The following is a 49,050-nucleotide window of genomic DNA, read 5'->3' on the forward strand; positions in this document are numbered from 1 at the left end:
TCCCGATCTCGTTAATCGATCAAGGCGGGACTCAGTCAGTCAATGGCAGTCTCTACGTTGAAGGAGAGAAATGAAGCTGAAGAAGCTGGCCGAAAAGAAGTGCATCCACGACTTCTCTTTCATTCTGAACTCGAGCGTGCCGTCCGTAGCGGGCAACTGCTTCTACCACGGCGAGTTCGACTCGGCGGACGGCGCGTGTCCCCGCTGCAACGACTGATCCCACTTCCACGATAGGAAAGGCTGCAATTTAGCCGTTCGGGGCGCCCTCTGTATTCAAATACGCAGGGCGCCCCGCACTGTCAGAACGTCGGCGGGATGAGATTGCCGGTTCGACCTACCAAGGCACGCTGACGTCGCGTTTCGAGCCCGACGACTGGGCTTGGCGCGCTCGGCGAAACCGTGATCCCGCAGACCTCATGCTCGCCCGCCTGCATCACGCCAGCCCTTCGCTCGCAAGCGCGCCCTATCGAACGGTGAGACCACTGTGGACATGCGCGGTGCGAGAACACGCCACTTGTATGCCAACGAAATCTTGCGAGAGGGAATGATGTCGATCCGATCATTGAGCACAGTCATGACAACGCGGCAGCCCTGCGGTTGCCATTGCGTGGGCGGGGCCGGGCGCCGGTCCTGCGCAAGCGGTACCCCGACGGGCTTCCGCGGACCCACTGAGCACCGGGGCGCCCGGTGAGCCGGCACGGCTGGGTTCGCCTCGGACAAGACACGCGTACCTGCGAAATCTGCGGGATGTCGGTGGAGCGCAAGCCCGACCGACAATTCGCGTGGTCGCTGCGCACCGGCAAAGCCGTGCTCGTCGACGAAGTGCTGGTCTCGGCCGGCCAGTCAGCCACCCTGAAGGCGCTGCCCGGGTGCACCGGTGCTCAGCGACAGACCGCGGACGGCCAGCCCGCCCGCACCCGGTTCGGGGCGTTCATCCGGCTCGCCGGAGTACGTGAGGTCCTTCGGATGACGCCGTCCGGGCGAACCACCGACGACGAGGGAAACGCCGCGGTGTTCCCCGATGAGCAGTCGGCGCAACGTCGCGTCGAGCAGTTCCTGCCGCAACTGGAGCAGCAGTACCCCGGCAGCGACATCTGGACCGCGCCGCTGTAGTGCCGATCGGCGATGTGCGGGCCGAGCTCAGAGAGCTCGCTGCCCGACGGCGGACCGCCGACGACGCGCAGGCCACGCCTGCAGGCGAGGATGGAGCGTCACCAGCGAGTGGCGAACGTCCTCGGCCGTGTTCTCGAAGGCCCGCACATCGTCGTCGAACAGCTCGTACACACCCAGGCTCGGCGGACCAGGTGGTTCCGGCCATCGCGACACCAGCTGCTCACCGGCGCTGATCAAGCGCGTGACGAGTTCCGCGAACCCCCGTGGCCCGCCACGGGGGCACGCGCGGCACCAGGTCATCACATCGTGGACAGCGTCGATCAGATCAGCACGGCCGTCCGAGCGGACGCGCAGGAAACACACCAGCTCGGTGTGCAGAGCAGTGACGGAAGGGTACGGATCGTTGTTCAGCCGCGGGTCAGAGACCAGCAGCTGCGCGTGAACAGCGCTGATCTCCGCGATGAACCGGTCAACGGCGCGTGCGCAGTCCTGCGGACGCTGGCGGACCATGTCGTCGTGGGCCCAGCCGCCGAGTATGAGAGTTTCGCAGCTCTGACCCGTCCGGATGGCCAGGCCGATCACGTCCGCCGGGGAATCGGATCCGATGACGTCGACGAGCGCGTTCTGCACCTTCCTCGCGATTGCCACGGCAGCAGGCCCAGACAGCGGCCGGGCAGCGTCGGCCAGCAGGCGAAGCACATCGGCGAGGGCGACGTCCGTTCGCTCCCGTTGTCGCTGGAAAGGCCTCATCGCAGCACCGTAGCGCTCTGGCAGGGCCGTGGCCCGTCAGCCGGTTGCGGATCGCTGGTGGGGCGGCTTAGCGGGTCTTGGCGGGTCATCCTGTGGGGCCGGCGTCGTTCTCGGCACGCTGTCTACGGCGCTCGAGCACTGCGTCGGGGTTGAAGTAGCCGGTGGAGGCTCGCTTCGCGAACAGCTCCCACTCGGTCGGGGTGTAGGTGATGACCAGGTCGTCGGCGTCGTCAGGGGGCGTCTTGCGGACCGCGGTGTAGGTGACGCCGTCGGTGTGCGGCACGAATGCCACCTCGATGACCTCAACGCCGTCCTCGACATCTTCACCGCCCTGCCAGTGTGCGTCGGTCAGGTCCAGGTGGCCGATGACGTCACCGCTCTTGCTGTAGATCGGCGCGCTGGTCCTGCGCATCTTCATGGTCCTCACAGTTCTGCTGGTCAACCGAGCCCGAAGGTATACCCGACCGCGTCCACGCTGGTCCGACCTACCCGCTCATCAGGCCCGAGCGCGGATTCACCCGCGCCGGTCGTGACCCGGTCCCCACGGGCTGCGGGCGATCGCACGCTGGACCACCGTGCCGGCTGCGCCCGAAGCACCGCCAGCCCGCGCCGACCGGGGGAGACCAGCCTCGCTGCGCTCGGTCGCCTCCGGCGATCCCGCCCCGGTCGGCCGAGCGCGGCGCCCCGGCCGGTCCGGCCTCGGTGGTCCCCGGCGAGTCGCGCCCCGCTGCCCGCGGGGGACCAGCCGCACCCATGTCCGGGGCGGCAGTCCTGGCCCGGCGCCCGCCAAAACGCCGGATCCCCACAGAACCGAAGGAGCACCACCGCGATGACCACCGTGGAGTCCGTCCTGACCACACGCAACGCCAACCTCCGGGACATGGCGAACCTCCTGGAAATCCAGGAAGACCGCAAGCTCGACATCGTCCGCCCCGCCAGGGACCTGCGGATGGTCGATGGTCGCCTGGAGATCGACGGGATCGGCGAGCCGACGATCACCGCCAGCGGCGTCACCCGCGGCGCGCTGTTCGTGCCGACCGCCACCTGCGACCGCGGATTCGCCGAGAAACTGGGCATCCCGGTGAAGTACCTGCGCGACATGCGCGCGACCGGGAAGCTGGCGCTGCTCGATCACAACGTCAACGAGTGGCTGTCCGACGAGCCCGAGAAGCGGTTCCTCACCCGGACCCTAAAAGGCGGCGGCAACCTGCCCGGCGTCGCCCGCGCGCTGTTGTCCGAAAACTACCGGTTCGTTGACAACCTCGACGTGCTGATGGCGATGCTGGAGGGGATCCGGCTGGCCGGCGTCCACGTTGACGTCAACAAGTGCGACCTGACCGAGACCCGGATGTACGTCAAGGTCAGCTGCCCCGAGGTCGCCGCGCACGCCCCGGCGCTGCTGCGCAACTACACCAGCCCGTTCACCGGCCTGCGCGGCGCCGACAACCCGCTGGTGTTCGCCGGATTCGTCTTCAGCAACTCCGAAATCGGACACGGCAGCTTCTCCATCACCCCGCGGATCGTCGTTCAGATCTGCGACAACGGCATGACCTTCACCCAGGACGCCATGCGAGAGGTCCACCTGGGCGGCAAGCTCGCCGACGGCGTGGTCCGCTGGAGCTCCGACACCCAGGCCGCCGCGCTGGACGTGCTGATCAAGCAGGCACGGGACGCGGTCACCACGTTCCTCAACCCGGCCTACGTCCAGGCCAAGATCGCCGAGGTCGAGGCAGAGGCCGGAATTCGCGTGCGCGACGTCGACGCGACCCTGGAGTACGTCGGCAAGCAGCTGCGGTTCACCGAGACCGAGCGCAAGACGATCCTCGACCACTTCTTCGACGGTGGCGACCGCACCTCCGGCGGTGTCCTGCACGCGGTGACCAGCGCCGCGCAGACCCTCGACAACGCCGACCAGGCCTACGAGATGGAACGCCAGGGCCTGCCCGCGATGCGCCACGCCGCGGCCTTCCAGCGCTGACCCACCCACGGGCCGGCCGGGACGTCCCGGCCGGTCCGTTCAGCGCCAAGCCAACATCCCCCTCAAGAAAGGGAGATTTGCCATGTCCCGCAACACAAAGCGCTGGGGTCTCACGATCCGGTCCGACGATCGAACCCCGTACATCGTCCGAGCGGCCCAGCAGTACGCCGGACTCCCGCAGCACGGCCTGGTGCTCGGCGTGTACCAACGCACGACCGAGGCTGGCTACTCGATCCTCGTCAAGCCCTGCTGCGTCGACGACCTGCGGGATCTGCTGGACACGCTGCTAACGGCCGAGCCAAGTGCCGCAGTCGAAGTGACTTTCCGAGAACACGATCAGTACTACGGCGCCACCCTGCACATCAACAACTCGCCTGACGGACTGAGGTTCCGCGTCAGCCGTGGCGACGCCTACCCCAAGACATCCGGCACCGCGCTGCTGCAACCGTCCAGCGTCACGGAGTTGCGGAACGGGCTCGCCGAATGGCTCAGCTCCAACGAAACAGCCGGATGATGATCGCACCCTTGCACCGATCGCAGCAGGTGTCCGTCCCCGGCCCGACGCGCTCGTGACGTGCGCGGTGCCGCCTGGTGGAACCCATACGGATCCCGCCGGGACTGGTGATCTGCGTGAAGCCGATCAGACCGCCGCCAGGTTCGTGGAGATGAACCCGGCCCGAAATGCGTGGGCCGGGTTCATCTCCACCCCTTCGGGCCCGGCACGGCCTGATGTTCGGCCCGCAGATCACCTGCCCCGCGGCCGAACCCGTCGGCGACGTTTCGCCAGCTTGTAGGAGGCACGGGGCGCGGTGATGTCGCTGCATCAGCAGCCATCCACCCCTTCCTGCGAAAGCGAGCGCACATGCCTGCTTCCACCATCGTTGTCTCTGGCGGCCAGTTCCGCCTCTACGACGACTCCGTGCAGACTTTTGACCGGCTGCCGGTGGCTACCTACGCCATCAATTTTTCCAAAATGGACGGATACAGCCTCCGCCAGGTCGCCCCGCTCGCATCCGGTGACGAAACTGTCTACGGCTCCCATGTACAGCGCGTGGATCGCATTGTGCGCGCCTACGTAGCCATGGATCGATCCCTGGGAGTGATCCTCTCCGGCGACAAGGGCATGGGTAAGTCACTCATGCTCCGGATGCTTGCCGAGCACACCCGCGAGCAGCTGGAGCTGCCTACGATTCTCGTCCAGCACTCCACCCCGGGGCTGGCGTCCTTTTTGGACGACCTAGGTGAGGTTGTCGTCGTCTTCGACGAGTTCGAAAAGGTCTTCGGCAGCAACGGTGAGGACGAGGCGCAGACCCAGTTCCTTTCCCTCTTCGACGGACTGAGCGTGACCAAGCGCCTCTATGTCCTCTCGGTCAACGATTTGGGACGGGTCAACGAGTTCATGCTCAACCGCCCCGGCCGCTTTCACTACCACATGCGGTTCGCCTACCCGGACCCTGAGACTGTCGCCACCTACCTGCGTGACCAGGTGTCCGGGATCGCCGCGGCCCAGGTCGACGAGGTGGTCGAATTTTCGCGGAAGTACGACCTGAACTTCGATCATTTGCGGGCCATAGCTTTCGAGCTGCGCCGAGGTGAACCGTTCGCCGAGGTGATCGGTGAGCTCAACATCAAACGCATTGAACGCCCCGACGCTGCCGTCGAGGCCCGCATCATGTGGCAGGGCGGCGAAAGCGACGTCATCACCGGTTCCATCGACCTGTTCGATCGCGACGGCGTGCAGGCGATCAACGACTACGAGATCGACGTGACCTTGCGGTTCCGCATGCGGGATGCCGTGTCGACCAAGGACGGCTACCGGCTCAGCGCTGGAAGCTTCGAACTGGTCGACATGCGAAGCGAGCACAGGAAGGCTCAGGAAGCCGAACTACCGGCTGCCGTCTCCGTCGTTCTCAGTCGATCCCGGAAACGCGCGATCGACTTCTGAGGCAACCGCCGCCTGGCCCGCCGAGGGGCTGAACCATCTCCTCGGCGGGCTCCTTGGCCTGGTAACGCAGGTGCCAAGGGAGGTCAGCCGCGCCTCGATGCGGCCAGAAAGCTCACCAGCATGGCTTGAGCAGCCGATCACAGCGATCCCGCCGGCGTTTGTCCTCACTGGACAGCGGTCAGGACTTGTCGATGTGCGCGAAGCCGATCCGACCGCAGGCCGGAATCTCCGGCGCCCTCGTCGGGTTTGACGAATCCACCCGCCACCGCTTCCCGCTGTGGCCTGACCGAGTGCGGCCCGGCGGCTCATCTTGCAGCCGGGCGGGATTGCGGACGTCCGAAGTAGAGCACGACCCGGACGAGGCGCGCGGCGATGAACCCGCCCGGCCGGGCGGGTGACGGTCCTCGCTGCGCTGCGGGCCACCCGCCCCGCCGAGCAGAACCCCCGCCGTCCTACGGACCTCGCCCGCACCGCGCTCGGGCTGTGCCCGTCCACAACGAACCCCGTCCTCTGCCTGAAGGAGCCCGCCGATGAGCTTCAACTTCGACAAGCTCACCACCGAGATCGTCGCCGACTGGGCGCTCGGAACCCTCGAGGAATGGCTGGAGGGCTGGACCGCGCCCCAGGATGACGTGCCCATCCAGTACCGGGCCCGGCCGCAAGACGACGGCACCTGGCTCTTCGAGCCGATGACCTACAGCAGCGAGGGCTACCGCGAGCGGCCCGTCCAGCGATTCGAGGTCCGGATCGCCGTCACCGAAATCCAGCCTTAACCCGTCTTGAACCGTCGGTTGTCTCCCGGAAGTGACTGGGAGACAACCGATCCTGTTTCCAGGCGTAGCTCTTCCTTTGTCCGGCGCGCATGCGCGGACCGGCAATGGCAGCAGCCCCGGCGGGGCGGGGCAAGGCCAGCGCCGCTGCGCGGTCGGCGCGCGCGCCGAGCCTTGCCCGCCTGCCGCCGCCCCCGCTGCCTCGCCCTGGTCCACGCATCGCGCTGACCAGGAGGAACCGCATGCGCACCACCCTTCCCGTCGATGACACCGTCCGGGAAATCCTCGCCGAATCCCGCATCGAGGGCCTGTACCTGCACCTGCCGCCGCGTCAGCTCGACCGCAAGGTCTACACCGCCGTCAACGCGGTGCTCGAACGCATGGGCGGCACCTGGAACCGCAAGGCGAAGGCACACCTGTTCACCAGCGACCCCGCGGCCGCGATCAACGCCGTACTCGACGGCGGCACCATCGCCGCGGTGCCGAAGGTGATCGAGGCATTCTTCGCGACCCCGGCCGACCTCGCCGAAAAGATCGTCACCGAGTCCGACATCGTCGACCTCGAAGCCGGAGCCGAGGTCCTGGAACCCTCCGCGGGTGACGGCGCCCTGGTCCGCGCGATCCTTGCCGCGAACCCCGGCGTCCGGGTCACGGCGATCGAGCCCAACGCCGAGCGCGCGGCCGCCATCGGCGGCGATCCGCGGGTCGCTGTCGTGTGCAGCACACTGGAGGAGTTCGCCGAGACCGCACCGCGCGGGCATTTTGCGGCTTGCGTGATGAACCCGCCGTTCTCGATCCCCGGACAGCCCACGGTCTGGATCAACCACGTGCTGACCGCGTGGAACATGATCGCCGCCGAAGGTCAGCTCCTGGCGATCGTCCCGAGCGGCTTCACCTTCCGCCAGGACCGTCAGCACGAGAACGTCCGGCAGCTGATCGCCGCCTACGGCGGGCACGAGGAACTGCCCGAGGACGCGTTCGCCGAGTCCGGGACCCGGGTGCGCACCGTGCTGCTCCACGCACACCGCACCGACATCACGACGTGACCAGCCGGCTGGTGGCGGATCCCCGGGTCGGGACCCGCCACCAGCAGCTCCGATCCGTCGGCGCCGACTCCACCGTGCCCCTGGCTCGCGCGGACTTCCGACGACAGCAGACCACCTCCAGGCGGGACCAGGGCGCTACGCGCCGCTGACGCGGAAACCCTTGCCCGCCTGGAGACGGCCCGCTGGGCGCGTGACCGTCCACGCCCTACCAGCAGAGGAGCACGTCGATGGGCCGCGCAACACACACCGCTACTCACACCGACGCCGAGAAGCCCGCACGACGAAGCTCTCGCCACGTTCCCCGCCTGATCCTGGTTCCCGCGATCGGCGCGTTCTACTTCACCTCTGCCTGCGGCCTCGACCTCCTGGACAACACACCGGAGGAGTACGACTACGTCGCGATGTGCACCGACTCCCGCACCGGCAACCGGGTCGAGGACGATCAGTGCAGCACCGCACCCCAGGAGTTCAGCGGCGGCACCGAGCCGAGTTTCCTGTGGTTCTACGTACCCACGAGCGGCGGCTACACCGCTCCACCGGTCGGTCAGCGCATCGCCGGAACTGCCGGCAGCTACACGACGCCGAAGACCGGCAAGGGCGGCGCACCCGCCATCCAACGGGGCGGAACACCCCGCTCTGGTGGAGCGATCACCCGGGGCGGTTTCGGGAGCTCGGGCAAGGCCGGAAGCGGAGGCTCGTGACGCCGTTGGCCGGCCTCCACGTAGCTGCGGCGAATACCGGCGATCAGCCGCAGCTCACGCAGGGCGCCGGCCCCTGACGAGGCCAACGCCCCGCCACAGCGCGATCACCACGAGGATCACGGCCGCCAAGGCGCGCGCTCCGAGCACCAGCTGCTCCCAGGGTGCTTGCGTCGGGCCGCCCAGCAGGGGCTCTGAGCCGTAGACCAGCGCCGCAGGCACATTCGCCAGCGCAACCAATACCGCGATCACGCCACCGGCGGCAAGCTGCCGGGAATGCGCAAGCTGCCGTGCCGCCAAGCCTTTCCAGAGATCGGGCAGCAGCGGCTGCCCGGTTGTGTCGATCCTCTTCCGGGCAAAGCCCGCGACGATGATCGCCAGCATGCCCAGCACCAGATCAACGACGGCCAAAACCACCACTGAACTGAACCCCCCTCGATGCCTGCTGTCTCCGGCCCCCGCACCGGCTGGTCGCAAGACCCGGCAGTGCCAGCGCATCGCCACCCTATCTATCCGGCCTGCGGAAACCCGGGACACGATGACCGGTGTGTTCACCAAACACCGGCTTCCGCCTCGCTGCTGCGGGGGCGGAAGCAGAGCCACCTCTGGAGGTGCGAACTGACGCTCGAGGTCAGCACGCCGATCCGGGGGCACGCGGCGATGAACCCGCCCAGGTCACTCCGGCGACGGTCCTCGCTGCGCTGCGGGCCGCCGGAGTGACCGAGCCGAACCCTCGCCGTCCTGCGGACCCCCGGGCCGGCGTGCCGAGGCCACGCCATCAGCACGCCACCACCGCAGAAAGGCGGCCCCGGCCATGCAAACCCTTCGCGACCTGTTCCAGTCCGATGCCACCAAGAGCATCCCGATCCGTCCGTCCCGATCTCACGCGCTGGTCGTGATCGACAGCCGCGGTGTCAGGATGCTGGACCACCCGGTCGCCGGGGTCCGCCGCTCAACGCTGATGGTGCAGGGCGGACACGGCGATCTCGTGCGCAACAAGCCCAGGGTCATCGCGGAACGACTGCTCACGCTGCCGGATGTCCTTCCCGAGGAGCAGCGCGGCCACGACTACGCCGAGGTGCCGTTGGTCCAGCCTGACCAGCTGGAGAGCGACGACTACACCACCTGGTCGATCATCCCCCGTCTGCTGCTCGTCGACCAGATCGGCGCCAGCAGGGCCCAGTTCACCATCACGAGTCCGGTGGCATCCGACGTCGACACCTTCGAACTGACTCCGCCGCGGTGGTGGCAGCTCGTGCGGGCCCTGGTCTCCCTCGATTCCTGGATGACGCGACTGAGCCGCGAAATGGACGCAGCTGCAGCAGAAGCACGCCGTGCGGCACTGGCCCCGGTGGCCTAGCGAGAAACCAGGGGACACCCGGCCGAAAGCCGGCTGCCGCCCGGGTCCAGGCGCCGGCCCACGGTAGCCGACCGCGCACTGCGGCGGCTCCTGCACATGCGCGCCGGTGCAGGCGCAGTCGGCATGCCGGATGGCCGCGCCCGACCCGGGCGCGGCCATCGCCGGACTCCACGCCGGCAAGCCGGTGAGGAGCATCCCGTGCCCGTGTACCTCGGTGCCCCCGATCCACAATGGATCGGTGTCTGCGACCGCCCGCTGATGGTGTCGCACAACAGATTGCGCCGGATCAAAAGCGCGTTCAACCTCCCCGTCGCGTACTCGGCGCCGTGGATTCTCGACTCCGGGGCCTATGACGTCATCACTCGTCACGGCAGCTATCCCGACGACCCCGAGACCTACGTTCGCGCCGTCCGGACCTACGACGTCCAGATCCGGAACCTCCGCTGGGCATCCAGCCAGGACTACCCCTGCGAACCGGAGGCGCTGGCGAAGACCGGGCTGACCGTGCTCGAACACCAGCTGCTGTCCGTCCAGTCGTATCTGGACCTCACCACCTGGTGGAGGCGGCTCGCGCCGCAGCGGCCCTGCCCGTTCCGCCTCGTGATGCAGGGCGACACCGTCGAGTCTTACGTGCGCTGCTGGGACATCGCCGGTGAGAGTGGCGTCGACCTCGCCGCGGTCGACGTCCTCGGCGTGGGCTCAATTTGCCGTCGTGAAAGGACAGACCTTCCCGAGATCGTCGACATCGTCGCCGCGCTGCGCGAGCGCACCACAGCCCGGCTACACGGCTTTGGCGTGCACGCCGAAGCGATCGGCCTGTTCGACGACGTCGACTCGATGGCCTGGAGCAAGGCAGCGCGCGCCCGCCGCGCGAAACACCCCCGGTGCACTGCGTTCCACCGCGTCTGCTCCAGCTGCCTGGTCTACGCCGAGGACTGGCACGAGCGCGTGGCCGCACGACACGCCGCAGCCCGCGCCGGTGCCTGACCGAGGCGCCCGGCGTCCCCGCGCGAAGCATCGCCACCGGCCCCGCAGGCCCGCAACCCTCGCTCGCTCGAAACGGGTGTGACAGGCCTGCGGGGCCGCTGGCGGTCGGCAAGCGCACCCGGCGGCCGGCGGGTCGGCCGCCGGGGTCGGCTTCGCAACGTCGATAGAGTGCCGATCGCTATAAAAATGTGTCCCATCCGGGGAACAAGATGCGGCAGCGAAACTTTCTACTAAATAAGATTGACGTCGAACGCCTGTCTGGGTGATGATGAATGCACACCAGCAACGAAGGAGTGGTCATGACGAACATGCGGGAGCGAGGGACGCAGCGCCAGTATCTGGCCGCCGCGATCGCTGTCGTGTGCCCGTCGAACGACCACAGGAAGACCTTCTCCTGGAAGGAACAGGACCTTCTGAGCGGCGCAGGCTCCCCACCATGACGTAGGACTCGTCATGTCAAGGGAGCCGCCCATCGGGAAACCGATCAGGGCGGCTTTCTCTATTTAGCGCGCCCGAAAAAACAATTAATTCCTATCGGCGAGCTTGCGGAAGCGCGGCGGTCTCCAAAACCGTTTGCCGGGGGTTCGACTCCCTCCGCCGGTGCTTGACGCTGCCCATTTCGATGAGCAGTGCAGATCTTTGATACTTACACAGCGGAGCAGACATTTTCCCAAATGCTCGTCACCGTCGCCTCACACGCGGCCAGGGCGAGCACCGGGTCCGGCCGTCCACGGGCGACCGGACCCACTCGGTGGAGACGGGGCAGCGGAGCCCCACCCGGCTGTAAACCGGACGTCCATGCGGCACAGGGGGTTCGACTCCCTCCTCCACCACTTACGCCCCTGTAGCTCAGCGGACAGAGCCGCGGCCTCCTAAGCCGTCACGCGCAGGTTCGACTCCTGCTGGGGGCACGTGCGCACGGTCGTCGTCCGGCCGGGCGCGATCTGCGGTCGTGGTGAACTCGGCGGACACGTCGGTCTTCCAAACCGAAGCAGAGGGTTCGATGCCCTCCGGCCGCTCGCAGCACGCCGGCACCGCAAGGCGCCGGACAAGGCCGATGCGACTGCTGGCTAGGTCACCGCCCTTTCAAGGCGGGGGACCGGGATCGATACCCGGATCGGCTACGCACCAACGATATGCCCCTGTAGCTCAGCTGGACAGAGCGCCGCGCTACGAACGCGGAGGTGCCAGGTTCGAATCCTGGTAGGGGCACTGGCCGACGCGCTCACCGAGCACGCCGGCAATTTCAAGCTCACGTGGCCCAGCGGCAACGGCAACTCCCTGTCCAGGAGTCGATCGCGGGTTCGAGTCCCGTCGTGAGCGCAGGTTCGACAGCCCGAAGCCGGGCCACCGAACACGAACGCCGTGACAACGCAGCCGCTGCGTCACGGCGATCACCGGGTGCGAGGGGCACTGGCGACCCCACCTGATTTGGGATCAGGAGTCACCGCGTTCGACTCGCGGGTACCCGACCACGATCGCCGCCGTGAAGGCGGCTTCCCCATGGCGCGTTGGTCCAGTTGGCACGGACACCGGCTTCTCACGCCGAAGACGCGGGTTCGATCCCCGCACGCGCTACGCGAGGGGTCCCGGCTCGTCACCGGGTCCCGAGGGTGACCCCCTCGGGGTGGAGGGCCTGCCTTCGGGCACGGTGCTCCAGCTCCAACAGAACTTCCACACTCGGCTCTTTAGCTCAAGCGGCAGAGCTCCGGCGTGAAATTCCGGGGATCAGGGTTCAAGTCCCTGGGGAGCCACTCATGGTCGACCAGAGCTTCGGCACGCCGGGCAACATCGCCTCAAAGGCACTTTCTGTCCCGCGGCTCTAGCCCAACTGGCAGAGGCACCTGGTCGAGAGCCAGCACAGTCGGGGTTCGACTCCCCGGAGCCGCACGTTCACCACCATGCCTCTTCAGCTCAGCAGGACAGAGCACCCGTCTCGTAAACGGGAGGACCGGGTTCGAGTCCCGGAAGAGGCTCGTGGTCGCATCCGGTCGCCGTAGCGGCCGGTGCGACGACGCCCCTGTAGCCCAACGGCAGAGGCAACGCGCTCAGAACGCGTCCAGTCCAGGTTCAAATCCTGGTAGGGGCACCACATTCCCGGTTGGTGTAATCGGCAGCACGACGGACTTTGGATCCGCCAGCCCAGGTTCGATCCCTGGACCGGGAGCCGACAACACAAACCTCTGATGCCCGTTGGTCCAGCTGGCACGGACACCGCGCTCTGACCGACCGAGGTTCGAACCCTCGACTGGCAGCAAGGCCCCTGTGGCGGAACTGGCAGACGCACGCGGCCCAAACCCGCGCGCCCGCAACGGGTTTGCAGGTTCAACTCCTGCCAGGGGCACACAAACTTGGAGGGCTGGCCGAGCCAGGCAAGGCACCGGGCTGCTAACCCGTGGTCCGGGACCGAACATCCCGGCGCGCGTTCGAATCGCGCGCCCTCCGCGCACGACAACGAGGTGGAGCATGGCGGTCTGTGCAGCGCTCTGATGAAGCGCCGGATCAGGTTCGACTCCTGACACCTCGACAACCACGACAACGGAATCCCGTTGCCGTGCCTGGAGGATTGGCCGAGTCCGGTAAGGCAGCCGTCTCGAAAACGGTGGTCGGCGTGATGAGCGCCGCGCAGGTTCAACTCCTGCATCCTCCGCAGGTCGCTAGCTCAACAGGCAGAGCAGTCGCCTCTTAAGCGACGGGTACGGGGTTCGAGTCCCCGGCGACCTACTCCACCGACGTGCCCAACCGCGCGCCGGCACTCGGGCCGCTAGCTCAACAGCGCAGAGCAGTCGCCTTTTAAGCGACGGGTTCAGGGTTCGAGTCCCTGGCGGCCCACCGCGCACGATCTCGCCCTCGTGGTCCAACGGAGCACGACACCGGTGTCCGAAGCCGGAGACGCAGGTTCGACTCCTGCCGGGGGCTCGTAGCCCATTCCCTTGAGGTGTAAGAGGTTGCACACCCGGTTGTTACCCGGGAGGCACCAGGTTCGAGCCCTGGCGGGGGAGCACACACCTGTAGCGGCTGTGGACGCCCGGCAGGCGGAGTCCCACGTCGGACCCGTCAGACGGCTTCCTGCACGGCGGCCTGGATGTGGACGCCGGACGGCAGCAGACCGGGACAGGCACGTCGACGATGAACCCGCGCCCGTCCACCTGGGTGAGACAAGCCCCTTCGGGGTCGCCTCCGGCGATCACACCCCAGGTGAACGAGCCGGAACCCCCGCCGATCCGCGCGAGCGCGGACCTTCCCCCGGCCTGCTGGGCTGCGCCCGTCCACACGCCAGACCACCGACGAGGAAGGCCGACAGCGACGGACCGGACGCGGAAGCTCCCCCTCCCGCAACCGAATCCGCCGCCGGAGGCTGCGGTCCGGAGTGGACATGCAACTCCCGTTGCGAAGCCCCACGGTTACTTCCCCGCATTGGAAATCCAACACCGTAGGGCGACTTGATCTCGGGAGTCGCGACACGTTCAGACGAGGCCCGCTGCGAAGGCGAGGGTTACTTCACGCCATGAGCGGGTTACGGGTTCGAGTCCCGTCCAGGCTGCGGTCTGGTAGCTCAACTGGCAGAGCGGCTCAATACAAGCACCTTCGCCGCTGTGATCTCGGGCCTCGTCTGAACCTGTCTGTCGGCTCCCTCGACCCGAGAGAGCCAGCATGTCGAAGTTCAACACGCCCCGGACCCGCCCGGCCGCGACCTCACCCATCACCTCGGAGACGTCGCCGAGTGGCCTCACCTTTGAAGGCGCCGCGGGCTATGCCCGTGCCCTGCAGTCCGAACTCTTTGTGCTCGCGGTCAGCAACATGGTCGGTGAGCACACCTTCTACGAGTCCGCCGACAACCGCGACACGCGCTACGCGGAGCTCATCCGGGCAGCGGCGGCGAACGACGCCGACTGGACCGCCCGGTTCCTGCGCTGGCTGCGGCAGGACGCGAACATGCGCACCGCTTCCATCGTCGGTGCGGCGGAATTCGTCAAGGCACGCCTGGACCTCGGCGAGGCCAGCGAGTCCGTCACCAACCGGTCGGTCATCGCATCGGTGCTGCAGCGCGCGGACGAACCCGGCGAGCTGCTCGCGTACTGGGCTGAGATGTACGGGCGAGCCTTCCCGATGCCGGTCAAGCGCGGCGTTGCGGACGCCATCCTGCGCCTGGGCACCGAGTTCAACTACGTCAAGTGGGACTCCGAAGGCCGCGGGTACCGGTTCGCCGACCTGCTGAACCTGACCCATCCCGGCGACCGCAAGGGCAGCGCCCAGCACATCCGCGGCGACTGGCAGCACGACCTATTCGGCTACATCGTCAAGAAGCCGCACCAGCCCGACATGCCGGCGCCGACGTCGCTGCCGCTGCTGACACGACGCCAGGCACTGCTGGACATGCCGGTCGACGAGCGCCGCACGGTCTTGGAGAACCCGGACCTGCTGCGCGCCGCGGGCATGACCTGGGAATCGCTGGCCGGCTGGCTGCAGGGCCCGATGGACGCGGCAGCATGGGAGGCAATCATCCCGTCAATGGGGCTGATGGCCCTCGCGCGCAACCTGCGCAACTTCGACAACGCTGGAGTTTCCGACGCCGTCGCCAAGCAGATCGGGGACCGACTGGCCGACCCGGAACAGGTCGCGAAGTCGCAGATGTTCCCGATGCGGTTTCTCTCCGCCTACCGCTCGGCGCCGTCGCTGCGCTGGGGTTGGGCGCTCGAGCAGGCAATCGGCCACTCGCTGGCCAACGTTCCGCGGCTGGACGGCAAGACCCTGATCCTGGTCGACACCTCCAGCTCGATGCAGGAGGTGTTCAGCAAGGACGGCACCCTCGCGCGATGGGACGCGGCAGCGGTCTTCGGGCTCGCACTCGGCAGCCGCTGCGCGTCGGCAGACATCGTGTCGTTCTCCAGCGGCGCCTGGAGCCGCACCGCCACAAAGGTGTTCGACCTCCGGCAGGCCGAGTCGCTGCTGAAGGCAGTCGAGCGATGGGACGCAGGCGGATTCTTCCTCGGCGGCGGCACCGACACCGAAGGCGCGCTGCGGACCCACTTCCGCGACCACGACCGAGTGGTGATCCTGACCGACGAACAGGCCAGCTACGGCGACGTGGGGCACGTGCTCCCGGCCTCCACACCGCTCTACACCTGGAACCTCGCCGGATACAAGTACGGCCACGCACCCAGCGGCGGCCGCAACCGCCACACCTTCGCAGGCCTGACCGACCAGGGCTTCGCGATGATCCCGCTGCTGGAAGCAGGCCACGACACGAAGTGGCCGTTCTGACACGGTGACCGACGACAGGTGGCTGCCCGAAACCCGGGCAGTCACCTGCCGGCCTCGACCGCACAACGGGGGACGCGCCGGTGCGCAGACGATCCTTGCAAGATCGTCGTGGAGGGTTCGACACCCTCGTTCTCCACTACGCCACCCACAGGTGGCCGAACGCGTGTAGCTCAGCGGCGAGAGCGCCCCGCCCACACCGGGGAAGCCCCAGGTTCGAGTCCTGGTACGCGTACAGCCCCATCCGTCACCGACACGGTGACGACGTCCTGTAGCTCAGTTGGCAGAGCATCCGCGCGACATGCGGAAGGCCCCAGGTTCAAACCCTGGCGGGACGACTGTGACCGAGGCCGAAGAAGACGAGGCCCTGGATTGTGGCTCCAGGCGAAGCCGGTGCGAGTCCGGTCGGTCACCCCATTCTCGTCTCGGGCGCCCCGCGACGACGACGCGCGCGGTTCGGCAACCAGCTGGGCCTCATAAGCCCGGCCGACGTGGGTCGGCACCACGGCGCGCGACAACCGGTCAGCCCATGCTGACTCCGGCCCGTGTCATGACGGTCGTGAGGCGGCCTGCAAAGCCGTCGTCCACCGGGTTCGACTCCCGGACGGGCCTCCCGGAAATGCCCTGCTCCGCTGTGTCGCCGTGATCCGCTCACCGCGACAGGGCACGAACGACTGTGCTCGCGTAGAGCCGATTGAGGAAGTCGGCGCCCTCATGACCACGGGCGCTGCGCAGGTGCGCCAGGGCGTTCTCCAGCCGTGCGTCAACGACGATCTCCCGGCCGTTCGGATCGCGGAACCTCTCGATCAAGTCCGCCAGCTTGACCGGATAACCGAGCCTGCGTTGAAGAATTTTCCACTTGCTCGCGGCGTCGCCGGCCGAGTCCTGCGTTTCCAGCCACCCGATGAGGACATCGCCGAGATGCTGGCGGCTCTGGTCGTCCCAGAACGCCAGCAGGTGCTGGGTCACATAGGTCGCTGGCTCGCTATCCGAGGCCCTTGCCGCCAGGTGGTCGTCGAACTGCACGTGGCCGAGACGCCGCGCATCGGCGAGGGCGGCGCGGGAGTCCTGCGGATTGGGCCCCGACAGAGGTCATGAAGGCATCGAAAGTCTGACGATCCATCTTGTTCCCGTTCGCGTGGGCGGAATTGAACCAGCCCCGCGTCCGCGGGGAACGAGCGGCGACGATCCTACGACACCGGCCTTCAGCCCGTCGCAGCATGGCGCCGACAGCGGCGGGCACCCTGGTTCTCCGCGATGATGCCCAGCCGCACCTCGGCATTCCGGCAGCCGGACGAGGACGGGCACTCCTTGTCGCCCCGCGCTACGAACCCGAGCGCGGCCGCGGTCATGGCCCGCTTGACGAGGCGGGACCTCCTGCCGTCCGCCTTTGCGGGTGCTGCCGCGAGGACGCACCGACGTCAGCGGATCCTCTCCCGGCGCTTCAAGGGCGCCTTCGGCGTCGCACGCGATGGGCCTGCGGCCCACCCTTTCCGCGCCGGGAGCGGGCTCCGCTCGAACCATGAGCGTCCCCGCACCCAATCACCCGAACAGGAGAGCCGGATGCCGATCACCTGCGGAAACCGAGCTGGTCACCTCGATGGACGCCCTGCCATCCACGCGACGATCGACGCCGTCCGCGCCTGCTGCACGGCCGAGCGCACCTGGACCTGCGACTGGCTCGTGCCCCACATGCATCCTGAGGACGGCGAGATCTACACGCTCGAATGCGGCGGGCTTGCCTGGGATCTGCCCGACGACCGCGGCCACACCTGCGAGTTCGGCCACGAGCATGTCCGCGCCGAAGCCCGCCATGCCGAAGGCTGGGACTACGCGGCCGACCCCGAGGAAGCCGGGCTCCTGGCCGGTCGAGGTGTCATCCCGGTCGCGATGGACGGCGGCCCCATCGACATCGACAAAGGCGCCTTCGACTACGCGGCCGCTCTACCCGGACCCCGCTAGCACGGGGCGGACCGCACGCAGTCCGCCGAGCCGCCGGAGGTGCCGAGTCGACGTCGGCCGGACACTTCCGGCTCTAGGCACCCGCCAGCCGACAGCCGACTGAATCCTGAGAGGATCGCCTGATGACGCTGCAGTACGCCACCGGGGACGCCACCCGTCCGGACGCCTCAGGGAACAAGGTGATCAGCCACGTCTGCAACGACCGGGGCGGCTGGGGGAGAGGATTCGTCGTCGCGGTGTCACGGCGCTGGCCGCAGCCCGAGCGCGAGTACCGAACCTGGAGCCGAACCGCCGGCTTCCGGCTCGGAGCTGTTCAGCTGGTGCAGGTGGAGCCGGACACGTGGGTCGCGAACATGGTCGCCCAGCGTGGCTACCGCACCAGCAGCAACCCGGTGCCGCTGCGCTATGACGCACTCGAGGAGTGCCTGGCCGTCCTCGCCGCCCAGGCGGCCGAGCTGGACGCGAGCGTGCACATGCCCCGCATCGGATCCGGACTCGCCGGCGGAACCTGGGACCAGATCACTCCCGTCATCGACAACACACTGACGGCCCGAGGCATCGCCACTACCGTGTACGACCTCCCGTAGCCGCACCACCGTCGCATCGGCCGCTGGCAGGTGACCCGGGTGGTCGCCTGCGCGGCATCCGGCCGTGACACCGGTCGGCACCGAGAAGCCAAGCAATTCCCGTCGCTTCGATCCTTCGAACCACCACTTCGGCGCCAGAGACGGAACCGGTTACCCCAGCACGATGGATGGGGGTTCGCGGCAAGCGCATCACGCCCGGCCGTCCAGGGGAGACCAGCCTCGCTCCGCTCGGTCGCGCTGCGCGCGATCCCACCCCGGACGGACGAGCGTGGCACGCTTGCCCGCCCTGCGGCCCCCATCCACCATGCTCCGGCGCGCCCGTTCCAACTCCAGCGCGACCGAAGTGGACGGACGATTGGCTCACTCTCACAACGAAAAATGCTATGACGCGCATCAGCATTGCACGCTCAAGGCTCACACCCACACCAGTCGCTGCATTCCGCAGGACTGCCCGAAGTACCGGCACAAGCACACCGCCAACTGCTATGAGGCCGTGTTGAAATGCCGGAAGTTCACATAGGTCTCTTCTCTGGGGCGCTGTTCAGGACATCGCGTCGCTGGCCACGGCAGCCGGTGCCGTCGGGCGCCTGGCCCACGCTGCCCCAGAGCCTCGTCGAGGTGGCAAGCCGGAAAGGCGTCGGCTTGCCACCTCCCTGTCTCTGGGGCGTCTCGGGCCGCGCTCCGCCCGGCACCAGCTGGGCGAGCTCACGCCGAACCCGAGACCTAGGGAGCCGATGACCGTGGGAGACGCATCCGCAAGCCTGACCATCCACTCCTGCCCGCCGCACCGCGTGCGCTCCGTCGCCACGATTCTCGAGGACCGCGGCCTGATCCACCGCGAACACGTCGAGCGCAGGACACTCCTCATTGGACTGACGTGCACTCCCGACCTCTGCTCACCGGGAGATCTGCTCGACCTGGCGGACGACCTGATCGACACCGCCCCCGAGGTGTCCTTCACCGTTTACGAGGATTCGACCGACGAGTGGCTCGGCTCCTTCTGCCGCTACGTCCCGGGCCTGGGACGGTTCGTCGCGAGCACCGACCATGACGGGGATGCCGTGTTCACCGCACGGGAAGTCCTCGAACTGGACCAGATGAGTCCCGGCGACCGGCGGGCCGCACTCGGAGTCCCGTGGTCCGAGGCGATCGCGGCGATGCCGACCGACGACGCGGTCGAACCGCAGCCTTACAACACACGCTGGGATCCGGCCAGCGGCAAAATCACCGCGCTCGGAGCCGGTCCCGACGGAGCGGACGTGACTATCACCCCGGCCTGTGTCACCGAGGTCGACGACGACGGCAACCTCGCTGACACCACGGCCGCCGACGCCGCCCTGGCCGGCAACGGATTCCTCCGCGCCAACCCGTGGGAAGCGCTCAACGTCACCTGCCGCACCTGGGGCACCGACGTCTATCTCGCACCGGAAGACACACCCGGCAGCACCGGACCGACGCCCGGCATTCAGAGCTGACTCCCACCGCTACGTCCGCCGGTGCCGGACCCGTTCCAACGGAGGTCGTCCGGCGCCGGCGGCGACCGTCGGTCCGACTTCGCGCCTCGGCGTCGCCCCGCCTCGAAAGGACCTCGCTCTCATGCACGTCATCCAGGCCAGCGGCGGAATCGGCAGCTGGGCCACCGCTCAGCGCGTCGCCGCCAAGCACGGCACCCACGACATGATCCTCTTGTTCTGCGACACACTGATCGAGGAAGACAGCCTCTACGCCTTCCTGACCGAGTCAGCCGAGCAGCTCGGCGCGCGACTTGTGCGCGTAACTGACGGCCGCACCCCGTTCGAGGTCTACTGGCACGCACGGTTCCTCGGCAACGCGCGTCTCGCGCCCTGCTCCAAAATTCTCAAGCAGCAACCCGCCCGTCGCTGGCTCGACGAGCACGCCGATCCTGACGCAACCACCTTGTACGTCGGGATCGATGCCGGGGAAACCCGGCGGATACCCGGCATTCGCAAGGGCTGGGCGCCCTGGCATGTGGAGTTCCCGCTGACCAACGAGCCGGGTTTGACCAAGGCCGCGATGCTGGCTGAGGCGCGGTCCCTCGGCCTGACCCCGCCGGCCGCATACGACGAAGGATTCGCCCACGCGAATTGCGCGGGCTGCTGTGTGCGCGGAGGACAGGCGCACTGGCTGCGCCTGCTGGAACGTCATCCTGATCGGTTCGCTGACTACGAGCGACGTGAGGACGAGTTCCGTGCCGAGTTCGGCGATGTCGCGATCCTCAAGGAGCAGCGCGACGGTGTCGTGCGTCCCCTCACGCTTGCCGAACTACGGCGTCGCAATGAACGAAGGGAACCCGAGTAGTCGTCCATGAACGGCACCGAAAAACTGTGGATTGCCCGCGCCCTCGCCCGCATGAAATTCGCATCGAAGATGCCGAGCAGGACGGGCATCAGCGGCCGAGTGTCCACCACAGCGCTTCGTCGGCCCCGTTAAAGAAGCTGCCGCCGTGAACCGGATCTCCGCCGAGGTAGACGCGCCCGGTGATCAGATGATGCTCTGCGTCGGCGCGCGCCGCGCTCGGCCTGCCTTGGTCCCACGGCGCGCGGGTGCTCAGGGTGAGCTCAGACTGTCCTCGTGTCCAGGTCAGTGCGGCGAGCTGGCCACCGATGTACTCGCTTCGGTCGTTGAGCGATGTCAGCTGATCGGCGTGCCGGGCGATGTCGTCCTCACTGCGCAGCGCCGGCTCGGGATCGGCGATGCCCAGTGCCTGGACGACGGCCAGCGGGTCTGCCTCGATGAGTTCCACGATGTCCAGTGCGATACAGCCTGGCCACGGATAGGGCTTGCGGGCGCCGGTTAGCCAGATCTCCGGTGCTTCAGAGCTTGACCCGTTGCGCCAAAGCTGGGCGAAGAAGCTGCTGGTGCCCTCGTCCCAGCCCCAGATGCTCTGGTCTTCCCAGCCGAGCAGGTCAATGGCGTCGTGCAACTGGTAGCCAGGCCGAGCATTGTGATTGCGGGAGTTCGCGGAAGTGCTCATACCGGGCAGTCTGCCCCTTTCGTTCCCGCGCTCGCTCGACGAAAGTGTCCGGCAGAACCTCCGTCCAGCGCCTCGGCGCGGCACCGATCGGCGCGGGCTGCGAGTCCCGCCGCCCTTCCCGCCTACCGCAGGTCGACAGCTCGGCTTTGGCGGATCCGCCGGCGCTGCTGGTGACGGGTGCTGCTGACGCCACAAGCCCAGCACAACGCCCGGGGGCGAGCGGCGCAGCGTTCCACGCACGTCCGTTCCGGTGAGACACGCCCCTGCGGGGTCGCGCTCCGCGCGATCACACCCGAACGAACGCCCACTCCTCGCCGCGCCGTCCTGCGGACCCCCGAACGCCGTGCTCAGGCCGAGGCCGTCAGCAACACCTGCACACCAGAAGGAGCCACCGGCCCATGGCGACAAAGGAAACCGTCATCACCGTCGACGACATCAGCGGCAACCCCGCGGTCGCGACCAAGAAGTTCGCGCTGGACGGCGTCCACTACGAGATCGACCTCGACGCCGACAACCTCGCTTACCTCGAAGAACTGCTGCTGAAGTACGCCAGCGCCGGACGCCGGGTCGGCGGGCGCAAGACCTCGCCCAAGTCCGTGTCCGAAGTACCCGCGTCGGCGCAGTCCCAGCCGGAGGACCTCAAGGGCCAGGTCCGTGCCTGGGCCGGCGCGAACGGCTACACCGTCGCTTCGGTGGGTCGCCTGAGCAACAAGGTCATCCAGGCCTACCTCAAGGCGACCAACCCGCGGACGAAGGGCTCCCGCAAGCGCTCCTGACGCCGAACTGGATCCGGCGGGCGTGCTCGGCGCGCCCGCCGGACCGACCGGCGCTCTTCGTCGATCGCAGCACCGCCGCGTGAGAGCGCGATCAACCTCCCCGCCGTCGCCCGAGCCCCCAAGGAGCCCAGTCATGTCCACCTACGACTTCGCCGACCCAACCCGCCCGAGCAACACCGGCAAGCCTTCGGTCATCATCAGCCACACCGCTGCGAGCGCAACCCCGACTGTCCAGATCCAGCTGGCCGGATTCAGCAGCGGCCAGGAAAAGAACCTCGAGCGCATCGCAGTAAAGCTCTGCGCGGCCGCGGCCAGCGGCAACGCGAAGACGTGCAACGACCTGCTCGCCCGTCTCGGCAAGGCCGGCCTTCCCGACGCCGAAGTCGACCGCGCGCGCGGAATTCTCGCCGCCATCCACACCGCCTGAGCGCGGTGCTGTGCTCCCCTCCTCGCACGAGGAGGGGAGCACGCAAGTCCGTTATCAGGCGATGAACTTGCGGCACTCAAGGCAAGGTCCACTGTGGACACCTACTTCTCGTCGCGAAGCCGCGAAAACAGCGCTGATTCAACCCGGCCTGCGCCGAGCAGACCGCCCGCGTCACCGCGAAGGAGAGCCACACGTGAAGCACAACCTCGACAGCCTCGCGACACTGCACGAGCTCGTCCGTGCGAACCGGCCCCCGGGCCATCGCGACGGCCCAGTGGTGCGGGACCCCCGACACGTGTTCTATCGGCCGATCTTCACCACCTTGACCGCTCTAGCCGCTTCTCAGCCGCCGGACTCGTACGAGGTCTTCCTCGGACGACACCTGCTGGGAAACGTCGTGCGCTTCGCCTGGGGCGACTGGGGCTCCTACTGTGCTGCCGACGGACGCGGCCTTCCAGTGCAGGACACCCGGGCTGGTGCCGCCGGCCAGCTACTGCACCTGGCCCGTACTACAGAACACCGGTGTGAGCGCACCAGCCGCAGGATCTCCTGCCCGGCAGTGAGCGACAGCATCCACCGCTGCTACATCGCTCCGCTCGACCGCCAGCACTACTGCGAATGCGTGTGCGGTACCTACCTGTAACGCAAAGGACCCGGCCAGCGGGCTGCTGATCACCGTGCTCGCGCAGCCCGGTCCCGCTCGGCGGCCGCCCGCACCGTGCGCCCGTCCCCTCCGGTGGTCAAGCCGAAACGCGTGGCTTGACCACCTCTCGGCGCCGGACGCGACCGGCGACAGCGCCGCCGAGCGAGACCGGCGCCGCACAGCCCCTTTTCCTATACAGGAAGGTCTTCGCATGTCCGCATGGATTGTCTCCAGCGGGCACATCGATGTGCTCGTCAACGCGCTGGCGCAGTACGGCGTCGTCGCCCCCGACCTCGGCGCCCGAGGCTTCCGCGCCCTGGGGCAGAAGCTCTGGCAGGAAAACCACACGTCCGTCGACTACCGCTACGGCAAGGAAACCCGGTCGCCCGACTACCTCCTGCGCACCACCGAGGCCAGCCTCGACCCGATCGTGGTGCTCAAGGCCGTGTCCTGCTTCGACTACCAGACCTGCGAACACCCAGGCTGGCACGACAGCGAAGTCCACGAGCTGACGACCGCGCTGCACACCGCGATCCTCGAACGCCACCCTGACCTCGCCGTGCTGGTCACCGGGCCCTTCGGCGAAACCTATCGCTATCGGACCCTTCCTGACTGGGAGCGCGCCCCCTGGGGCATCGAGGTGCTTGACGAGGCCATCCCCGTGCACGCCTGACTCTCGCGGCTCGCCGGCGGCAGACCCGCCGGCGAGCCGCACTGGACATGACCCCGCAACTCGAGTCCGGAAGGACACGACGATGAACACCCACGACCCACTCCACGACCCCGAACGGCTCGTGCTGAGCATCCGCGAGCAGGTCACGGCCTGGACCCGAGACGACGTTCCGGCCACCATCGCGCTGGAGAACATCGGCAATCTGCTCGCCCCGCACAGCAGCACCCCTGACTCCCAACCTTCCCTGCCTGTCGAGATTTCGGCGGAAGAACCGCCGATCATCGCATGGATGCAGGCCTGGAACGACGGACGGCGCGCGTTCAATGACGATCGCTGGCCGAACCCGAAACCCGCCGCCGAATACACGCGCAATCCCCACGATCTGCACCTGGACTTCGCGCTGCACTACTGGTGGGCACGCGGGAACCACGGCAACGCCAGCCCGGTAGACAACTACGGCCACATTCCACACTCACTGTTCAATGAGGATCTCGGCCGGTCGACCCCGCCGCCCGAGCCATTGGACAATCCGTGACCTCAGCCCCGGGACCGCGGGGCCCAGCTTCCCGCGGTCCCGGGGGCAACACCTGTCCGGTCTGGTGTGTGGCCGCACCCCAGCTGATGCCGCCCGGACCGGGACGCTCATCGAGACGTCCCGGACGGAGCAGCCCCACGCGTCGAGGGCTCACCCATGCTGACCGGCGGCCGCGGCTGCGCCCAAGATCCCACCAGCCCGGCCGACCGGGGGAGACCAGCCTCGCTGCGCTCGGTCGCGCTGCGCGCGATCCCACCCCGGTCGGACGAGCGCGCGATCCTGGCCGGTCCGCCACCGCCGGTCTTGCCGGCTCCGCCCCCAACACCGGGGGACCGCATCGCCAGGCCAGCTGGCGAGGACCGCAACCGGGAGCCGGCACATGGACAAAGCCGAGTACGTGGCACAACAACTTCACCACATGGCGCCTGATCGACGTCTCAAAGACGTTGTCAGCGCCGTCAGGCTGATCGACCATCACCGCACGGCCAACCCGTCCCCCGAACACATCCAGGCGCAGCTGACCAAGACCCTCTCCAGCCGTGCGCCGTTCACGCAGTTGCCGTTCATCGAAGCAGCCGTGAAGAACCTGGCCAACCGCGCATGAAGCCAATGGCCATCGCAGACGAACTCGCGCCGCGGCACCGGCGCATCTGCGAGTCGAACCTGATCAAGCTGGTGGCCTTTGTCGTCACCGACATCAACCTGCGTCTCGGTGACGCGGAGATCATCACTCGCCTGATGCAGCAGTGCGAAGCCGTCGTGGCCGGGCTGCAGCAGCACGAGATCGCCGAGGTCGTTCGCGACATCCGCGCCGTACACCGCAAGCCCTGACGCCGCAGCCCGCCCCGGTCCACCACCGGGGCGGGCGTCACACCGTAGACCGGCGCCGCGATCGCCCGAGCGTTCCAGCGCCGCAGCCGACGCGAGTGAGACCAGCCTCGCTGCGCTCGGTCGCACGTGCCGCGCGATCTCACATCGGTCGGCCGAGCACGGAACGCTCGGCCTCACCGACGGCACCCGGTCTCCCAGTGACGCGCTCGCCCGCGGGCGAGCGGCCCCATTCCACCGTCTACAGGAGACACGTGTGAAGCACATCGCACCGCTGATCAGCGGATCCCCACCGGTCGGATCTGAAACACTGCTGAACATCCTGGACTGGAACTGGATCAACTGGCTCAACGTGCTGATCCCGTTCGCCATCTACGCGGCGATCTTCATCGGCGCCGACGCGCTGATACAGCGCCTCTACCACCGTGACCGGCTTTGCGTGATCCAGGAACACGGCCTGCGCGGCGGGTTCACCGAGCACGCCACCAACGCATTCCAGGTCAAGCTCACCGAACTGCAGTGGCTGTTGTTCCAGCTGTACGAACACATGGAAGCACGTGGTGTTGCGGCGGGAAACGACGGCTCGATCAGCCTGACCTTTCCCACCCGCTTCTGGACGGCTGACACAGCCGCCCGCGTCGGGGTTGAAATCACCAGCAGCTCTTTCGGTGACGAACGAGTATCTGTGTTCCCCTCCATCGACGGCGCACTCGTGGAAGTCCGCTGGTGGCACCAGATCGAAATGAAGACCGGCTAGCCGATTCCGGCCGCGGGCCCGGCACTCACCAGCGCCGGACCCGCGGCCTACCTCCAAACCGCGGGACCTCGGCGGCGCCAACTGCTGACCGGAGCGCGGGCACGACCCCAGACCATGTCGGCGTGCGTGAATGCGAAAAGCGCAGCAGCCCGTCCGGCGGCGTGTCCGCGCTCCGGTCATGTCCTTGGCGGCCTCCTCGACTGCTGAAAGCACCTCGCCACTCCGCTGGGCCACCCCGCAGATCCGGATAGCAGGCATGCATCGCGCTACTCACAACGGCCGCAAAACCCTGTTGCGCAAAGGAAGTCTGACCCTCAGGGATCGACACGGTCGCCGGTCTGCCCGTCGGCAACTCGCGCCAGACTTCCCTGGACACGCGGCCACACACGATCCGAGCGGGACGGCACGGTCAAGGGCGCGCTTCGCGCGGCCTCCGGCTACACCCCTGACCGTGCCGTCCCGACCGGATAAGGCCCGGGCCCCGCGCCGCAAGGAGAAGACCTTCGGTGAGTACGAGAGGCCTGACCGTTGACCGAAGAAATCGTCCGCATCGCCGTGGTGTTCCACCCGCACCCCTCCGATGCCAAAAAATGGGAATCCACGGTGATTTGCGAACAGGGGCCATTGTCGGCACTGGCCGCGCGCAGCGTTGAGAACGCGCGAGCAGCAGCCGCGGCCGAGGTGCGGGACATGAAGAGGTACGCGCAGGGCCGGCCGGTCAAGGTGTGGACGATCGAGAGGGCCGACATGCCGAAGCTCGACCGGGCCAGTCTGCGAGAGTTGTTCGTCACCCTGGAGAACACGAAGCCGGACGCCTAGATATCGCGGCTGTGCCAGGCAGTTGACCGCGGGTGGCGTTGCCTTCGCCCGTGCAGTGGGCTGCCTGGCAAACCAGCCCGACTCGCAGCCGAAACGTCGCACGTCCGCCTGCCGACTGTGCCTTCCGCACCGCGCACCTTCACCTCTACGGCGTGCTTCGCCCGAGCGGATCAGCGCAAGCACGCCCGGCCGACGACCTCGCGCCACATCGCCGGCGGTTGACGGAACATCCGGCCAACCGGGTTCGCGGACGCCGGATGGCAGCAGACCGGGCGGGGCACCGGCAAGGCAGACCGCTACGCGGTCGGCTCCGCCGAACCCTGCCCGTGCCCGCCCAGCCCGCTGTGCACGCGCGCGTCCAACGCACCCCTCGATCCGGATGTTCCCGGTGAACAACCGCTTTCGTCCCCGCGCTCTCGCTCTCGCGGCCATCGCGTCCACTATGGCGCTGACCAGCTGCTCGGCCCTGGGCGCAAACCGCGGCGGTGGTCCCGAACTGACCAACGCCGACATCGTGTTCCTGAGTGAGACGCGCAATGCCGACATCGACTACACCTCGACGGGCAGTTCCACCGACCTGGTGACCGTCGGACGGCGAGTCTGTACCTCACTCAACAGCGGCACGGCCCTGCCCGCGATCGTGAAGAGCCTCTCCGACGACCGCTACCCGGACTGGGGAAGCGCGATCGCGGTGGCGGCCATCCGCAGCTACTGCCCGCAGCAGGCCGCCGCGCTCAAGCTGCCCGGGCGGAGCTGACCACCGCCGCACAGGACGTCCGTGCCCTGCCATCCGAGGGTGGCAGGGCTCGGCTTCAGCACCCTGCTCGACCCCGGCCGCCCCCGGTCATCCGCCACCCCCCGTCGCCACACCTGGCGACGTTGCCGCTTCCCAACTCGGCTGGCGCAGCCCGACCTGGACGTTGATCTGCTCGAACTCGATCACACCGCGTCAGGGTGCGCGGCGATGAACCCGGCCCCAACCGCGCGAGCCGGAACCCCCGCCGCCCTGCGAGGCCCCGACACGGCCTGACTTCCTCCGCCTCAGATCGACGGCCCTTCGGCCGAACGCGCCGGCGAAGCAGTTTCCCGGCGGATGACGCCGGACTCAGGAGAGCGAAGGAACGCGAATGGCACACCCGCTGGTAGTGCACTGCAAACGTGCGCCGCACGACGTCTACATTGGCCGACCGTCGAAGTGGGGCAATCCCTTCGTGATCGGCCGCGACGGCAGCCGCGAGCAGGTGATCACCCGCTACGAGCGGTGGCTGCTCGCGCAGCCCGAGCTGGTCGCCGCACTCGCTGAGCTGTCCGGCAAGACCCTCGGATGCTGGTGCGCTCCGAATCGGTGTCATGGCGATGTGCTGGCAGCGCTGTCGGCGGGCCTGACACCCGCTGATCCGTGGGGACCTCCGCCGCGGTGTGACAACTGGACTCCTCCGCTTCTGTTCTGAACCCACCCGCGCGCCTGGTGCGGCAGGACGTCATTCGTCCTGCCGCACTGAGGCTCGAGTCACTCGGATCCGGGCGGCCACGGTCAACCACGGCAAGGACGGGCGGACCGGGCGGTCGTCCAGCCCGACCGCTTTGCTGTTCCTGCGGCCGCCCGGTCCCGGCGAGACCCCTTCCGCGGGTGCGGGGGCGTCGAACTCTGGACCACCCGGCGCCAGCTGCGCCCGATGCGACACCTGCCCGATCCGGCCGGAGGAGACGGGGCCTCGCTTCGCTCGGTCGCTGCGCGATCCCGCTCCGGCCGGACGAGCGCGCCGCCCCGGCCGGTCTGGGCTCTGGTGGTCGCTCCGTATCGCGCCCCACCAACCGGCGGGGAAGGCCGGTCGCGCCGTCGACCGGACTGACCAGATGCCGCATCAGCGCGAGCACACACGGAAAGCGACAGATCAATGAGTGAGGAAACCACCGAGGAGTTCATCGCGCGCTCGGCCCGCCGACGAGCCAAGGCCGCCTCCGCCGCCGAGACCAAGCCGCCACCGCGGGACCTGACGGCCGCGGTGGAAGGCCGCAAGAAGGCCGTGAAGAAGCTGAAGGAGCAACAGGAAAACTGACGTCACGGGAACGGCTGAGGGGTCAACCCCCGGCCGTTCCCCTGCGAGCGGCCGTGGCCTGGAGCGCAAGCGCGAGCTGTGGTCGAGCAGGCGCCACCCATCAGGACCGCGGGACGCATCGGCGACCGCGACGACACAAGGGCCGCCCGAGCTCGCTCGCACGCCACCGAGCCATCAATGTCACCCCCGCTGCGATGCGGGCACGAGATCACCACGACATCGCGGTGGACCCTGCACGGCGGCGGCCCGCCGCTCCGGACGCGCGGACCCTGGCCACCGCCGACCACGCACGCAAGGACCGCCCTGTCCGACCGGGCGGGTGACGGTCCTCGCTGCGCTGCGGGCCACCCGCCCGGCCGATCGCACGCCCTTGCCCGCTGCGGTCAGCCGCCGGCCTGACCGGTCGCGCCCCGGAACAGCCATGCCGGGGCGCCGATCGCGAAGGGCACCGGCGGGCTCACCCCGGTCCCTGCGCCCGACCAGGATCCGAGGCACCACATGGGCTACGACTACTACTGGATCAATGAGCCGAGCGCCGAGCAACGCACGAAGTACGACACAGCGCACCAGCAATTCAGCCTGGCCGCGCAAGCACGCAATGCCCTAGACCCCTCCGAACGAGGAGGAGTCGACCGGGACCTCAAGCCCTGCGGCGGGAGCGACCGCTGGCGCGCCGCACAGGCGGCGGTTGAGGACGCCTACGACGCGATGTCGCAGGAACAGGTCTGGTCCTTTCGGCTCAACCTCTTCGGCGGGCGCCGCTACGCCTCGGCCATGGATCACCTGAACATGGTCGGAGATACGCGCGCTCCCAATTTCCCCGACCTCGCCGCGCATCCGGCTTTGCATGCTCTGCCCGACGAGATCGACCAGGGGGCCATGACCGAACTGATCGTGCGCCACCCGAACCTGGCGGATGCACTGTCCGACGTCGCCATGCGCAGGCTGTCTTCGCTGCTGAGCAAGGTGGACCACCTGACCCCCGGCGAGCAGAACGCGGCCCGATCTCGCGCCGGGCAGATCATGGTCGGACTCCGGTCCTACCGGACCGCCACCGTGTCCGCCGTCGCCGTCGCCGCCACCGCGGCAGCCGAGACCAGCGCCGGCTCGGAGAAGCAGGTTGAGCCCTCCGAGCAGCTGCGCGGCGAGCTGTTCACCGCCATCACCGGCGAGGTCCTGTCCCAGTACGAAACCGCGGAGTGGCGCTACCTGACCGAACACCCGGAGGTGATCGCCCAGGCCCAGGCCCATCACGCCGCGACGGACCGCGTTCTGCGGTTCAGCCCCAGCTCGGATCGCATGTGGTGGCACAAGATCGCCGGAACCAACGACGGATGGATCAACACCCCCGAGGAAATTGCCGGTGCCCTGCGCACCTACCGCGACACCGATCCGGAGATCGTGGCGAAGGTCCTCGCCGACAGCGAAATCGAGCGAGACTACTGGGACCGCTGGATCGTCTTCCTCGACCGCGCGGCCGCCGAAGGCGGCGGGTTCGCGACCTACTGACGCTGGTGCTGCTGTGCCGGCCGAGCTGGTCGGCACAGCAGCACCCTGCCGCGCCGAGCCGTGCCGCGTCGGCGCCCAGGAACCCTGGGCCGGTCAATGCCTGGACGTCACGAGACCAGCACCCCGGCCGGGGGCTTCGCGCCGATGAACCCGCCCCTGCGGGGGCGGAACCCCCGCCGTCCTGCGGACCCCCGTCCGGCGCGCTGAGGGCCCGGCCCTGTCCAGGCATTTCACCGAACAGGGGATTCCCGATGACCACCGATGATCTTGCCCCGGCGGGCGACCACGACCCCGAGCTGACCTTCCGGACGCTCGACTGGCACGGCTTCAGCACGTCGCTGATCTGCGAAGGCCCGCTCGGCGCAGTCGAACTGCAGTTCCGCCCCGGCCAGTTCCCGGCCTTGGCACTGGCCTTCCACTCCCGGAACCCGACCTATACAGCCGTGTCCGTCCTGGCCGACTGCCCGGTTCTCGGTGGTGACTGCTATCCGGACACGTTGTCCGACGGCATCCAGGACGTGTTCGAGCCACTGATCCTGGCCCAAGACGCCGACGGACTCGAAGCAGAGCTGACATCGCGCTACCGGATCGCCAGCTGGACCGTCCACGACGAGCAGTAGCCAACGCGCCCAGGGTGCGCAGCACGGTCCGGCCCGAACGGACAAGATCGCGCGCACCGGAATGAGCCGCCCGCCGGTCTGGTCACCGCGGACGGCTCGGTCCGGCCGGGATGCCCCGCCCCCGTGGCATCCCGGCCAGGCCCCTGTCGACGAGCACGCTCGTGAGTTCCTTAACCACGTCCGCAGCCCCAGACTGCACGGCCGCGACAAGCGGCGGTTACCCGCTACCCGTCACGATCATCCTTCGGAACGCCCCATCGGGACCGAGCCACACTGGTCTCCGGCTGCCGAACACGTCGAGCTCATCCCGGGTGACGGCCGGCCCGGCCCACGACCGCCGACCTCCACGGCGTGTGCAATGACGACGACCTGGATGACGCCCGGTTGCTGCCGGGGCTGGTCGACGCTTACCCCAGGGGAGTCTTGGGCGTCGTTCTGATCGACGACGTCACAGCCAGGTCCTGCCGAGGTTCGGCCGGACCTGGCTGCATTCGGCGCTTCGCTCATCACTTCAGGTCTCCCCGCGGCCCGCGGCCTCAAGCGCGCGCCATGCGGTCACGTTTCCCGACCGCCGACCGTCGCGGACGGGTGCCAGAGCAGCAGCCCGATCCGGCTCGCGCAATGCGCCTTCGGCGTCGCTCACGCGATGGCCGCACGCGGCCCCCATGCCCGAACCGGACCGGGCTGCTCAGCCGCCCTCTGTCCACATCGGAGCCAGCAGTCTTCGGGAGAGCAGATGGCCGCACCGAAAAAGCCGCCCGCGCGGCAGCAACCCACCACGAAGCGCGGGAGGTACCTGATCCGCATCGACTACAGCAGTACCTGCGCCCACGTCCTGGACCTCGACAACGGGCGCCGTGTCATCGAGTCCTACGGTCCCGGCGTCGTGCGCCACACCGTCGAAAAGGTCATCGCCTCCGGCGGCTGGGTGCTCACCCCGCCGACCAATCCGGAGTCCTGGGTCGCCTGGGTGGACGGGCGTGAACACCCGATCCACCAGCGCGGCTGACACAACGCGACAGGGAACGGAGTGTTCGGTCCCGATTCCAGGACCGAACACTCCGCCCACGCCCCGCCCACTTCCGTTTCTCCCTGCCATTGGTCTGTCCTGACCCGGCTTCTGCAGCGGCGGATTTCCATCGGCACCCGTCGGGTTGGGGTCGCCGACGCTGACCGACGTCCCGCGGCTGCGCCCGATACCTCACGTGCCTCAGCCGACCGGGTGAGATCGACGATTCCTGCCCCGGCCGCGCTGGGTGCTCGATCCCACCCCGGTCGGCCGAGCACGAGGCCCCGCCCGGTCCGCGGCCGCCAGTCCTGCTGGCGATCACCCCAACCACGGGGTGCCGAGCAAGCCCATCTCGGTGACACGCCTGCAGATCCGGAGCAATGGCCATGAAGAAACCCGCTGACGTAGCACGAGAAGTCGCGCAGATCGCGGGAGGAAATCACCCGCACCGCTACATCACCCGCGCTGTCGAGCTCATCGACAAGTACCGGCGAATCAATTCTGACGTGGAGTCGATTCGGAAAGAACTCATCAAGCACTACGGACTCGCGTCGAAAATGGTGAACCGGGATTTCATCAAAGCCGCCGTCAACGGCCTGAAGGCCTGATCCAGCCCTGCCTCACGGCGCGGCGTCGCGCCCCCGGGAGCCTGGCGGACCCCGCCGGAGGTGCTCGAGGTTCCGGGCGTTGTGACTCCCCGCCGTGTTGAGGGCTCACCGACGCTGACCGACGCCCGCGGCTGCGCCCGAAACGCCGCACACCCAGCCGTCCGGGTGAGACGAGCCTCGCTGCGCTCGGTCGCACGTGCCGCGCGATCCCACCCGGACGGCCGAGCGCGACGCCCCGGCCGGTCCGCGCTCGCCGGCCCTGCTGGTTCCGCCCCCAAGCACCGGGGGCGTCCCCTCGCCGGAAAGCCCGGCGAGCCGAACCAGCGGGAGAACGCCACATGGGCATGAAGGAATTGGCCAAGAAGGCAGCCAAAAAAGCCGCGAAGAAGGTCGTGCAGAAGTCCGTCACGGAGCCTGCCAAGAAGGCCGCGACCAAGACCGCCACCAAGGTGTCCCGCGGTGTTGCGTCGGCGACCAAGCCGCAGGTTGTGAAGTCCACCATCGCGGGCGTAGGCCCGTGCGCCGGCTGCAACAAGCCGTTCGACGGCCGGTCCCACAACAAGCCCGCCTGCTCACGCGCCGCGGCCCGCCCGATGGCACGGATCCACGAACTCTAGGCCGACACACACCTTTTGCCTGCCGGACAACAAATCCGCACTGGAGGTGCGAGGTTTCACCGCGAGACCGCGGCCGTGAAGACACCGAGCCGAACTACATCGTCCAGAAAGACGGCCGAATGATCCCGCGTCAATTCACCCGGAAGGAGGCGCTCAGCACTGCCCAAAACATCGCTGCGGACGCACGCCGGGTGATCGTCCTGAAGGACCGCGGCGGCCCTGCCGGTGTCCTGGTCGTGACGGAGTGGCTGAACGGCAAGAAGGTCATGTAGGCGCACCGTCCCTTGGCCGGCCCGGCGATAACCGGGCCGGCCAAGGGGACAGCGTTGCCTCCGCGACCCGCCGATCCGGCGCTGCAACGTCGCCGCCCACTGCTTCCCATGACGTACTCCGGCATGCCTCCCGCTTTTCGCCCATCCCGACCAGGTAAAGGAAGTCGGTCATGTTCGTTCCCAGCGCCGCGCAGCTCGCCAAGGACTGGGCGGCCCGGGCCGTCGACTTCGGCGGCTACGCCTACTACATGTTCTTCCAGCCGCGGATGCCTGGCTGTACACCCCTGCCTCGAAAGCCAGAACGAGTCGGCGTGCAGTGCTTGTGCCCTTCCTGCGCAAGCGAAGGGTGGTTCGCCCAGTCACCGGCCTGCAATTTCTGGCGTGCCCACTGCGAACTTTGCTCCGGCACCCGCGAGTGGGTGCACTACCCGGCGTCCGGCGGCTGGACTCGCCTGCCCTGCGATCTGTGCGAGCAGGCATGGCAGGACGACGTCCGCTTCTTCCGCGACGCGCTGCGCAGTCCCCGCCGCACCGCGGAGAAGCTGCGCGCAGAAGCCTCCCGACACGCTGCCTGACACGTCACTCCGCCTCGACCGGCGCCCGCCAAAACGCCGGACCACCCCACGAAATCCAGGAAGGACACCGAATCCACCATGACCACCAGCATGTCGAGCAGCCAGCCGAGTTCCGAGCAGGATCCGCCGCTGCTGCACCCCGAGCACCCGCTCGGCGCGGCGATCCTCACCTTCTACCGAGACCTCTGCTGCGCCGAAGGCGCTCCGCTCGGCGAAGAGAACTCGGTGCTGGTGGAGTTCTTGACACGGGTCGGCATCGACACGACCCAGGACCCCGACACCGTCGAGCGCCAGCTGCGCCAGGCCCGCCACCACTACACCGTGGTGGGGCTGCGCGACTACTCCAGCGACGAGTTCTTCGTCGCCGCTGTCCTGCCCGGCAACGTGCCCGCCCTGGACAGCGAAGACGGCGGGAGCGACTTCCAGCGCCATGCGTTCCTGGTGATCGCGGCCGACCCGCAGGACGCGGAGCTTTTCGCGGAGCTGGACCGGGCCGACGATGACGACGAATTCGATGTGGCCTGATCCGTCGTTGCCGATGAGTTGGCCCACCCCGGGAGACCCGGGATGGGCCGGCTGGTCACTACCGACCCGAAGGTCGCCTCGCTTCGCGGGCGAGGTCGCCAAAACAGCGTCCAGCGATGTGTCTACCCCACAGCCCCAGGCGTCGACTCTGGGAAGGAAAACACCTGACCAGCCTACCGCGCCCGCCCGGGCTGTCGGCTGCCCCATCGTCGCGGCGGCTCTCTGTGAGCTTCGATGCCGCATCCGGGGACGCCTGCGTCTGGGACGCCCACCGGAGCACATCGCGGCGGGACGAGCGGCGATGAACCCGCCCGGCGCCTGCGTGGTCACGTCGCAGCGCTCCGGCCCTCGGGGCGCCGGGCAGAACCCCCGCCGGCCTTCGGCTCCCACCCCGCCGTGCTCACCAGGGCCGCGTCCCAGACGCCACATTCCAAGGAGCGCCCCCGATGCCCCAGCCCACAGCACGACCCGACATCGACTTGATTCTCCGCTCGCTCGATGACGCCGTCGCCGACCTGGTCCGAACCGGCCGCCCGAAGACCATCACCGCCGAGCAGAGCTTCGCCGCGGATGCGATGCGGTGGCGCCCCGGCGCCGCGCAGGACCACGCATCCGTCGACGGCCTGCTGATTCCAGTCGACTCGCGCGAGCCGATGCGCCAGGTCACGCTGCCGCGCTCCGCCGACGGCTCCCTGCGTCCGGCGCTGGCGCCCTACCTCGGAAGCACCGTCGACGCTGCCACCTGCCTGCCGACGGTCGATTTCCTGACCAACAACGAAGGGCACAGCACCAATCACCCGCACCGGCACTACAACCGGCGCGCCAGCGGATACCGCATCGGGCTGTGGAGCAGCGTCGTCAACGGCGAGTACCCGTCCACCACGGACGACGTCCGGCTCGCCCACACCATGCTCGAACTCGACCCTCGCCACCTGCCGCTGTTCGGGCCGGTGGTTGTCGTCGGGGTCGACCCGCACACCGGAGGCTGGTTGTCCACCCCGGAACCAATCGTCGAAGAGCTGCTGGAAACCGAGGCCCTGACCCTGCGGATCCGGGCCCTGCTGCGCAGGGTCAACCCCGACTTCCACATCGGGTAGCCCTCTGCCCGCTCCGGCGGGGCGTGCTCGCACCGATCGCGCTCCGCCCGGGTGGATGTCCCGGATCGCGGCCACGCCGATGGTGGCCGACGCCACGGCGTCACACCGGACCTCGCCAGCCCAGCCCGACACGGGAGATCCGGCCGCGGGCCCCGAGGCTGGCCGCGGACTCTTCCGCCGGAACACCCGGTCGGGCGAGCGCGAGGTCCGGCCCTCCGCTCGCGGGCATCGGCCGCGCGGCTGCGGCCCCGAATCCCGGGACATCCACCTCGCCACCGGCTGTCACATCCGGTGGCGCGTCGGGAAGGACACCTCGATGCCCGCGAACTCCGCCGAGATCACCATCCTCACCCCGCCCGGCCCAGCCCAACCACTGACCCTGACCATCGGCCGCAGCGCGCTCGTCGACGCCCTGGCCACGACCGGACTGATCTCGACTCGCGTCGGCCAGCTGGGCTGGGGCGGTGTGCTGCTGGAGGGGCACAGGGATCACCTGGTCGTCACCACCTCCGACGGCCAGAACACGATCAGGGTCGACGTTCCCGACGTCGACACCATGCACGGCCGCATCCTCATCGACCACGTCGAGCTGACGAAACTCCTGCGAGCCCTGGTCAAGGGACGCCGGAAGAAGGACGTCGACGGGATGCGTGCCACGATCGACGGGAGCGACCCGGACAAGCCTGTCCTCGAACTCGACGGCTACGCGGTCCCGCTGGCCGCCGTGCCGATGGACGGCTTCCCGCCACTACCGCCCGACCACACGGTGGTCGCCCAGCTCGACCGCGAGCTGTTCACCGCCGAAGCTGCGCGGGTACTGCGCGCGATCGGCACCGACGACACGCTGCCCATGCTGTCCGGGATCTTGCTCGACGTGGCCGCCGGAGCACTCACGCTGGCCGGAACCGACCGCTACCGCCTGGCCGCCGCCAGCGTCCCGGCGATCACCGCGCCCGCGGACACCACCCGCGGCGGAGCCGTGATGCCCGGCGCACTGCTGGCCAAATACCTCAAGCGCATGACCGGGGACCGGCTGCGTGTGGGCTGGCTGAGCGACCTCAACCCCGAGCCGGAACTGCGACTTCCGCCGTCGGTGTCACTCAGCAGCGGCAACACGACCCTGATCTCCACGTCCACCAGCGCCGAATTTCCTGACTATCGCAAGCTTTTCCCCACCGACCCGCGGGGAAGCGCAGTCGTCGACCGACCGTGGATGCTGGCCGAAACACAGCGCGCGGCCGCGGTGCTCGCGGCGAAGAAGCACCCCGCCGGCCAGATCGCGGTGACACTCGACCCGTTCGAGGTGCGGGTCACGCCGGTACTGGGCGAACGCGGCGAGCAGGTCAGCGCCCCGGGGCGGGACGCCGCCGTCGCCGGCATCCCCGCTCCGCTGGAGTACCTGTTCAACCCCGCGTATCTCGTCGACGCGCTGGAGTCGTTCACCGGGAACCTGATCACCCTGCACCCGACCGGCAGCACAAACCGGCCCGTGGTGTTCACCGACACACCGAGCGAACTGGAGGACCCGGGCGCGTTCCGGCACCTGCTCATGCCGGTCCGCTCGCAGGGAACCTGATCAGGCAACCCGGCGAAGTCCGACCTGTGGCTGTTCCGGCGTTCGGATCCGAGGAGGCCGCCGACGCTAGCCGCCCGGTGCCGCTGCGCACACGCCCCACCAGCCCGGCCGACCGGGGGAGACCAGCCTCGCTGCGCTCGGTCGCCTCCGGCGATCCCGCCCCGGTCGGCCGAGCGCGGCGGCGTGCGCTGCGCGAACACCCGACGGCTCTGCGGAGGGCGCCCTCGAACCCGAGGGCGCCCTCCGCCACCGGCATCGGTGGCCGGCTGACAAGGGGAGTCCCTGCATGGCACGAATCCACGCTGACCTGACCATCGACTTCGACCCGTGCACGGTCCCCGCCTATGGGCTGACCGTGCACGGGCACATCCACGTTCCCAGCAGCCGCCTGCGCGCCCTGTTCGGCGAGCCGACGCGCTCGCTGAGCGGGCACGCGGAGGCGGGGATGTGGGTGCTGGACACCCCGGCCGGACGCGTACCCCTGGCTCCGCGGCGACTGCGCACCCCGCTCGGCTGCGCCACCGGCGTCTCCTGCTGGCTGATCCTCGCCGCGAGCGACGACGTCCTGCCGTGGATCTTCAAGGCGGTGACCGGCTCGACGGCGACCTTCGTGAATGCCGCACGCCGGCACTTCTCTGAGTCGACCCTCGAAACCTTCACCGCCGCCTACGTCAGCTACCTGTTCCTGCGCGCCGACGCCGAGCAGGACTGGTGCCTCCAGCAGGACTGGAACGACCCGCGCTACAAGACATGGCGCCGCCGACCCGAGCAACTTCACCACGCGGCCCGCGAGGTGCTGGCCGTCCTGCACCACTACCAGTGGTCGCAGGCGACCGAGACGCAACGCCAGGCCTGGACCACGATGGGCCGCCCAGTCCAGGGCGGCTCCCAGTCCGACCTCGACCACTGGCTCGAGAACAGCAGGTGGCTGTACTCGCCGACCAAGACCACCCAGTACCCGCACGGCGGCGACCCGGACCTGGCCGGCATGCTGCGCGGCCTGGCGGACACCAGCCGCGAGCACCAGCCCATGCTCCGCGAGATCAACCCGCACCTGGACTTCGATCTGCGCGACGAACACGAGCAGACCCTGCAGGCCCTGGCCGGCACGCCGATCCCAGGACCGGACGCTCTCGCCACCTTCAGCCGCTGATCCCCACGCCTTCCCCGGCCTGCAGCCCACCTGCACGCCGGGGAAGAGCACCCCGGGTCGCCCCGGACGAGGGCGACCCGAGCCTGACCCGCACCGCCGCCGCGCTCGAGGCGCCTGCGCCCGAACCCGACACGGGTGATCCGGCCGGCGACGACATCAGCAACCCGACCGGTTCGCAGCCGGATCACCCCGGTCGGGCGAGCACGGCACCCCGACCTCCGCCAGGCAGTGCCGGTCCGCGGCGGGACGCCCCGACCTGGGGCAGACACCTGCCGGGGCATACCCGGCTCGCGCAGAGCGGAGCCTGTCATGGCCGTCATCCACGACGACCTCAACATCCAGACCATCGCGTGCACCGCGCCGGCGGACGGCCTGTCAACCCGAGGCGCCATCCACGCCAGCTACCACACCTTGACCACCCGCTTCGGCAACCCGGACTTCGGAACCACCGACACCGCGGCAGAGGAAGCCACGCTGTGGATCCTCGACACCCCGGCCGGACGAGCCCACCTGCAGAGCTGGCTCGACGTCCACCACCTGCACGCCCGCCCGCACACCGAGGTCCGATGGAGCATCCAGACCGCCAGCGACGGCGTCCTGCCCTGGGTGTTCAAGGCGGTGACCGGCTCGACCGCGGCGTTCCCGGCCGGCGTCGACCGGTTCGCCCGGACCTCCAGCCGCGAGACCCTCACCGCCGCCTACGTCGACTACCTCTACCTGCGCTCCCAGGCGATGGCGAACTGGGTCAACCTGCAGCACCGCGACAGCCGCAGTTACCGGGAGAACTGGACGCTGCCCCGGCACCTGCTCGGCTTCGCCCTGCAGGTCCAGGAAATCCTGCTCCACTTCCAGTGGTCCCACGCCGACGCCGCCGAGCGGCTGGCCTGGATCGGGGTGGGCAAACCCGCGCTCCCGCCGGCGCCCGACCTCGACCACTGGCGGCGATATTGCCGCTGGCAGTTCGTTCCGGTTCCCACCGAGGCACACCCTGACGGCGGCGACCCGGATCTGGCGGCCAACCTGCGGGAGCGAGCCGAGGACGCCGCGTGGGCACGCGACCATGTCGTACGGCCCAGTGCGGACGGTCTCGTCCGCACGCGCAAGGTCGACCTCTTCGACGAGCACGCCGCCACACTGACCGCGCTGGCCGGCTCCCCGGTGGGCGACCTCGCCGCCGGGAACCGGCGATGAGCATGGACGCGGTCACGATGGACCTGTTCAGCACGGCCCCGGCACCCGCGGCCGAGCCCGTGCACCTGGTCAGCTGGGGACTCGGCGTCGAGAGCTCCGGCTACCTGGTCGAAGTCCTGTCCGACCCCGACCGCCACGGCGTCGACCCGGCGAACATGATCGTGCTCCACGCGGTCGTCGGCAGCGAGTGGACACAGACCTACACCGACGCCGAGCAGTTCCTGTTGCCACTTCTCGCGGACAGGAGAGTCCGCACCGTTCAGCTGGCCCGCGGAGGACCGCGTGACAGCGACGGCATCGTCGTCCTCGACGACACCACCCGCCCGCACCGGGTGAACCGGCGAGGTCCCTGGACTCTGGCCGAGGAATCGAGGCTTTCCGGAACGGTTCCCCAGCTCAGTCATCGACGGTGTTCACTCAAATTCAAAGGATGGCCGCTTGATACCTGGATCGCGGCCAATCTCGGTGGCCGGAAATATGATCACGTCATCGGATACAGCGTGGAGGAAACAGCGCGCGCGAAACGGGATCTCGTGTATGCGACCGCGACCAGGACACCGGTGCATCCCCTGATTTCCTGGGGCTGGACAAGGGAAGCGTGCCTGTCGCGGCTGCTCGCCGAATTCGGCGTGATATGGAAAAAATCCGCTTGTTTTTTCTGTCCGTATTCTGGCGGGCGATCGCTGGAGAACACGCTGACACGAATGCGTGAGAACCCCGACGAAGCAGCGACTGCGCTGCTTCTTGAAGAACCGGCAGTCAAGCTGAATCCGAAATCGAAACTGTACGGGACTCACAGCCTGCTGGAACGACTCGTCGAAGACGGCAACCACATCGCCGTCGACCTGTTCCTCGGCCGCCTCGAACAGCAGCCATGGTCGGTCTACGACGTCCGGCGCATCCACTTCGCCGCGAAGAACGACCGAGCTCGCAAGGGAACGTCCTGGCGATCGGTGCGCCCGCTGTTCACCGGTTCCGCGGCCGAAGCCCGCGCCTGGCTCACGCAGGCGGGCCCGCCGGACCGCGACGATCGCGTGTGGATGCGCCGACAGGACGACGCTGCCTTCTATCCCCGCGGGGAGCACTTCCTTGTCGCCACCACCGCGGGCATCGCGGAGAAACGGCGCGCCTCCTTCGCCGAACAGTGGGCCCGGATCGTCGGCGACACCCTCACGAACGGTCCGCAGTAGACGCCCCGGCGGGCACGGCCCGGATGAAACCGGCGTGGTTGACCGCGCAGGAGCGCAGCAGACCGCCTCCGGGCAGCACCAGGGCGCTGCCGCGCCGCTGACGCGGAAACCCTGGCGCCGACCGAGCCGGCCCGCTGGGCGAGCGCCCGTCCAACGCCACCGCCGACCCGCTCCGGCCCGCCCGCGCGGATCAGGTGGCGCGATCGCTCGTCCATCACGGGGAGAAACAACCATGCGGTACGAGAAGGAACTCGACGCGCTCACTGCCGAGATCCACCGTCTCGGCGATCACTTCGCCGACGTCGTCAACCACGGAGACGACGACACCTCCGCCGCGGAGGCGTGCCGAGCCCAGATCGCCGCCGTGGCCGCACGACGCGACATGCTGAGGAACCTCGGCGGCCCGGCGCTCGACGCTGCCGATGCGGAAATCCGAGAGGCAGCCACGATCTGCGACCGCGTCTACAAGCGCAGCGTGGATTCGGTGACGCTGTCGCTCTGGCTGGCAACCGCCTTGGGAGGAGCGTCTCTGGCCGCCCTCGCCGCGACCGTGTTTCTGGCTCACCCGGTGTGGCCGGTCCTGCTGGTCTGCGCCGTGGTGCTGCTCGGCGTCGCGGGCTGGCGTATCCACGACTTCATCCGGCTGGCCCGCGTCTACTTCCAGGCCGAGAACGCCTCTGAAGCGGCACAGAAGCGGCGCTCGGAGATCATCGCGCGCATTGAGGAAGGCATGACGGCGGCGGCCGAATCCGGCCGAATCTGAGGTACCTGACCCGCTTGCCCTCCCTGGCCCGCGTGCGCGCGCCGTCTTCCCCACGCACCCATCCGGTGCTGGACGCCCGGCAGATCCCCGCGGTCCAGGCGTGACGACACCGGTCCGGGACACCCGACGGTGATCGCCGCCGACCCGGAGCCCGATGCCCCGCCAGCCCGGCCCGGCCGGGTGATCCGGCCTCACGTGCCAGCGGCGACAGACACCCGGATCCGGATCACCCGGCCGGGCGAGCGCGGGTCCCCGGTCTCCGCTGGTCGGCGGCGACCCGGCGGGCGGCGCCCCGGACCAGGGGCGTCCACCCGCCGGACATCGTCCGGCGCCGGCAGATCGGACCCGGACATGGCCGTCATCCACGCCAACCTCACCGCCCCAGCCTCACCGCCCACGACCTCGCCGCCCGCCTGGGCCACGCGCACGCTCGCGGCCGCCGGACTGGCACAGCTGGGGATGGCGTGATGGCGACGGTGAAGATCGCCCGCTTCACCGGCGACCTGAACGCGCACGTGGTGAAGCTCGCGGAGCGAGTCGACGAGAAGTGGCACGCCTGGCACGGACACGGAGACCTGGAGGTGCCCGTGTCCGTGGTGGCAGTGCTGTCGCTGGTGGATCCGCCCGTGCACGAACGGAACGCGGTGGCAGGTGAACTGATAGAGCTCACACCCGAAGCGTTCGCCGACACCGTGCGCAGGCTGTGGCGTCGTTTCGTGCAAAGCCGCCCGGACCTGGTAAACCGAGCCTGGCCACTGATCGAACCGTGGCTGGGCGAGCGGGAGATGACTCCGGAGACGGTGCGGGACGCCCACGCCGTCGCGGTCGAGGTGCTGCGCACCGACCTGTTCGCGCTCACCGACGAGACCCGCTGGGAAGTGGATCTCCTCGGGACCGTGTTGACGCTGGTGCGCACCAAATCGGCACTGCAAGCCCGCGGGCAGTACTACACGCCACCGGAAGTCACCACGCTGATGGCACGGATACTTCCGCCGCCGATGCCCGGCGAGTCGGTGAATGACCCGACGTGTGGAAGCGGCGGCATGTTCCGGGCCGCCGCGGAGGCAATGCGCGCCGCCGGGCACGACCCGGCGACCGTCTCCTGGGAGGGCAACGACCTCGATCACCTGGCCGTCGCGTGCTGCGCGATCAACGTCGTGTTGTGGGGGCTGGGCACGCGCGTGCTGCTCGGCGTCGGCGACACCCTGGCAGCCGACTGGCGCACGCGCGCGATCGCTGAGCGGAACGAACCGATCATCCTGATGCGCCAACTCTCCGCCGTCAGGTCGTTTCTGAAGCTCGACGCCGCAGCGTGCACAGACGCCGAGGAGCCGCCGGAATCATCGGAGACGGAGTCTGCCTCGGGAGACTCGCCGTGAGCGAGCTGCCGCTCATCGCCTGGTGCAGGTTGATCGTGGATCTGTACCTGCCCGCGTCTATCACGAAGCGACAGCGAGGTCCGCGCCGGCTCGAGTGTGGCGGGCTGGGTGAACGGCACCGCCGGACCAGAGCCTGCAGCGGATTGCACCGCCGGGCAGGCCTCGCCGCCTGAGCGGCGCACGCGCGGCGGCGCCAGGGCTCTCCACCCTGGTGCCGCCGCGAAGACGGGCCGATGCCAGCAGAACCGTCCGCAGCGCTGCAAGGGCGCCTTCGGCGTCGCACGCGATGGGCCTGCGGCCCACCCTTTCCGCGCCACGGCGCGCCCCGCTCGCACAGCTCCCCGTCCCCGCAACACCACCCGGAACGGAGAGCCACATGGACCTCACGATCATCCCGCCGCATGGCTATCACGCGGTCGAGCACGCCCGGTGGATGTGGGCCGATCCCGGCTGCGATCGTTGCGACGGCACCGGAATCGTCTGGACCAACGTGTGGGACCACGACATCAACGAGTACGCACCGCTGTACCGCGAGGACAACGACTGCGACTGCGTGTGGACGCCCGATGAGGATGTCCTCGAGGAGCTCGACAGGCGATACCGGGCCAGGGGCAACCCCGACCGTGCGCGGGATGCCTGGGACGGCATCGCGAAGTCTCTCGGTCCCCGCCGCGCTGGCGGCTGGTACTGGAGCAAGTACTGGGGCGCCGGCTACACCGTTGTCTCGATCGACTACTCCTTCTACGACGGCGACCCCGCCAGCCCGAGCTGGAAGATGACGGTGCAGTGGGACGACGGCCACCACACCACCCACTGCACCTCCTGGGACTTCAGCCAGGATTCCTGCGACCGGCCACCTGCGCGCCACCCCGGCCCGGCGCCCATCCCGCCCGAACTGCACTCCGCTACACCAATCGCCGCGTCCCGCCGCGGCATGAGGTCACGACTGATGTCCCTCCTGGGATCACACTGCTGATCACCGCATGATCACCGGCGGATTGACCACCCGCCGGTGCCATGCTCTCTTCTCCCGCAGATCGCGAACATTTCCGTGCCACCGCCGGGTTTCTTGACAGAAACCCGCCTGCATACCCGCCGCCGCGTATCTGGTCGGGGTTCCCCATCGCCCGGAACCCAGCGGCGCCCCGAGTGGCGGCTGATCACCTCGTCCCGCACGCCCGGAACCCGGGCGGCGGCGTTCGCACTCTGCACCACCCCCGGCGGGGTGCAAGCCGCGAAACCCGTGCGGCTTGCACCCCGTACCCGGTGCCGGTGCCCGCCGAGTGCACCCCGCCAACCCGGGCGGGGTGCACAACGCGAAGGGAAGGTGAGCCGGCGGTGAGCGCATCAACCGTCACGGTCCACGCCTGGGAATTGCACATGACCAGCGGCGGAAGCGACAAGTACTACCGACTCCTGCTCGTGGAGAACACGCTGCTCGTCAACTACGGCCGCCGCAACGCTCGTGGCCAGTTCCAGGCCCACCGCAAAGGCACGGCCGAGGCCGCCCAGCGCGCAGCGCGCGACCTGACCAACCAGAAGAACGCGAAGGGCTACCGCCTCAGCCGGGACATGACCGTGTTCGAGGTGCCACAGCACCTGGCGCTCGCTCTGACGACGCCGCCCCCGGGCGGGTACGGAAACCCCGCCGAACAGGTCTGCGACGAGGTCGTCACAACCTTCAAGAACGCGGCCCTGCAGCAGGAAACCGAGCGCGGGGAGGCGTCGTGGTGAGCACCCTCGGCGACGACATGCTCAGCAAGATCGGCCGCACCCCGACCGGATCCAAACTCGCGGAGCCGGACTGGCAAGACGACGACGGAACCTTCGCTGGAGCCGTCTCCACCGCCCCGTCCACGCTGGACCTGGCCGACACCCTTGTCCCGCAAGGCAGTCAGGTTCGCCCCAACGGCGCCACCTACCACCCGCGATCGGTCGCGGAGGTGTTCGAGGACGTCGCACTGCTGCGCTCGGCACGCGATCACCAGGAACACGTCTTGTTCTACGGCCCGCCCGGCACCGGCAAAACGGCACTGTGCGAGGCCGCGTTCGCCCAGGACGCCACCGACGAGCACGACGGGCTGGAAAGCATCGTCGGCACCGCCGACACCACCGAGATGGACTTCATCGGCACCTTCATCGAGGACCCGGCCACGAAGTCCTGGACCTGGCAACCAGGCCCGCTGCACCGCTCCGTGCTGCTGGACGTGCCACTGCTGGTCGACGAGATCGCGCTGATCGACCCGCGTGTCCTCAGCGTGCTGTACCCACTGATGGACGGCCGCGGCGTGCTGCGCTTCCCGATGAACCCGCAGCTGGAGCCGCTGACCGTGGGCAAGGGCTGGTTCGTCATCGCCGCCTTCAACCCCGATGTGCCCGGCGCGCGACTTTCCGAGGCCTTGCGCGACCGGTTCGAGCACCACCTCGAAGTGGGCACCGACTGGGGCCTGGCCGCGAACCTCGGCGTGTCCCCGGACATCATCACGGTCGCGCGCAACCTCGACGAGCGACGCCGCAAAGGCACGCTCGCCTGGTCCCCGCAGCTGCGCAGCCTGCTGTCCTTCGCCCGCCACGAGCAACGCCGCGGCCGCGAGTACGCCCTGGCGAACCTGCTGGGCAAGGTCCCGCCGGATGACCGCGACGTCGTCCACGGCGTCCTGACCCAGATGCTCGGCAAGGTGATTCACCGTCTGGAGCTGGGGAAGCAGGTCGAGTCGTGACCCCCGCCGACGCCACACCGACCCCCGCCCAGCTACGTCTTGTCGTGCGTCTCAACCGCGGGATCAATCTGCTCGCCGGACGTGGTGACCTCATCACGACCGTGCGGTGGAAGCCCGAGCCGGACGATCCGCCCGCCTGGTTCACCCCGGCGACCGGCGAGGTCACCCTCAACGGCCCCGTCGCGCTGGACGGCGCCAAGCCCTCGGAGATCAACCCGCTGACCCCCGAGGGGCGGCTGCGCCACCCGGTGATCATCGGCCTGCTCTGCCACGAGGCCGGGCACGCCGCCCACACCCAGTGGGACAGCCACTTCGGCGACGGGATCGACGTCATCCCCACCCGCGCCGCCGTGCTCCTGGAGGAGATCCGGATCGAGCACCGCCAGCTGCGCCGGCGACCGGGGGACCGGCTCTACCTGCGCGCCGCCAGCCGGCGCGTCATCCTGCCCGGCGCCGACGCCCCGTCGGCGGCCGCGACCCGCTGGCGCGCCGGCCAGGCGGCCCTGCTGACCTCCGGCAGGGTGGACGCCGGCGTGCTCACCACCGGTGAAGTGCGCAAGGTCGCCGCAGTCTGCCGCACGACGCTGGGGCGCAAGGACTTCGACCGGCTGCGGCGGGTGTGGCGCAAAGCGCTGACGGTGCCGGACGGCGACGTCGACGGGCTGATGAAACTGGCTACCCGCTGGGCCGACATCATCGGCGTGGAAGACCCCGCCGATGCTCCGGCACCGCCGTGCGGCCACGGTGTGCTGCCCGACAGTACTGAGGAACCCACTGCGTCGGACCAGGAATCCGGCCGCGACGAGCAGGACGCCGCATCCACCCCGGACGCCGACGAGGACACCGGTGCCGACGAGCTCGAGAAGGCGCTCGCCGAGGCATTTCAGGGTGCGATGGTGCTCGTGGCGGCCTCCGGTGAGCAGGAGGCCGCGGCCGAGCTGGGGCACGACGAGGACTCCGTCCCCGACGACGGCGAACGTCGCCGCGCGCAAGATGCCGCCGAACAGGAGGCCGCTGAGACCGAAGCCGAGCGGGTGTTCCACGGCAACCGCCGGTCCGGTGCGAGCGATCCGCGCGGCGAGCTCCGCCCGCCAACCGCGATCGAGCGCGAACTTGCCCGGCGGACGGGAAAGGCGTTGCGGCGGGCGAAGTTCCGCGAGCGCGGCAAGATCGTCGTGGACTCCGCGGTCCCGCCCGGCCGGTTGCGGGGCAGAGAGGCCATGCTCGGCGCGGCGCAGCGGAGCATGGGCACGCCGATCACGGCCAAGCCGTTTCGGCGGGTTATCCGCAAGGACACCCCCGAACCGCCGCTGACCGTCGGGATCGCCGTCGACATCTCCGGCTCGATGGACTGGGCGACGGAGATGCTGGCCAGCCTGGCCTGGATCGTTGCGCACGCCGCCGCCGAGGTCGACGGGATGACAGCCACCGTCGCCTTCGGTGAGCGCGTCACCGCGATCACCGCCCCAGGTGTCCCGCCGGCCGCGGTGCAGGAATTCGACGCACCCGACGGCTATCACGAGTTCGTCCCCGCTATGCGCGCGCTCGACGGCGCCTTGCAGCTCACGGCAGGCCAGGGCGCCCGGTTGGTGTTCGTGGTCAGCGATGGCCACTACGGCCCTGCCATCGAGCGGCAGGCCGCCGAGGTCGTCGAACGGTTCGCCCGGCACGGCGTTCACGTGGTGTGGCTGGACCTGGCTTCCGAGCACGACACCACGATCGTGCCGCCCGGGGCGATCCCGATCCGGGTCGCCGACATCGGGGAGATCCCGCACCAGGTCGAGGACGTCCTCGTCCGCGCGCTGCGCGTCGCGTGAGGCGTCGGTCCGGGCCTGTGCACCGCGGGTCCGGACCGGTCGTGGCCGACACCGCCGCGGCGGCGCGCTGTTCAGCGGGGGTGGCAGCCCGTGCGGGAGAGCAGCGGCCACCCGGGGCCGGGGCAAGGGCGCTCGCGCGCCGCTGACGCGGAAACCCCTGCCCCGGCCCGAGCACGGCCGCTGGATGCGCGCCCGTCACCGCACCCCACCGAACGGAGCGCGCCCATGCTCGACCTCGTCAACGGCTTCGCCGGCGAGCACCGGTTCCTGTCCAACTTCCACGAGCACCCGCTGACCTGGGACGACGCGGACTACCCGAGCGGCGAGGCCGCCTACAACGCCGGCAAGACTCTCGACCCGCGGCAGCGCGCCTGGATCGCCGCGGCCCCGTCCGCCGGTGAGGCGAAACACCGCGGCCGCCGGGTCCGGCTGCGCCCTGACTGGGACGACCTGCACCGCTACCTCGTCATGCAGCAGGTGATCGCCGCGAAGTTCACCGATCCCGCGCTGGCCGAGCGGCTGCTGGCCACCGGCACGAGCTGCCTGATCGAGCGCAACACCTGGCACGACCAGACGTGGGGCTGCTGCTCCTGCTCGCGGCACCAGCCGATACCGGGGAAGAACCTGCTCGGCCGGTACCTGATGCGCCACCGCGCGCAGCTCGATCCCCACCTCGCCGGGAGGTGGACCCGGGTCGCCTGCACCGGGCACCGCCCACAGGGTTTGCCGCCCGGCAGCGAGCCGTGGCTGGCCGTCGAGCTGCGGCGGATCGCCGCCAAGCTCGCCACCGATCGTGGCATGGAGGTCGCGATCAGCGGCGCCGCCGCAGGCGCCGACCTGCTCTGGGCCGAGGCCGCCCGCGACGCCGACGTCCCGGTGTGGCTGTACCAGCCCTACCCCGGCCACGACCAGCGGTGGAACCACGACTGGCAGCAGCGGCTGCTGGCCGCGCGCCGGTTCGCGTCCCGAACCGACACCCTGGGCACCCGATTCAGCGTCGACGTCCTGCACGCGCGCAGCGAGTGGATGATCCGGGACTGTGACGCGATTATCGCGGTCACAGACCCGACTCGCACCGCCGGCGGGACCGTCCAGGCCTTGCGGAAAATCCCGGCGACCCTGCCGATCATCCGGGTTGACGTCCGCAACCGCCGGACGACGCTGCGCGCTCCGGCTCAAGAACTCCAGACGAAGGCCGATGCGCAGACGTGCTGAGAACTCCTGACAGCACAAGGATGTTCCTGCGCCGCTGACGCGGAACCTCTTGTGCTGTCGGGAGATGCCCGCGCAGGCGAGCGAGAGTTCGCGGCGGAAAGTCTTGCGCCTTCGTGGCCCTGGCGCCCGACCTCGCCGGCAGGCATGGCCCGTTTCCCGCCCGGTGTGGTGTTTGGACGCGCCGAAGCGCAGCAGATCGCCTCGGCGCTGGGCAAGGGCGCTCCCGCGCCGCTGACGCGGAAA

The 49,050-nt window shown here is 68.9% G+C and carries 53 protein-coding genes and 25 tRNA genes; 73 read left to right on the plus strand and 5 right to left on the minus strand.

Features of this window, described 5'->3' with window-relative positions; translation table 11 throughout:
• Positions 1-70: 70 nt before the first annotated feature.
• Both BMY97_RS47485 and BMY97_RS40955 read left to right on the plus strand, forming a co-directional pair.
• Positions 71-217, plus strand: a complete 147-nt coding sequence (locus BMY97_RS47485; protein WP_177231780.1) for a hypothetical protein — start codon at positions 71-73, stop codon at positions 215-217.
• A gap of 530 nt (positions 218-747) precedes the next feature.
• On the plus strand, positions 748-1,113 hold the full coding sequence (locus tag BMY97_RS40955; RefSeq protein ID WP_091628440.1) for a hypothetical protein: 366 nt from the start codon (positions 748-750) through the stop codon (positions 1,111-1,113).
• Positions 1,114-1,140: 27 nt separating this feature from the next.
• Here the strand turns inward: BMY97_RS40955 and BMY97_RS40960 are convergent, their stop codons facing one another.
• Positions 1,141-1,863: a hypothetical protein gene (locus BMY97_RS40960; RefSeq protein ID WP_143086435.1), complete on the minus strand. Its 723-nt coding sequence runs from the start codon at positions 1,861-1,863 to the stop codon at positions 1,141-1,143.
• 85 nt (positions 1,864-1,948) lie between these two features.
• A complete protein-coding gene (locus BMY97_RS40965; protein WP_218157001.1) occupies positions 1,949-2,281 on the minus strand; it encodes a DUF397 domain-containing protein in 333 nt (110 codons plus the stop codon).
• Positions 2,282-2,692: 411 nt separating this feature from the next.
• Between BMY97_RS40965 and BMY97_RS40970 the strand changes: the two genes are divergently transcribed.
• The 6 genes from BMY97_RS40970 to BMY97_RS40995 all read left to right on the plus strand — a co-directional run bounded on the left by BMY97_RS40970 (position 2,693) and on the right by BMY97_RS40995 (position 8,303).
• Entirely contained in the window at positions 2,693-3,841 is a 1,149-nt protein-coding gene (locus BMY97_RS40970; RefSeq protein WP_091628444.1) for a hypothetical protein, read from the plus strand.
• An 82-nt stretch (positions 3,842-3,923) separates the two neighbouring features.
• Positions 3,924-4,355: a hypothetical protein gene (locus BMY97_RS40975; RefSeq protein ID WP_091628446.1), complete on the plus strand. Its 432-nt coding sequence runs from the start codon at positions 3,924-3,926 to the stop codon at positions 4,353-4,355.
• A 348-nt stretch (positions 4,356-4,703) separates the two neighbouring features.
• Complete coding sequence (locus BMY97_RS40980; protein ID WP_091628447.1) at positions 4,704-5,786, plus strand: AAA family ATPase; 1,083 nt, start codon at positions 4,704-4,706, stop codon at positions 5,784-5,786.
• Positions 5,787-6,316: 530 nt separating this feature from the next.
• On the plus strand, positions 6,317-6,559 hold the full coding sequence (locus BMY97_RS40985; RefSeq protein WP_091628449.1) for a hypothetical protein: 243 nt from the start codon (positions 6,317-6,319) through the stop codon (positions 6,557-6,559).
• A 239-nt stretch (positions 6,560-6,798) separates the two neighbouring features.
• Positions 6,799-7,602, plus strand: coding sequence for a hypothetical protein (locus BMY97_RS40990; protein ID WP_091628451.1), 804 nt, complete (start codon positions 6,799-6,801; stop codon positions 7,600-7,602).
• A gap of 227 nt (positions 7,603-7,829) precedes the next feature.
• Entirely contained in the window at positions 7,830-8,303 is a 474-nt protein-coding gene (locus BMY97_RS40995) for a hypothetical protein (RefSeq protein ID WP_091628453.1), read from the plus strand.
• 54 nt (positions 8,304-8,357) lie between these two features.
• Here the strand turns inward: BMY97_RS40995 and BMY97_RS41000 are convergent, their stop codons facing one another.
• Positions 8,358-8,717, minus strand: a complete 360-nt coding sequence (locus BMY97_RS41000) for a hypothetical protein (RefSeq protein WP_143086436.1) — start codon at positions 8,715-8,717, stop codon at positions 8,358-8,360.
• Positions 8,718-9,195: 478 nt separating this feature from the next.
• Here BMY97_RS41000 and BMY97_RS41010 point away from each other — a divergent pair, with 478 nt between their 5' ends.
• From BMY97_RS41010 to BMY97_RS47520, 29 genes are all read left to right on the plus strand, one after another.
• On the plus strand, positions 9,196-9,660 hold the full coding sequence (locus tag BMY97_RS41010) for a hypothetical protein (RefSeq protein ID WP_143086437.1): 465 nt from the start codon (positions 9,196-9,198) through the stop codon (positions 9,658-9,660).
• A gap of 198 nt (positions 9,661-9,858) precedes the next feature.
• Positions 9,859-10,647 (plus strand): deazapurine DNA modification protein DpdA family protein, encoded by a 789-nt coding sequence (locus BMY97_RS41015; RefSeq protein ID WP_091628461.1) that lies wholly within the window; start codon positions 9,859-9,861, stop codon positions 10,645-10,647.
• A 299-nt stretch (positions 10,648-10,946) separates the two neighbouring features.
• On the plus strand, positions 10,947-11,087 hold the full coding sequence (locus tag BMY97_RS47490; protein WP_177231782.1) for a hypothetical protein: 141 nt from the start codon (positions 10,947-10,949) through the stop codon (positions 11,085-11,087).
• A gap of 93 nt (positions 11,088-11,180) precedes the next feature.
• A tRNA-Trp gene (locus tag BMY97_RS41020) sits at positions 11,181-11,250 on the plus strand.
• 147 nt (positions 11,251-11,397) lie between these two features.
• Positions 11,398-11,480, plus strand: a tRNA-Tyr gene (locus BMY97_RS47495).
• 5 nt (positions 11,481-11,485) lie between these two features.
• Positions 11,486-11,558 (plus strand) — tRNA-Arg (locus BMY97_RS41025).
• A gap of 35 nt (positions 11,559-11,593) precedes the next feature.
• Positions 11,594-11,666, plus strand: a tRNA-Gly gene (locus tag BMY97_RS41030).
• A gap of 33 nt (positions 11,667-11,699) precedes the next feature.
• A tRNA-Glu gene (locus BMY97_RS47500) sits at positions 11,700-11,771 on the plus strand.
• 14 nt (positions 11,772-11,785) lie between these two features.
• Positions 11,786-11,859: transfer RNA gene (locus BMY97_RS41035), tRNA-Arg, on the plus strand.
• Between the two features lie 38 nt (positions 11,860-11,897).
• A tRNA-Asp gene (locus BMY97_RS41040) sits at positions 11,898-11,970 on the plus strand.
• 75 nt (positions 11,971-12,045) lie between these two features.
• Positions 12,046-12,122: transfer RNA gene (locus BMY97_RS47505), tRNA-Pro, on the plus strand.
• Positions 12,123-12,152: 30 nt separating this feature from the next.
• Positions 12,153-12,225: transfer RNA gene (locus BMY97_RS41045), tRNA-Glu, on the plus strand.
• A gap of 104 nt (positions 12,226-12,329) precedes the next feature.
• Positions 12,330-12,401, plus strand: a tRNA-Phe gene (locus BMY97_RS41050).
• A gap of 62 nt (positions 12,402-12,463) precedes the next feature.
• Positions 12,464-12,537: transfer RNA gene (locus BMY97_RS41055), tRNA-Leu, on the plus strand.
• 13 nt (positions 12,538-12,550) lie between these two features.
• Positions 12,551-12,623: transfer RNA gene (locus BMY97_RS41060), tRNA-Thr, on the plus strand.
• A gap of 40 nt (positions 12,624-12,663) precedes the next feature.
• Positions 12,664-12,739, plus strand: a tRNA-Leu gene (locus BMY97_RS41065).
• A gap of 3 nt (positions 12,740-12,742) precedes the next feature.
• A tRNA-Gln gene (locus tag BMY97_RS41070) sits at positions 12,743-12,814 on the plus strand.
• Between the two features lie 20 nt (positions 12,815-12,834).
• Positions 12,835-12,902, plus strand: a tRNA-Gln gene (locus tag BMY97_RS47510).
• A gap of 4 nt (positions 12,903-12,906) precedes the next feature.
• Positions 12,907-12,991: transfer RNA gene (locus BMY97_RS41075), tRNA-Leu, on the plus strand.
• 9 nt (positions 12,992-13,000) lie between these two features.
• Positions 13,001-13,092, plus strand: a tRNA-Ser gene (locus tag BMY97_RS41080).
• 115 nt (positions 13,093-13,207) lie between these two features.
• Positions 13,208-13,297: transfer RNA gene (locus BMY97_RS41085), tRNA-Ser, on the plus strand.
• 1 nt (position 13,298) lies between these two features.
• A tRNA-Lys gene (locus BMY97_RS41090) sits at positions 13,299-13,371 on the plus strand.
• A gap of 34 nt (positions 13,372-13,405) precedes the next feature.
• Positions 13,406-13,479 (plus strand) — tRNA-Lys (locus BMY97_RS41095).
• Between the two features lie 14 nt (positions 13,480-13,493).
• A tRNA-Arg gene (locus BMY97_RS41100) sits at positions 13,494-13,566 on the plus strand.
• A 10-nt stretch (positions 13,567-13,576) separates the two neighbouring features.
• Positions 13,577-13,649: transfer RNA gene (locus BMY97_RS47515), tRNA-Asn, on the plus strand.
• 652 nt (positions 13,650-14,301) lie between these two features.
• The gene (locus BMY97_RS41105) at positions 14,302-15,912 is read left to right on the plus strand and encodes a TROVE domain-containing protein (protein ID WP_091628463.1); all 1,611 of its coding nucleotides are present in this window, start codon (positions 14,302-14,304) and stop codon (positions 15,910-15,912) included.
• 159 nt (positions 15,913-16,071) lie between these two features.
• Positions 16,072-16,144: transfer RNA gene (locus BMY97_RS41110), tRNA-Val, on the plus strand.
• Positions 16,145-16,174: 30 nt separating this feature from the next.
• Positions 16,175-16,247 (plus strand) — tRNA-Val (locus BMY97_RS41115).
• A gap of 202 nt (positions 16,248-16,449) precedes the next feature.
• Positions 16,450-16,521, plus strand: a tRNA-Cys gene (locus BMY97_RS47520).
• A 39-nt stretch (positions 16,522-16,560) separates the two neighbouring features.
• Here the strand turns inward: BMY97_RS47520 and BMY97_RS41120 are convergent.
• Positions 16,561-16,935 carry a hypothetical protein gene (locus BMY97_RS41120; protein ID WP_091628465.1) on the minus strand — a complete coding sequence of 125 codons (375 nt, stop codon included), beginning with the start codon at positions 16,933-16,935 and terminating at the stop codon, positions 16,561-16,563.
• A 537-nt stretch (positions 16,936-17,472) separates the two neighbouring features.
• Between BMY97_RS41120 and BMY97_RS46555 the strand changes: the two genes are divergently transcribed.
• The 4 genes from BMY97_RS46555 to BMY97_RS41140 all read left to right on the plus strand — a co-directional run bounded on the left by BMY97_RS46555 (position 17,473) and on the right by BMY97_RS41140 (position 20,777).
• On the plus strand, positions 17,473-17,871 hold the full coding sequence (locus BMY97_RS46555) for a hypothetical protein (RefSeq protein ID WP_143086439.1): 399 nt from the start codon (positions 17,473-17,475) through the stop codon (positions 17,869-17,871).
• Between the two features lie 122 nt (positions 17,872-17,993).
• Positions 17,994-18,458, plus strand: coding sequence for a macro domain-containing protein (locus BMY97_RS41130; RefSeq protein WP_177231783.1), 465 nt, complete (start codon positions 17,994-17,996; stop codon positions 18,456-18,458).
• Positions 18,459-19,249: 791 nt separating this feature from the next.
• Positions 19,250-19,933, plus strand: a complete 684-nt coding sequence (locus BMY97_RS41135) for a hypothetical protein (RefSeq protein ID WP_143086440.1) — start codon at positions 19,250-19,252, stop codon at positions 19,931-19,933.
• A 121-nt stretch (positions 19,934-20,054) separates the two neighbouring features.
• A complete protein-coding gene (locus BMY97_RS41140; protein ID WP_091628474.1) occupies positions 20,055-20,777 on the plus strand; it encodes an adenine nucleotide alpha hydrolase family protein in 723 nt (240 codons plus the stop codon).
• A gap of 88 nt (positions 20,778-20,865) precedes the next feature.
• On the opposite strand, the gene BMY97_RS41145 is transcribed toward BMY97_RS41140, so the two are convergent.
• On the minus strand, positions 20,866-21,453 hold the full coding sequence (locus BMY97_RS41145) for a hypothetical protein (protein ID WP_143086441.1): 588 nt from the start codon (positions 21,451-21,453) through the stop codon (positions 20,866-20,868).
• Between the two features lie 398 nt (positions 21,454-21,851).
• On the opposite strand from BMY97_RS41145, the gene BMY97_RS41150 reads away from it, so the two are divergent.
• From BMY97_RS41150 to BMY97_RS41295, 32 genes are all read left to right on the plus strand, one after another.
• Complete coding sequence (locus BMY97_RS41150) at positions 21,852-22,229, plus strand: histone-like nucleoid-structuring protein Lsr2 (RefSeq protein WP_091628478.1); 378 nt, start codon at positions 21,852-21,854, stop codon at positions 22,227-22,229.
• A gap of 133 nt (positions 22,230-22,362) precedes the next feature.
• Positions 22,363-22,656, plus strand: coding sequence for a hypothetical protein (locus BMY97_RS41155; RefSeq protein ID WP_091628479.1), 294 nt, complete (start codon positions 22,363-22,365; stop codon positions 22,654-22,656).
• Positions 22,657-22,849: 193 nt separating this feature from the next.
• The gene (locus BMY97_RS41160) at positions 22,850-23,299 is read left to right on the plus strand and encodes a hypothetical protein (RefSeq protein ID WP_091628481.1); all 450 of its coding nucleotides are present in this window, start codon (positions 22,850-22,852) and stop codon (positions 23,297-23,299) included.
• Positions 23,300-23,510: 211 nt separating this feature from the next.
• Positions 23,511-23,972, plus strand: a complete 462-nt coding sequence (locus tag BMY97_RS41165; RefSeq protein WP_091628482.1) for a hypothetical protein — start codon at positions 23,511-23,513, stop codon at positions 23,970-23,972.
• 82 nt (positions 23,973-24,054) lie between these two features.
• Positions 24,055-24,507 (plus strand): hypothetical protein, encoded by a 453-nt coding sequence (locus tag BMY97_RS41170; RefSeq protein ID WP_091628484.1) that lies wholly within the window; start codon positions 24,055-24,057, stop codon positions 24,505-24,507.
• Between the two features lie 379 nt (positions 24,508-24,886).
• Positions 24,887-25,111, plus strand: a complete 225-nt coding sequence (locus tag BMY97_RS41175; protein WP_091628485.1) for a hypothetical protein — start codon at positions 24,887-24,889, stop codon at positions 25,109-25,111.
• 5 nt (positions 25,112-25,116) lie between these two features.
• The gene (locus BMY97_RS41180; protein ID WP_091628487.1) at positions 25,117-25,338 is read left to right on the plus strand and encodes a hypothetical protein; all 222 of its coding nucleotides are present in this window, start codon (positions 25,117-25,119) and stop codon (positions 25,336-25,338) included.
• A gap of 253 nt (positions 25,339-25,591) precedes the next feature.
• The gene (locus BMY97_RS41185) at positions 25,592-26,092 is read left to right on the plus strand and encodes a hypothetical protein (protein ID WP_091628489.1); all 501 of its coding nucleotides are present in this window, start codon (positions 25,592-25,594) and stop codon (positions 26,090-26,092) included.
• Between the two features lie 528 nt (positions 26,093-26,620).
• Positions 26,621-26,911, plus strand: a complete 291-nt coding sequence (locus BMY97_RS41190; RefSeq protein ID WP_091628490.1) for a hypothetical protein — start codon at positions 26,621-26,623, stop codon at positions 26,909-26,911.
• A gap of 442 nt (positions 26,912-27,353) precedes the next feature.
• Positions 27,354-27,668: a DUF732 domain-containing protein gene (locus tag BMY97_RS41195; protein ID WP_177231784.1), complete on the plus strand. Its 315-nt coding sequence runs from the start codon at positions 27,354-27,356 to the stop codon at positions 27,666-27,668.
• Positions 27,669-28,038: 370 nt separating this feature from the next.
• Complete coding sequence (locus BMY97_RS41200) at positions 28,039-28,362, plus strand: DUF4326 domain-containing protein (RefSeq protein WP_091628493.1); 324 nt, start codon at positions 28,039-28,041, stop codon at positions 28,360-28,362.
• A 447-nt stretch (positions 28,363-28,809) separates the two neighbouring features.
• Entirely contained in the window at positions 28,810-28,971 is a 162-nt protein-coding gene (locus BMY97_RS47525) for a hypothetical protein (RefSeq protein WP_177231785.1), read from the plus strand.
• A gap of 498 nt (positions 28,972-29,469) precedes the next feature.
• Positions 29,470-30,480 carry a hypothetical protein gene (locus BMY97_RS41205; protein WP_091628495.1) on the plus strand — a complete coding sequence of 337 codons (1,011 nt, stop codon included), beginning with the start codon at positions 29,470-29,472 and terminating at the stop codon, positions 30,478-30,480.
• Positions 30,481-30,731: 251 nt separating this feature from the next.
• Complete coding sequence (locus tag BMY97_RS41210) at positions 30,732-31,100, plus strand: hypothetical protein (protein WP_091628496.1); 369 nt, start codon at positions 30,732-30,734, stop codon at positions 31,098-31,100.
• A gap of 736 nt (positions 31,101-31,836) precedes the next feature.
• Entirely contained in the window at positions 31,837-32,109 is a 273-nt protein-coding gene (locus BMY97_RS41215; RefSeq protein ID WP_091628498.1) for a hypothetical protein, read from the plus strand.
• A 386-nt stretch (positions 32,110-32,495) separates the two neighbouring features.
• Entirely contained in the window at positions 32,496-32,717 is a 222-nt protein-coding gene (locus tag BMY97_RS41220) for a hypothetical protein (RefSeq protein ID WP_091628499.1), read from the plus strand.
• Positions 32,718-33,055: 338 nt separating this feature from the next.
• Positions 33,056-33,334: a hypothetical protein gene (locus tag BMY97_RS41225; protein ID WP_091628501.1), complete on the plus strand. Its 279-nt coding sequence runs from the start codon at positions 33,056-33,058 to the stop codon at positions 33,332-33,334.
• A 119-nt stretch (positions 33,335-33,453) separates the two neighbouring features.
• Positions 33,454-33,606: a hypothetical protein gene (locus tag BMY97_RS47530; protein ID WP_177231786.1), complete on the plus strand. Its 153-nt coding sequence runs from the start codon at positions 33,454-33,456 to the stop codon at positions 33,604-33,606.
• Positions 33,607-33,776: 170 nt separating this feature from the next.
• Positions 33,777-34,181: a hypothetical protein gene (locus BMY97_RS41230; RefSeq protein WP_091628502.1), complete on the plus strand. Its 405-nt coding sequence runs from the start codon at positions 33,777-33,779 to the stop codon at positions 34,179-34,181.
• A 78-nt stretch (positions 34,182-34,259) separates the two neighbouring features.
• Positions 34,260-34,706 (plus strand): hypothetical protein, encoded by a 447-nt coding sequence (locus BMY97_RS41235; protein ID WP_091628504.1) that lies wholly within the window; start codon positions 34,260-34,262, stop codon positions 34,704-34,706.
• 446 nt (positions 34,707-35,152) lie between these two features.
• Entirely contained in the window at positions 35,153-35,803 is a 651-nt protein-coding gene (locus BMY97_RS41240) for a hypothetical protein (protein WP_091628506.1), read from the plus strand.
• A 316-nt stretch (positions 35,804-36,119) separates the two neighbouring features.
• The gene (locus BMY97_RS41245) at positions 36,120-37,379 is read left to right on the plus strand and encodes a DNA polymerase III subunit beta (RefSeq protein ID WP_177231787.1); all 1,260 of its coding nucleotides are present in this window, start codon (positions 36,120-36,122) and stop codon (positions 37,377-37,379) included.
• A gap of 286 nt (positions 37,380-37,665) precedes the next feature.
• Positions 37,666-38,532: a hypothetical protein gene (locus BMY97_RS41250; protein WP_091628509.1), complete on the plus strand. Its 867-nt coding sequence runs from the start codon at positions 37,666-37,668 to the stop codon at positions 38,530-38,532.
• Positions 38,533-38,841: 309 nt separating this feature from the next.
• Positions 38,842-39,723 (plus strand): hypothetical protein, encoded by an 882-nt coding sequence (locus BMY97_RS41255; protein ID WP_091628510.1) that lies wholly within the window; start codon positions 38,842-38,844, stop codon positions 39,721-39,723.
• Entirely contained in the window at positions 39,720-40,913 is a 1,194-nt protein-coding gene (locus BMY97_RS41260) for a hypothetical protein (RefSeq protein WP_143086442.1), read from the plus strand. The genes BMY97_RS41255 and BMY97_RS41260 overlap by 4 nt, the downstream gene beginning before the upstream one ends.
• A 232-nt stretch (positions 40,914-41,145) precedes the next feature.
• The gene (locus BMY97_RS41265; RefSeq protein ID WP_091628513.1) at positions 41,146-41,676 is read left to right on the plus strand and encodes a hypothetical protein; all 531 of its coding nucleotides are present in this window, start codon (positions 41,146-41,148) and stop codon (positions 41,674-41,676) included.
• Between the two features lie 467 nt (positions 41,677-42,143).
• Positions 42,144-43,055, plus strand: a complete 912-nt coding sequence (locus tag BMY97_RS41270; protein ID WP_091628515.1) for an N-6 DNA methylase — start codon at positions 42,144-42,146, stop codon at positions 43,053-43,055.
• Between the two features lie 376 nt (positions 43,056-43,431).
• Positions 43,432-44,031 (plus strand): hypothetical protein, encoded by a 600-nt coding sequence (locus BMY97_RS41275; RefSeq protein WP_091628517.1) that lies wholly within the window; start codon positions 43,432-43,434, stop codon positions 44,029-44,031.
• A 362-nt stretch (positions 44,032-44,393) separates the two neighbouring features.
• Positions 44,394-44,789, plus strand: coding sequence for a WGR domain-containing protein (locus tag BMY97_RS47535; protein WP_177231788.1), 396 nt, complete (start codon positions 44,394-44,396; stop codon positions 44,787-44,789).
• Complete coding sequence (locus BMY97_RS41285; RefSeq protein ID WP_091628521.1) at positions 44,783-45,775, plus strand: AAA family ATPase; 993 nt, start codon at positions 44,783-44,785, stop codon at positions 45,773-45,775. Before BMY97_RS47535 ends, BMY97_RS41285 begins: the two co-directional genes overlap by 7 nt.
• Positions 45,772-47,592: a VWA domain-containing protein gene (locus BMY97_RS41290; RefSeq protein ID WP_143086443.1), complete on the plus strand. Its 1,821-nt coding sequence runs from the start codon at positions 45,772-45,774 to the stop codon at positions 47,590-47,592. Before BMY97_RS41285 ends, BMY97_RS41290 begins: the two co-directional genes overlap by 4 nt.
• 225 nt (positions 47,593-47,817) lie before the next feature.
• On the plus strand, positions 47,818-48,807 hold the full coding sequence (locus BMY97_RS41295; RefSeq protein ID WP_091628525.1) for an NADAR family protein: 990 nt from the start codon (positions 47,818-47,820) through the stop codon (positions 48,805-48,807).
• Positions 48,808-49,050: the final 243 nt, after the last annotated feature.

The sequence above is a fragment of the Amycolatopsis saalfeldensis genome, from assembly GCF_900110575.1.
Classification (GTDB): domain Bacteria; phylum Actinomycetota; class Actinomycetes; order Mycobacteriales; family Pseudonocardiaceae; genus Amycolatopsis; species Amycolatopsis saalfeldensis.

What these genes read in the sequence shown, in the direction of transcription:
- BMY97_RS47485 (WP_177231780.1), top strand. Translation starts at nt 71, where the DNA reads ATGAAGCTGAAGAAGCTGGCCGAAAAGAAGTGCATCCACGACTTCTCT.
- BMY97_RS40955 (WP_091628440.1), top strand. Translation starts at nt 748, where the DNA reads ATGTCGGTGGAGCGCAAGCCCGACCGACAATTCGCGTGGTCGCTGCGC.
- BMY97_RS40960 (WP_143086435.1), bottom strand. Translation starts at nt 1,863, where the DNA reads ATGAGGCCTTTCCAGCGACAACGGGAGCGAACGGACGTCGCCCTCGCC.
- BMY97_RS40965 (WP_218157001.1), bottom strand. Translation starts at nt 2,281, where the DNA reads ATGAAGATGCGCAGGACCAGCGCGCCGATCTACAGCAAGAGCGGTGAC.
- BMY97_RS40970 (WP_091628444.1), top strand. Translation starts at nt 2,693, where the DNA reads ATGACCACCGTGGAGTCCGTCCTGACCACACGCAACGCCAACCTCCGG.
- BMY97_RS40975 (WP_091628446.1), top strand. Translation starts at nt 3,924, where the DNA reads ATGTCCCGCAACACAAAGCGCTGGGGTCTCACGATCCGGTCCGACGAT.
- BMY97_RS40980 (WP_091628447.1), top strand. Translation starts at nt 4,704, where the DNA reads ATGCCTGCTTCCACCATCGTTGTCTCTGGCGGCCAGTTCCGCCTCTAC.
- BMY97_RS40985 (WP_091628449.1), top strand. Translation starts at nt 6,317, where the DNA reads ATGAGCTTCAACTTCGACAAGCTCACCACCGAGATCGTCGCCGACTGG.
- BMY97_RS40990 (WP_091628451.1), top strand. Translation starts at nt 6,799, where the DNA reads ATGCGCACCACCCTTCCCGTCGATGACACCGTCCGGGAAATCCTCGCC.
- BMY97_RS40995 (WP_091628453.1), top strand. Translation starts at nt 7,830, where the DNA reads ATGGGCCGCGCAACACACACCGCTACTCACACCGACGCCGAGAAGCCC.
- BMY97_RS47490 (WP_177231782.1), top strand. Translation starts at nt 10,947, where the DNA reads ATGACGAACATGCGGGAGCGAGGGACGCAGCGCCAGTATCTGGCCGCC.
- BMY97_RS41105 (WP_091628463.1), top strand. Translation starts at nt 14,302, where the DNA reads ATGTCGAAGTTCAACACGCCCCGGACCCGCCCGGCCGCGACCTCACCC.
- BMY97_RS46555 (WP_143086439.1), top strand. Translation starts at nt 17,473, where the DNA reads ATGCCGATCACCTGCGGAAACCGAGCTGGTCACCTCGATGGACGCCCT.
- BMY97_RS41130 (WP_177231783.1), top strand. Translation starts at nt 17,994, where the DNA reads ATGACGCTGCAGTACGCCACCGGGGACGCCACCCGTCCGGACGCCTCA.
- BMY97_RS41140 (WP_091628474.1), top strand. Translation starts at nt 20,055, where the DNA reads ATGCACGTCATCCAGGCCAGCGGCGGAATCGGCAGCTGGGCCACCGCT.
- BMY97_RS41145 (WP_143086441.1), bottom strand. Translation starts at nt 21,453, where the DNA reads ATGAGCACTTCCGCGAACTCCCGCAATCACAATGCTCGGCCTGGCTAC.
- BMY97_RS41150 (WP_091628478.1), top strand. Translation starts at nt 21,852, where the DNA reads ATGGCGACAAAGGAAACCGTCATCACCGTCGACGACATCAGCGGCAAC.
- BMY97_RS41155 (WP_091628479.1), top strand. Translation starts at nt 22,363, where the DNA reads ATGTCCACCTACGACTTCGCCGACCCAACCCGCCCGAGCAACACCGGC.
- BMY97_RS41165 (WP_091628482.1), top strand. Translation starts at nt 23,511, where the DNA reads ATGTCCGCATGGATTGTCTCCAGCGGGCACATCGATGTGCTCGTCAAC.
- BMY97_RS41170 (WP_091628484.1), top strand. Translation starts at nt 24,055, where the DNA reads ATGAACACCCACGACCCACTCCACGACCCCGAACGGCTCGTGCTGAGC.
- BMY97_RS41175 (WP_091628485.1), top strand. Translation starts at nt 24,887, where the DNA reads ATGGACAAAGCCGAGTACGTGGCACAACAACTTCACCACATGGCGCCT.
- BMY97_RS41180 (WP_091628487.1), top strand. Translation starts at nt 25,117, where the DNA reads ATGGCCATCGCAGACGAACTCGCGCCGCGGCACCGGCGCATCTGCGAG.
- BMY97_RS41195 (WP_177231784.1), top strand. Translation starts at nt 27,354, where the DNA reads ATGGCGCTGACCAGCTGCTCGGCCCTGGGCGCAAACCGCGGCGGTGGT.
- BMY97_RS41200 (WP_091628493.1), top strand. Translation starts at nt 28,039, where the DNA reads ATGGCACACCCGCTGGTAGTGCACTGCAAACGTGCGCCGCACGACGTC.
- BMY97_RS47525 (WP_177231785.1), top strand. Translation starts at nt 28,810, where the DNA reads ATGAGTGAGGAAACCACCGAGGAGTTCATCGCGCGCTCGGCCCGCCGA.
- BMY97_RS41205 (WP_091628495.1), top strand. Translation starts at nt 29,470, where the DNA reads ATGGGCTACGACTACTACTGGATCAATGAGCCGAGCGCCGAGCAACGC.
- BMY97_RS41210 (WP_091628496.1), top strand. Translation starts at nt 30,732, where the DNA reads ATGACCACCGATGATCTTGCCCCGGCGGGCGACCACGACCCCGAGCTG.
- BMY97_RS41215 (WP_091628498.1), top strand. Translation starts at nt 31,837, where the DNA reads ATGGCCGCACCGAAAAAGCCGCCCGCGCGGCAGCAACCCACCACGAAG.
- BMY97_RS41220 (WP_091628499.1), top strand. Translation starts at nt 32,496, where the DNA reads ATGAAGAAACCCGCTGACGTAGCACGAGAAGTCGCGCAGATCGCGGGA.
- BMY97_RS41225 (WP_091628501.1), top strand. Translation starts at nt 33,056, where the DNA reads ATGGGCATGAAGGAATTGGCCAAGAAGGCAGCCAAAAAAGCCGCGAAG.
- BMY97_RS47530 (WP_177231786.1), top strand. Translation starts at nt 33,454, where the DNA reads ATGATCCCGCGTCAATTCACCCGGAAGGAGGCGCTCAGCACTGCCCAA.
- BMY97_RS41230 (WP_091628502.1), top strand. Translation starts at nt 33,777, where the DNA reads ATGTTCGTTCCCAGCGCCGCGCAGCTCGCCAAGGACTGGGCGGCCCGG.
- BMY97_RS41235 (WP_091628504.1), top strand. Translation starts at nt 34,260, where the DNA reads ATGACCACCAGCATGTCGAGCAGCCAGCCGAGTTCCGAGCAGGATCCG.
- BMY97_RS41240 (WP_091628506.1), top strand. Translation starts at nt 35,153, where the DNA reads ATGCCCCAGCCCACAGCACGACCCGACATCGACTTGATTCTCCGCTCG.
- BMY97_RS41245 (WP_177231787.1), top strand. Translation starts at nt 36,120, where the DNA reads ATGCCCGCGAACTCCGCCGAGATCACCATCCTCACCCCGCCCGGCCCA.
- BMY97_RS41250 (WP_091628509.1), top strand. Translation starts at nt 37,666, where the DNA reads ATGGCACGAATCCACGCTGACCTGACCATCGACTTCGACCCGTGCACG.
- BMY97_RS41255 (WP_091628510.1), top strand. Translation starts at nt 38,842, where the DNA reads ATGGCCGTCATCCACGACGACCTCAACATCCAGACCATCGCGTGCACC.
- BMY97_RS41260 (WP_143086442.1), top strand. Translation starts at nt 39,720, where the DNA reads ATGAGCATGGACGCGGTCACGATGGACCTGTTCAGCACGGCCCCGGCA.
- BMY97_RS41265 (WP_091628513.1), top strand. Translation starts at nt 41,146, where the DNA reads ATGCGGTACGAGAAGGAACTCGACGCGCTCACTGCCGAGATCCACCGT.
- BMY97_RS41270 (WP_091628515.1), top strand. Translation starts at nt 42,144, where the DNA reads ATGGCGACGGTGAAGATCGCCCGCTTCACCGGCGACCTGAACGCGCAC.
- BMY97_RS41275 (WP_091628517.1), top strand. Translation starts at nt 43,432, where the DNA reads ATGGACCTCACGATCATCCCGCCGCATGGCTATCACGCGGTCGAGCAC.
- BMY97_RS41295 (WP_091628525.1), top strand. Translation starts at nt 47,818, where the DNA reads ATGCTCGACCTCGTCAACGGCTTCGCCGGCGAGCACCGGTTCCTGTCC.